The sequence below is a fragment of the uncultured Moraxella sp. genome (assembly GCF_945873075.1).
In the GTDB taxonomy this organism is placed as follows: domain Bacteria; phylum Pseudomonadota; class Gammaproteobacteria; order Pseudomonadales; family Moraxellaceae; genus Moraxella.
This window is the reverse complement of sequence record NZ_CAMCBS010000004.1, coordinates 1-57,671: the sequence shown is the minus strand read 5'-3', so window position 1 is coordinate 57,671 and position 57,671 is coordinate 1. Positions and strand designations below refer to the sequence as shown.

53 protein-coding genes (1 of these 53 running past the window's edge) are annotated in these 57,671 nt (G+C 46.8%); 30 read left to right on the top strand and 23 right to left on the bottom strand.

Annotated elements, in window-relative coordinates; genetic code table 11:
- Positions 1-26 carry the final stretch of a single-stranded-DNA-specific exonuclease RecJ gene (recJ, locus tag Q0N89_RS02325; protein ID WP_294033197.1) on the top strand. 1,732 nt of this gene lie to the left of the window's left edge, so only the last 26 of its 1,758 coding nucleotides appear in the window; its start codon lies beyond the left edge, outside the window; its stop codon occupies positions 24-26.
- A gap of 59 nt (positions 27-85) precedes the next feature.
- Here the strand turns inward: recJ and Q0N89_RS02320 are convergent, their stop codons facing one another.
- The 4 genes from Q0N89_RS02320 to Q0N89_RS02305 all read right to left on the bottom strand — a co-directional run bounded on the left by Q0N89_RS02320 (position 86) and on the right by Q0N89_RS02305 (position 3,842).
- Positions 86-430 carry a hypothetical protein gene (locus Q0N89_RS02320; protein ID WP_294033196.1) on the bottom strand — a complete coding sequence of 115 codons (345 nt, stop codon included), beginning with the start codon at positions 428-430 and terminating at the stop codon, positions 86-88.
- A 21-nt stretch (positions 431-451) separates the two neighbouring features.
- Positions 452-1,051, bottom strand: coding sequence for a hypothetical protein (locus Q0N89_RS02315; RefSeq protein WP_294033195.1), 600 nt, complete (start codon positions 1,049-1,051; stop codon positions 452-454).
- Between the two features lie 325 nt (positions 1,052-1,376).
- The gene (leuE, locus tag Q0N89_RS02310; RefSeq protein WP_294033194.1) at positions 1,377-2,027 is read right to left on the bottom strand and encodes a leucine efflux protein LeuE; all 651 of its coding nucleotides are present in this window, start codon (positions 2,025-2,027) and stop codon (positions 1,377-1,379) included.
- Between the two features lie 120 nt (positions 2,028-2,147).
- Positions 2,148-3,842: an NAD+ synthase gene (locus Q0N89_RS02305; protein WP_294033193.1), complete on the bottom strand. Its 1,695-nt coding sequence runs from the start codon at positions 3,840-3,842 to the stop codon at positions 2,148-2,150.
- 226 nt (positions 3,843-4,068) lie between these two features.
- On the opposite strand from Q0N89_RS02305, the gene Q0N89_RS02300 reads away from it, so the two are divergent.
- On the top strand, positions 4,069-4,356 hold the full coding sequence (locus Q0N89_RS02300) for a hypothetical protein (protein WP_294033192.1): 288 nt from the start codon (positions 4,069-4,071) through the stop codon (positions 4,354-4,356).
- Positions 4,357-4,452: 96 nt separating this feature from the next.
- On the opposite strand, the gene Q0N89_RS02295 is transcribed toward Q0N89_RS02300, so the two are convergent.
- Together Q0N89_RS02295 and Q0N89_RS02290 are read right to left on the bottom strand one after the other, a co-directional pair.
- Positions 4,453-4,806, bottom strand: coding sequence for a cell division protein ZapA (locus tag Q0N89_RS02295; RefSeq protein WP_078253277.1), 354 nt, complete (start codon positions 4,804-4,806; stop codon positions 4,453-4,455).
- Positions 4,807-4,862: 56 nt separating this feature from the next.
- Complete coding sequence (locus Q0N89_RS02290) at positions 4,863-5,222, bottom strand: hypothetical protein (protein ID WP_078253278.1); 360 nt, start codon at positions 5,220-5,222, stop codon at positions 4,863-4,865.
- Between the two features lie 228 nt (positions 5,223-5,450).
- Here Q0N89_RS02290 and Q0N89_RS02285 point away from each other — a divergent pair, with 228 nt between their 5' ends.
- Both Q0N89_RS02285 and ribF read left to right on the top strand, forming a co-directional pair.
- Positions 5,451-6,089 carry a UPF0149 family protein gene (locus Q0N89_RS02285; protein WP_294033191.1) on the top strand — a complete coding sequence of 213 codons (639 nt, stop codon included), beginning with the start codon at positions 5,451-5,453 and terminating at the stop codon, positions 6,087-6,089.
- Positions 6,090-6,098: 9 nt separating this feature from the next.
- On the top strand, positions 6,099-7,085 hold the full coding sequence (gene ribF / locus Q0N89_RS02280; protein WP_294033190.1) for a riboflavin biosynthesis protein RibF: 987 nt from the start codon (positions 6,099-6,101) through the stop codon (positions 7,083-7,085).
- Between the two features lie 129 nt (positions 7,086-7,214).
- On the opposite strand, the gene Q0N89_RS02275 is transcribed toward ribF, so the two are convergent.
- The 8 genes from Q0N89_RS02275 to lgt form a co-directional block, all read right to left on the bottom strand.
- Complete coding sequence (locus tag Q0N89_RS02275; protein WP_294033189.1) at positions 7,215-7,451, bottom strand: DUF2789 domain-containing protein; 237 nt, start codon at positions 7,449-7,451, stop codon at positions 7,215-7,217.
- Between the two features lie 224 nt (positions 7,452-7,675).
- Positions 7,676-8,662, bottom strand: a complete 987-nt coding sequence (locus tag Q0N89_RS02270; protein WP_078253282.1) for a malate dehydrogenase — start codon at positions 8,660-8,662, stop codon at positions 7,676-7,678.
- Positions 8,663-8,862: 200 nt separating this feature from the next.
- Positions 8,863-10,056 (bottom strand): 5-demethoxyubiquinol-8 5-hydroxylase UbiM, encoded by a 1,194-nt coding sequence (ubiM, locus tag Q0N89_RS02265; protein WP_294033188.1) that lies wholly within the window; start codon positions 10,054-10,056, stop codon positions 8,863-8,865.
- 184 nt (positions 10,057-10,240) lie between these two features.
- Positions 10,241-10,675 (bottom strand): hypothetical protein, encoded by a 435-nt coding sequence (locus Q0N89_RS02260; protein WP_294033187.1) that lies wholly within the window; start codon positions 10,673-10,675, stop codon positions 10,241-10,243.
- A gap of 81 nt (positions 10,676-10,756) precedes the next feature.
- The gene (locus tag Q0N89_RS02255) at positions 10,757-11,800 is read right to left on the bottom strand and encodes an FAD:protein FMN transferase (protein ID WP_294033186.1); all 1,044 of its coding nucleotides are present in this window, start codon (positions 11,798-11,800) and stop codon (positions 10,757-10,759) included.
- 11 nt (positions 11,801-11,811) lie between these two features.
- Positions 11,812-12,330 (bottom strand): dihydrofolate reductase, encoded by a 519-nt coding sequence (locus Q0N89_RS02250; RefSeq protein WP_294033185.1) that lies wholly within the window; start codon positions 12,328-12,330, stop codon positions 11,812-11,814.
- Position 12,331: 1 nt separating this feature from the next.
- Positions 12,332-13,174, bottom strand: a complete 843-nt coding sequence (locus Q0N89_RS02245; RefSeq protein WP_294033184.1) for a thymidylate synthase — start codon at positions 13,172-13,174, stop codon at positions 12,332-12,334.
- Positions 13,174-14,049 (bottom strand): prolipoprotein diacylglyceryl transferase, encoded by an 876-nt coding sequence (gene lgt / locus Q0N89_RS02240; RefSeq protein WP_294033183.1) that lies wholly within the window; start codon positions 14,047-14,049, stop codon positions 13,174-13,176. Before lgt ends, Q0N89_RS02245 begins: the two co-directional genes overlap by 1 nt.
- Positions 14,050-14,284: 235 nt before the next feature.
- Between lgt and smc the strand changes: the two genes are divergently transcribed.
- The 15 genes from smc (at position 14,285) to Q0N89_RS02165 (ending at position 31,714) form a co-directional block, all read left to right on the top strand.
- The gene (smc, locus tag Q0N89_RS02235; RefSeq protein WP_294033182.1) at positions 14,285-17,905 is read left to right on the top strand and encodes a chromosome segregation protein SMC; all 3,621 of its coding nucleotides are present in this window, start codon (positions 14,285-14,287) and stop codon (positions 17,903-17,905) included.
- 62 nt (positions 17,906-17,967) lie between these two features.
- A complete protein-coding gene (locus Q0N89_RS02230; RefSeq protein WP_294033181.1) occupies positions 17,968-18,219 on the top strand; it encodes a hypothetical protein in 252 nt (83 codons plus the stop codon).
- A gap of 5 nt (positions 18,220-18,224) precedes the next feature.
- Entirely contained in the window at positions 18,225-18,611 is a 387-nt protein-coding gene (locus Q0N89_RS02225; protein WP_294033180.1) for a type II toxin-antitoxin system VapC family toxin, read from the top strand.
- Between the two features lie 249 nt (positions 18,612-18,860).
- On the top strand, positions 18,861-19,607 hold the full coding sequence (gene rpsB / locus Q0N89_RS02220) for a 30S ribosomal protein S2 (RefSeq protein WP_078254788.1): 747 nt from the start codon (positions 18,861-18,863) through the stop codon (positions 19,605-19,607).
- A 152-nt stretch (positions 19,608-19,759) separates the two neighbouring features.
- Positions 19,760-20,638 carry a translation elongation factor Ts gene (gene tsf / locus Q0N89_RS02215; RefSeq protein WP_078254789.1) on the top strand — a complete coding sequence of 293 codons (879 nt, stop codon included), beginning with the start codon at positions 19,760-19,762 and terminating at the stop codon, positions 20,636-20,638.
- A 116-nt stretch (positions 20,639-20,754) separates the two neighbouring features.
- Positions 20,755-21,408 (top strand): orotate phosphoribosyltransferase, encoded by a 654-nt coding sequence (pyrE, locus tag Q0N89_RS02210; protein ID WP_294033179.1) that lies wholly within the window; start codon positions 20,755-20,757, stop codon positions 21,406-21,408.
- A 27-nt stretch (positions 21,409-21,435) separates the two neighbouring features.
- Positions 21,436-22,392, top strand: coding sequence for a glutathione synthase (gene gshB, locus Q0N89_RS02205; RefSeq protein ID WP_294033178.1), 957 nt, complete (start codon positions 21,436-21,438; stop codon positions 22,390-22,392).
- Positions 22,393-22,533: 141 nt separating this feature from the next.
- A complete protein-coding gene (gene murG / locus Q0N89_RS02200) occupies positions 22,534-23,622 on the top strand; it encodes an undecaprenyldiphospho-muramoylpentapeptide beta-N-acetylglucosaminyltransferase (RefSeq protein ID WP_294033177.1) in 1,089 nt (362 codons plus the stop codon).
- Between the two features lie 32 nt (positions 23,623-23,654).
- Positions 23,655-25,091 carry a UDP-N-acetylmuramate--L-alanine ligase gene (gene murC, locus Q0N89_RS02195; RefSeq protein WP_294033257.1) on the top strand — a complete coding sequence of 479 codons (1,437 nt, stop codon included), beginning with the start codon at positions 23,655-23,657 and terminating at the stop codon, positions 25,089-25,091.
- Between the two features lie 41 nt (positions 25,092-25,132).
- Positions 25,133-26,044, top strand: coding sequence for a D-alanine--D-alanine ligase (locus Q0N89_RS02190; RefSeq protein ID WP_294033176.1), 912 nt, complete (start codon positions 25,133-25,135; stop codon positions 26,042-26,044).
- Between the two features lie 265 nt (positions 26,045-26,309).
- Positions 26,310-27,029: a cell division protein FtsQ/DivIB gene (locus tag Q0N89_RS02185; RefSeq protein ID WP_294033175.1), complete on the top strand. Its 720-nt coding sequence runs from the start codon at positions 26,310-26,312 to the stop codon at positions 27,027-27,029.
- Positions 27,030-27,095: 66 nt separating this feature from the next.
- On the top strand, positions 27,096-28,394 hold the full coding sequence (gene ftsA / locus Q0N89_RS02180; RefSeq protein WP_294033174.1) for a cell division protein FtsA: 1,299 nt from the start codon (positions 27,096-27,098) through the stop codon (positions 28,392-28,394).
- A 132-nt stretch (positions 28,395-28,526) separates the two neighbouring features.
- Positions 28,527-29,660, top strand: coding sequence for a cell division protein FtsZ (gene ftsZ / locus Q0N89_RS02175; RefSeq protein ID WP_294033256.1), 1,134 nt, complete (start codon positions 28,527-28,529; stop codon positions 29,658-29,660).
- Positions 29,661-29,716: 56 nt separating this feature from the next.
- Entirely contained in the window at positions 29,717-30,628 is a 912-nt protein-coding gene (locus Q0N89_RS02170) for a PHP domain-containing protein (protein WP_294033173.1), read from the top strand.
- 141 nt (positions 30,629-30,769) lie between these two features.
- Positions 30,770-31,714 carry a peptidylprolyl isomerase gene (locus Q0N89_RS02165; protein ID WP_294033172.1) on the top strand — a complete coding sequence of 315 codons (945 nt, stop codon included), beginning with the start codon at positions 30,770-30,772 and terminating at the stop codon, positions 31,712-31,714.
- Between the two features lie 40 nt (positions 31,715-31,754).
- On the opposite strand, the gene Q0N89_RS02160 is transcribed toward Q0N89_RS02165, so the two are convergent.
- Positions 31,755-32,246, bottom strand: a complete 492-nt coding sequence (locus Q0N89_RS02160; RefSeq protein ID WP_078253358.1) for a peptidylprolyl isomerase — start codon at positions 32,244-32,246, stop codon at positions 31,755-31,757.
- Between the two features lie 107 nt (positions 32,247-32,353).
- Between Q0N89_RS02160 and Q0N89_RS02155 the strand changes: the two genes are divergently transcribed.
- On the top strand, positions 32,354-33,016 hold the full coding sequence (locus tag Q0N89_RS02155) for a LysE family translocator (protein ID WP_294033171.1): 663 nt from the start codon (positions 32,354-32,356) through the stop codon (positions 33,014-33,016).
- Between the two features lie 16 nt (positions 33,017-33,032).
- A complete protein-coding gene (locus Q0N89_RS02150; RefSeq protein ID WP_294033170.1) occupies positions 33,033-33,617 on the top strand; it encodes a hypothetical protein in 585 nt (194 codons plus the stop codon).
- Between the two features lie 56 nt (positions 33,618-33,673).
- Here the strand turns inward: Q0N89_RS02150 and lspA are convergent, their stop codons facing one another.
- Both lspA and ileS read right to left on the bottom strand, forming a co-directional pair.
- A complete protein-coding gene (gene lspA, locus Q0N89_RS02145) occupies positions 33,674-34,198 on the bottom strand; it encodes a signal peptidase II (protein WP_253224134.1) in 525 nt (174 codons plus the stop codon).
- Positions 34,191-36,974 carry an isoleucine--tRNA ligase gene (ileS, locus tag Q0N89_RS02140; RefSeq protein ID WP_294033169.1) on the bottom strand — a complete coding sequence of 928 codons (2,784 nt, stop codon included), beginning with the start codon at positions 36,972-36,974 and terminating at the stop codon, positions 34,191-34,193. The genes lspA and ileS overlap by 8 nt, the downstream gene beginning before the upstream one ends.
- A 210-nt stretch (positions 36,975-37,184) precedes the next feature.
- Between ileS and Q0N89_RS02135 the strand changes: the two genes are divergently transcribed.
- Positions 37,185-37,448, top strand: coding sequence for a hypothetical protein (locus Q0N89_RS02135; protein ID WP_294033168.1), 264 nt, complete (start codon positions 37,185-37,187; stop codon positions 37,446-37,448).
- Between the two features lie 117 nt (positions 37,449-37,565).
- Here Q0N89_RS02135 and Q0N89_RS02130 read toward each other — a convergent pair whose 3' ends face one another.
- The gene (locus tag Q0N89_RS02130; protein ID WP_294033167.1) at positions 37,566-38,357 is read right to left on the bottom strand and encodes a thioesterase family protein; all 792 of its coding nucleotides are present in this window, start codon (positions 38,355-38,357) and stop codon (positions 37,566-37,568) included.
- Between the two features lie 284 nt (positions 38,358-38,641).
- Here Q0N89_RS02130 and Q0N89_RS02125 point away from each other — a divergent pair, with 284 nt between their 5' ends.
- On the top strand, positions 38,642-39,952 hold the full coding sequence (locus tag Q0N89_RS02125) for a solute carrier family 23 protein (protein WP_294033255.1): 1,311 nt from the start codon (positions 38,642-38,644) through the stop codon (positions 39,950-39,952).
- A gap of 247 nt (positions 39,953-40,199) precedes the next feature.
- On the top strand, positions 40,200-41,705 hold the full coding sequence (locus Q0N89_RS02120; protein WP_294033166.1) for a sodium:alanine symporter family protein: 1,506 nt from the start codon (positions 40,200-40,202) through the stop codon (positions 41,703-41,705).
- Between the two features lie 132 nt (positions 41,706-41,837).
- On the opposite strand, the gene fdxA is transcribed toward Q0N89_RS02120, so the two are convergent.
- The 4 genes from fdxA to ampD form a co-directional block, all read right to left on the bottom strand.
- Positions 41,838-42,161, bottom strand: a complete 324-nt coding sequence (gene fdxA / locus Q0N89_RS02115; RefSeq protein ID WP_078253366.1) for a ferredoxin FdxA — start codon at positions 42,159-42,161, stop codon at positions 41,838-41,840.
- Positions 42,162-42,535: 374 nt separating this feature from the next.
- Positions 42,536-43,009 (bottom strand): hypothetical protein, encoded by a 474-nt coding sequence (locus Q0N89_RS02110; RefSeq protein ID WP_294033165.1) that lies wholly within the window; start codon positions 43,007-43,009, stop codon positions 42,536-42,538.
- Positions 43,010-43,236: 227 nt separating this feature from the next.
- Positions 43,237-44,787: a murein biosynthesis integral membrane protein MurJ gene (gene murJ / locus Q0N89_RS02105; protein WP_294033164.1), complete on the bottom strand. Its 1,551-nt coding sequence runs from the start codon at positions 44,785-44,787 to the stop codon at positions 43,237-43,239.
- 144 nt (positions 44,788-44,931) lie between these two features.
- Positions 44,932-45,519, bottom strand: a complete 588-nt coding sequence (gene ampD, locus Q0N89_RS02100; protein ID WP_294033163.1) for a 1,6-anhydro-N-acetylmuramyl-L-alanine amidase AmpD — start codon at positions 45,517-45,519, stop codon at positions 44,932-44,934.
- Between the two features lie 122 nt (positions 45,520-45,641).
- On the opposite strand from ampD, the gene Q0N89_RS02095 reads away from it, so the two are divergent.
- Both Q0N89_RS02095 and Q0N89_RS02090 read left to right on the top strand, forming a co-directional pair.
- Entirely contained in the window at positions 45,642-47,480 is a 1,839-nt protein-coding gene (locus tag Q0N89_RS02095; protein WP_294033162.1) for a DUF4105 domain-containing protein, read from the top strand.
- Positions 47,481-47,498: 18 nt separating this feature from the next.
- Positions 47,499-48,335 (top strand): NAD-dependent epimerase/dehydratase family protein, encoded by an 837-nt coding sequence (locus Q0N89_RS02090; RefSeq protein ID WP_294033161.1) that lies wholly within the window; start codon positions 47,499-47,501, stop codon positions 48,333-48,335.
- Positions 48,336-48,434: 99 nt separating this feature from the next.
- Here the strand turns inward: Q0N89_RS02090 and Q0N89_RS02085 are convergent, their stop codons facing one another.
- Complete coding sequence (locus Q0N89_RS02085) at positions 48,435-50,966, bottom strand: penicillin-binding protein 1A (protein WP_294033160.1); 2,532 nt, start codon at positions 50,964-50,966, stop codon at positions 48,435-48,437.
- Between the two features lie 227 nt (positions 50,967-51,193).
- On the opposite strand from Q0N89_RS02085, the gene htpG reads away from it, so the two are divergent.
- The 4 genes from htpG to Q0N89_RS02065 all read left to right on the top strand — a co-directional run bounded on the left by htpG (position 51,194) and on the right by Q0N89_RS02065 (position 57,581).
- Positions 51,194-53,128, top strand: a complete 1,935-nt coding sequence (gene htpG, locus Q0N89_RS02080) for a molecular chaperone HtpG (protein ID WP_294033159.1) — start codon at positions 51,194-51,196, stop codon at positions 53,126-53,128.
- 173 nt (positions 53,129-53,301) lie between these two features.
- A complete protein-coding gene (locus Q0N89_RS02075) occupies positions 53,302-54,792 on the top strand; it encodes a C13 family peptidase (RefSeq protein WP_294033158.1) in 1,491 nt (496 codons plus the stop codon).
- A gap of 237 nt (positions 54,793-55,029) precedes the next feature.
- Positions 55,030-56,370 (top strand): NADP-specific glutamate dehydrogenase, encoded by a 1,341-nt coding sequence (gene gdhA / locus Q0N89_RS02070; protein ID WP_294033157.1) that lies wholly within the window; start codon positions 55,030-55,032, stop codon positions 56,368-56,370.
- 176 nt (positions 56,371-56,546) lie between these two features.
- Positions 56,547-57,581 carry a low specificity L-threonine aldolase gene (locus Q0N89_RS02065; RefSeq protein WP_294033156.1) on the top strand — a complete coding sequence of 345 codons (1,035 nt, stop codon included), beginning with the start codon at positions 56,547-56,549 and terminating at the stop codon, positions 57,579-57,581.
- Positions 57,582-57,671 lie beyond the last annotated feature (90 nt).

Here is a 57,671-nt window from a genome sequence, read left to right as displayed (position 1 = left end):
TGTGTCAGATTAGTGCGTTGGTGTAGGGTGTATTATTAAAAATAAAACCAGTCTTGCAACTGGCTTTATTTTATTGGATGCGTTCTTATTGCTGAGTAATTTGAGGTTGGTCTTTTTTGATATTTAGAGCTAGAATGCCTCCAATGAATGCCAAAATCATGCAAATGAATACAAAAGTACCACCTGAAATGCCACCAATGATAGAACAGGCGATGATGCCAATACCTGGTTTTTTAGTTTTTGCACCCATTGCAACTGCGCCAAAAACAATAACCAAAAAAGAAAATAATAGACCAAGCCAACCCATCGAAACAATGCGCGTGTCATTGTTTAATGCAGCATCAAGACCGCCAAAAAATAGGGTAAACAAAGAGGCAAATACAGCAAAGATGCCTGCGATTAAGGCAATAATACCGCCAGCTTTATTCATAAAAAATCTCCTAAATTGTAATTAATTGCCTAAGATGTAAACACTGGTCCAAAAACCAAAATGATTTGCTGAGTGTACCATGCCAACATAATTCAATGTATCACCAATATTTAGACCAGTCACTAGGCTCTCATATTCTTTTGTGAAATATACAACAGGCTTAACCTCACCCAATGTTTCACATTCTACTTCATAATCTGCATTTTGTACCTGTGATGTCCAATTGACTTTTTGAACTTGGACAACTGTGCAAGACCCTTTGGTTGGAATAACTAGTCTATTTTCTTTGTTCCAAGCATCTCTTTGTAGCTCTGTTAGGGAGTTAAAATGCTGACCAACTGCTATTGCATCAACATATTCAATTTTGGCTACTGGTTCTGTAATTGCAGATGTTGATTCCGTAGTTGTCTGCGTTTGAGTAATTTGTTCTGCTGTGGCTTGTTGCGAAGTTGGCATTAGGATGGATCCCAGAATTAGACTTGCAACTGCCGATCCAAAAAAGATAGCAGATGATTGCCCGCGTGACTTCATACCAAATGCTCGAAAGTTAAAAAGTCCAATGCAGCCTAAAATAAGCAATATTAAAGATCCAAATAGCAATAAAGAAGCAAAAATAGACATATTTTAGATACACTCCACGCAAAATTTTAGTTATTATAGTTTGTTTGTTTGTTTGTTTGTTTTTTGTAATAATTGTTTCTAAAAAATAGTTTATGGAAATAAAAAAAATTTAAATTTGACAATTAAAAAAGCGGTTTATGAATGGCATTTTGACTTAGGATCATTTTGATTTGTTCTGCTTAACAAAAAAATCTGTTTTTATTAATTTGAAATAGGTGTTGGTTGCGAGTATGAGTGAACAGCAGTAATGCAACGATATTAATATGGTAGCTAGGTGTATATTGCTAAGATAGAAAGTTTGCTTGGTTGGTTTTTGCAAACTCGCCTAAAGCTTACTCATCCACAAATTCACCGCAAAGCCCAAAAACAGCACGCCAATCAAGCTCATACCGCTGATGCTCAGCCAAGGACGACTGGCGAAGCGATATGCCAAGCCCTTACCTGCGACAATCAGCAGGGATAAATAACTGATACTCACCACCTGCAAAATCAGTGCCAAAATCAAAAAGCTGATATATGGTCTCGGATAAGCAGGATCAACAAACTGCACAAAAAACGATAAGAAAAACAAAATCGCCTTAGGATTGGTAAGGCTAAGGCTTAGCGCACGCATTAGGTAGTTTTGATGTGTGGGCTTGGCAAGTGCAACGGGGCTATTGGCTAGGATATGGCGATTGACAAAGGTCTGATACGCACCCATCAACAGCCGAATGCCAAGATATGCCAAATACAGTCCGCCGACAAGCTTAATCGTATCAAACACCGCAGGATATAGGCGAAGTAGTGTCCCTGCACCCAAGATGGTGGCGATAATCAAGATGCTATCACCGATAACAATCCCCGTCGCCGCCAAAAATCCCGCTCGCTTGCCCTGTGATGCTGAGACCGATAGGCAGTACAAGCTATTGGGCCCGGGCAGGATGATAATCATGATGGTGGCGATCAAAAATCCACTGATGTCTGTAATACCAAACATGGCGTATCCTTGTAGAATATTCCTAAAAGCTAATATACAAAGCAATAGCTATATAGAACAATAGCCGTCGAAACGGCTATTGGCTGTGCATAAAGCGATATGAGTGCTGATGGTGCAAAGTTAGCCTTTGATTGACCAGCCATTGACCAGTGGATAACGACGCTCTCGACCAAAGGATTTTTTGGTGATTTTGGTGCCGATTGCACCTTGACGACGCTTGTATTCAGCACGATCCACGAGACCAAGCACTTTTTCGACGGTAGCAGGATCAAAGCCTGCGGCGCAGATTGCCTTGTAGCCTAGATCTTCATCGATGTACTTTCTTAGGATATTATCCAAAGTGTCATAATCAGGCAAGCTGTCTTGGTCTTTTTGGTCAGGGCGTAGCTCGGCAGATGGCGCACGAGTGATGACACGCTCAGGGATGACAGGGTTGTCTTCTAGGCGGTTGCGGTAGTTGGCTAGGCGATAGACATCGGTTTTATAGACATCTTTGAGCACATCAAAGCCGCCAACCATATCACCGTACAAGGTAGCATAGCCGACCGCATTTTCGGACTTGTTGCCTGTTGAGATGACCATGTGTCCAAATTTATTGGACAATGCCATCAAAATCGTACCACGAGCACGAGCTTGTAGGTTCTCTTCGGTCACATCAGGCTCGCTATTGGCAAGTAGTGGCGCAAGTGCTGATCGTAGCCCTGCGACCGCATCATGAATCGGGCAGACGGTATATGAGACATTTAGGCGAGCGGCCTGTGCTTCGGCATCATCTAGGCTGATTTGTGCAGTGTATTCATACGGCATCATCACCGCATAGACACGGTCAGAGCCGAGCGCATCGACAGCGATACATAGCGTCAGTGCGCTATCGATACCGCCTGATAGACCGACGATAACGCCCTTAAAGCCTGAGCGATTGACATAATCACGCAGACCTACGACCAGTGCTTGATACATTTCTGATTCTTCGGACAGTACAAGCGGGGCTTTACTTTGGTTGTCAAACTGACGGCTTGCCACATCGTATTTTGCCATCATCAGCTGATTCAAAAAGCGAGAACCTTCGTGCGCCACCGAGCCATCAGCCTGCATAATGAGCGAGCCGCCATCAAAGACGATGTCGTCTTGAGCGCCGACCGTATTGACATAGATGATCGGTAGCTGATAAGTGGCAGATTGCTTGGCAAGCAGGGCTTTGCGAGCGGTTTGTTTACCGATTTCAAAGGGTGATGCGTTAATCACCACGACCAAATCCGCCCCTTCTTCTTTGAGCGATTTGATTGGGGCATCATGCCAAATATCTTCGCAGATAAGCAGGCCGATGGTTGCGCCTTTGTAGTCAAACATCACACTGTTATGACCTTTTTTGAAGTAGCGTCGTTCATCAAAGATACCGTAGTTTGGCAGGCATTGCTTATGATAAAAGCCTTTTTGGCTACCGCCTTGTAGGATGGCAGCTGAGTTGAATGTGCCGTGTTGGTCAATGTGCGGATAGCCTAGAATGATGACAATGCCTTCGATTTCGGCAAGCTTTGCCATCGCATCACGCACTCGCTCGCCAAGCGTTGGGCGTAGTAGCAAATCTTCTGGCGGATAACCGACCAAAGACAGCTCAGGAAAGACCACGATATCCGCGCCACGATTTTTGGCATCGATGGCGAGTGCGTGCATTTTTTTGACATTACCTGCGATATCACCTACCCAAAAATTAGTCTGAATCATCGCAAAAGTAATCGTGCCGACGGCTGAATCAGCGGTGTGTAGTGTGGTTTTTGCACCATTTGGCGCATCTGTTGGTTTTGTTTTTGGCATTTTTAATAATCCTAACTGGTGGGCAACTCGTGCATCGTGCCAAGTGCTTAATTGGTATGTTGTATTGCTCAAACTTCACTGTCTGATGCAAATACGGAGCAACGCTCAAAAATAATTAATCAGTTCGCCAAATTACGGCAAACCTGCATGATAGTATAGCACAATTTGCCTTGCTTTGTGGTATAGTAATGCTTTATTTGGCACAATTTGGCACAAAAAGGTCGTTATGTTTGCATTTATTCTCAATATCGTCATCATCGCTGTGGTGATGTGGTTTTTTTTCAAATTTATGTACCCAAAGCCGCCCAAAGCATTTTTTCCAAAAGATGGCGATGACACAAGCATCCGCACTTGTCATCACTGTGGACAAAAGCTTGCCACCTATCGGGGGCATTTGTTCCACGAAAAATCTGATAATGAGCGATTTTTTTGTAATGATGAGCATCTCATCGCCTACACACAGGCACATCCTGCGGAAAATTTGCCAATCCCTACAGATAAAGCCAGTGCCTAAAGCTTTATCCAGCTATCATTTGGCCATCATCTAAGTACAAAAAAAGGACGAGTAATTTTCGTCCTTTTTGATATTTTAATCAGCTAAATCAATCAGTTATAGCATTGAGCGAGCTTCTTTGTTGATTTTATCAATCATCGCAGCGATTTGTTTTTGGTCTTCGGCATGGATGATGGCTTGATTTTGTAGGCTTTGGATTTGGTCGTACAAATCAAGGCAAACCAGCACCAAAAACTCTTCATTGCTTGGGGTTTTGTGCTTGATTTCACGGCGTAAATCACGGATTTTTTGGTTGATAAATTCTGCGCCATTTTCAAGATTTTTGATTTCATCTACAGGGCAGACGATGCGATGTGGTGTGCCTGCGATGCTGATATCCACAGGGCGAAATTCTTCTTTGGCGATGATGGCAGCCGAGTTATAAGCGGTTTGGGTGTTGTCTTGGCTCATAAAATATCCTTAATAATCAATATAATAATCAATATGGATTGGGTAAAAAGATGACATCAATTTGAGCGGTCAATTTTACCAAGCCAATCACGAATGACTTCGGCACGAGAGATTGCCAATGCGTTTTTGTCCTTGAGATCTTGGTTTTGTTGTACCAGTGCTTGGTTGGCTTGATACAGATCTTCGACTTGTTTTTGTAGGGCATTGCGAGAATGCTCAAGGCTATCGACTTGTTCGCAGTAGCTGTCGATTTCTTGATTTGCTTTGTTTAGCTGTTGTTGAAGATTGATGATTTGCTGTGGGCTGTCATCGTTGGCAAGTCGTTGTTTGAGATTGGCAAGTTCGGTGGCGGTAACAGCGTATTGCTTTTTCATCGCTATGATGGTTTGCTCTAGGGCTTGAAGTTGAGCTAGCATAAGATGTCCTGATAAAGTCAATCGATAGAAATATAGAGATATTGCTATGCTAATCTTATCACGGCTATTAGGTCTATTGTCAAATATTTTTTAAATTCTTGAGTAAATTTTCGATGATTGGTGTGATTTTGGCAAAAGATTGCCCTTGTGATTTGCCAAAATGGACGCATAAATGCATCGGCTGTGATATAATCATGGGTTTGATTTTGAATAATAAAAGGTGTGGCGATGGCGACTGATTTTATGTCAGGTTGGGATGACTGGACAAAGGCATTTGAAACATGGACAGATGTGTCAATTAGCGAATTGCACGGTATTATGACGGGCATCATGACAGTGTGCAATGCGACGGATGTCGATGGTTGGACGCAGATTTTAGAAGAGCTAAGCTTTGAAGTGCCAAGCGAAGATGCGCTAGAGCTATTGACCGAATATGCCGAAGATGTCAGCTTTGCGCTCAAAGACAAAGACGATGCCTATGGCTATGAGCCACTTGTGCCTGATGATGAGCATGAGCTGTACGAACGAGTGCTTGCGCTCAAAGATTGGGCAGGTGGCTATATCACCGGTATCGGTGTGGCAGGTATCAGCCTAAGAGATGATGAAAATGAGCTGATTCGCACGCTGATGGAGATTGCTGCCATTCGCCTAGATGACGAAGAGAGCCTAGAAGGTGGCGAAGAGATGTGGCTACATCTGTTTGAGTTTGCCCGTATGGTGCCTGTACATCTAGCGACTCGCAAGCGTATCGATGTCAAAAGCTTGCCACTGATTAAGGGCTTGTCATTAGATGCCAAAACTGCCAAAGAAGTCGCCGCCGATAAGCTATCAGTCCCTGTGATTGATGCGATGGCGAGCAAACAATAATCGATACTCATGCAACTCATTCATCTAAATCCCAAACAGCTACCAACCCTGCCACCGCTTGCGATGACCATCGGCAACTATGACGGTGTGCATTTGGGTCATCAAGCCTTATTGACCGCTTTGGCAAATGATGCCAAGCAGATGGGCTTTGCATCGGCGGTGATGATTTTTGAGCCGCAGCCCAGAGAGTTTTTTGTGCCGCACAACCCGCCTGCGAGACTGACGAGCCTTGACGAAAAAGCAGCCTACATCACTGAGCTCGGCGTGGATTATCTGATTGTGGCAAGCTTTGATGATGAATTTCGTTCATTATCTGCCAGCGACTTTGCACTGATGCTCAAGGGGCTAAACACTCGCCATTTGGTGCTGGGCGATGATTTTCGCTTTGGGCATGACAGAGCAGGGGACAAGGCATTTTTGGCGGCGGTAGGCTTTAGTGTCGATAGCCTAGATAGTATCATGCATGATAATCAGCGAGTAAGCTCATCGCTTGTAAGACAAGCTTTGGCAGATGGTCGCTTGGATAGTGCCAAAGGGCTATTGGGTCGGGATTATGCCATCACAGGGCGTGTGGTGCACGGCGATAAGATTGGGCGTACGCTTGATTTCCCAACGGCGAATATTACGCTAAACCGTATCAAGCCTGCCTTGCACGGCGTCTATGGGGCGGATGTGTTTGCTTATCGGGATGGCGTGGCACTTGATTGGGCGACACTTGCTCATGATGACGCTGTCGGTGTGGCAGGTGTGGCACAAGGTAGTCTCTTTGGGGCGGTGAGTGTCGGTCTGCGTCCATCGGTGGGCGGTCAAGATTGGCGTATTGAAGTGCATTTACCGAAGTTTGATGGGGATTTGTACGATGTACAATTAACCGTCGTATTTCGGTATTTTTTGCACGGCGAACGCAAGTATGATGGCATGGATGCGCTAAAGGCAGGTATCAGTCAAGATGTGGCAGAGTTGCTTGCGTGGCGAGCATCTGTATCTGATGAATAACGACCATAATATAAAGACTGCCACATAAAGACTAGGGTATAAAAAAGTGGCATAAAAAAGCTAGGCTCACCATAAACCTAGCTTTTTTCCGAGTATTGGCTGTGTGTTTTCGCCAAGTGGTATGTTTGCTTATTGACCATGCAAGCGAGCGTTTAGCTCATCGAGCACCATCGCCCACACAGCGTCTTTTCGCCATTCTTCACGGACAAATGCTATTTGGCTGTCGTTCCAAAATGGAGCTTGGTCAAGCTGTGTGTCTTCGTCCAGCTGATGGGCGGCGATGAATTTTTCGATGGCTTCATCACTGCTGTCGAGTCCAAGCTGAGCAAATAGCTCGTTCATGGTGTATTCGATGTTTCCTAACATAGTCTAGTCCTGCTTTTGTGGGTTGGTTGATTTTGTTTGGATATAGCTTTTCAAAACCATGACTAGATTGTAACAGCTTATACTTAGCGAATCTTTACAAAATTGTATTGGCTGTGTAATCAAACACTTGTTACGGTGTATAACTTCTCAAGTCTCGCCATATTCATTGCACAAAAAATGCCCAATTCAGATGAATCAGGCATTTTTTTTTGGCGGTCAGTCAATTATGCAAATAGATGGTCAATCGCTGCACGCTCTTCTTCAAGCTCGTTTAGAGTGATGTTGATGTATTTTTGGCTAAATTCATCAATCTCTAGACCTTGAACGATTTTGTATTCGCCATTTTCGGTGGTCACAGGGAAGCCGAACATTACGCCTTCTGGGATGCCGTATGAGCCATCTGATGGGATACCCATAGTTACCCATTCGCCGTTCGTGCCTAGTGCCCAATCACGCATATGGTCGATGGCAGCGTTTGCAGCTGATGCAGCTGATGACAGGCCACGAGCTTCGATGATGGCTGCACCACGCTTACCAACGGTAGGTAGAAATACATTAGCATTCCATTCTTGGTCGTTGATCATGTCTTTGACGCTCTCGCCATTGATGGTGGCAAAGCGATAGTCAGCGTACATGGTTGGGCTGTGGTTGCCCCAAACAGTTAGGTTTTTGATGTCTTTGACTTGTTTGCCAGTTTTCTTCGCTACTTGGGTCAATGCACGGTTGTGGTCAAGGCGTAGCATAGCAGTGAAGTTCTTAGCAGGTAGGTCTGGTGCTGATTTCATTGCGATATAAGCGTTGGTGTTCGCTGGGTTGCCCACGACCAATACTTTGACATCACGGCTAGCGACATCGTTAAGTGCTTTACCTTGAACGGTGAAAATTTTAGCATTTTCTTGTAGTAGGTCAGCACGCTCCATGCCCGGGCCACGTGGACGAGCACCGACTAGTAGGGCATAGTCAGCATCTTTGAATGCGACATTTGGATCGTCAGTGCCGATTACATCAACTAGCAGTGGGAATGCACAGTCATCTAGCTCCATGATGACGCCTTGTAGGGCTTGTTGTGCTTTTTCGACAGGTACTTCTAGTAGCTGTAGGATAACAGGCTGATCCTTGCCAAGCATTTCGCCAGATGCGATACGGAATAGTAGGCTGTAGCCGATTTGACCAGCTGCGCCAGTAACAGCAACACGAACAGGTTGTTTCATGGTAAATCCTTCTTTGTTAAGGTGTTAAGTATAAAAACCTTGTGAGTATCATCAATTTTTCTGATGATGCCATCACAATCGCAATTAGTTTAGCACTTTTACCATCAAAAGACAAAGCCAAAAATGCAAAAATCCAAATTGAGTATGCTTCAATTTGGATTTGGTATAGCAATTATACAAAAGATGGCAAACAGCGCACATCAGCCAACAAGCTGTTTGGCAATCCAGTGCTTGACAGGCGGTAGGTTGTTACTCACTCGTAGTGCCAAATCACGCACCGCACGCACAGGCTTGCGATCATCGGTAAATAGCGACACCATCGCATTGGTGCCGTGATACAGTGGGCGAGTATGGACTTGATGACGACGATTAAAGGTGGCGAGCAGGCGATCAGATGCGATATCACGACCCATGCGGTGTGCTTCGATGATGAGTGGCGCTAGGATATCGGCGCTGATAAGTCCTAGATTGTAGCCGTGTGCGGTCACAGGGTGCATACCGACAGCGGCATCCCCGATGAGTGCGGCACGCTTGGCGTGGAACTGATGTGCGTGCACACCCATCAGTGGGTAGTGATGCACTGATCCTGCAATGCTAAATGTACCAAATTGATCGCCAAACATCCGCTGTGCTTCACTGGCAAGTGCTTGTGGTGATAGGCTAAGTAGGGCATCGGCTTGGGTGTTGTCAAGGGTGATGACGCAGTTGGTCAGATGGTCATTGAGCGGTAATAGGGCAAGGGTGCGACCGTACAAGAAATATTCTTGGGCAGTTGCGCCATTGGATAGCGGATGACTGACTCGAAACACAATCACCGTCCGCCCAAAGTCATGCATATCCGCACCAATCCCAAGCATACGACGCACGCCAGACAGTCGGCTATCAGCAGCAATCACCAAATCCGCTGTCAGTGTGCGACCATCGGCAAGGCTCACCGTTGCCTGCACATCATCGGTCTTGACATCAGTGACCCCAATCTCGGTAATCAGCGTGACATTATCCATCGTCGCCACTTCGTCATAGATGGCTTTGCGGATATTGTGATTGGAAATCAGATTGCCCAGTCTATCTAGCGAACGCATGGATTTCATTAGGCTTGGCACTTGAAAATGCAGGGCATAATCAAGTGTACCGCTATACACTTTGGCATCGACCAGCGGATAAATCTCATCGGGATTGAAGCGTTGCCATGCGCCAAGATTTTGTAGGATTTCTTTTGAGCGATTGGTCAGGGCGATTTCACGGCCGTCATAGGCAGGATTTTGCAGGCTTGATAAAGGGGCTTTTTCGATGATGGTCAAGCGCAACTCGCTACCCTTAAAATAGCGAGCAAAGGCAAGCCCAGCAGGGCCTGCACCGACGATGATGATATCGCTATGCGTGGTGTCGCTCATAAAAATCCCCTAAAAATCACACAGTGTCAAAAGTCAATGTTTGGTTGCGCCAAAATCTTGTTAAGCCTTGCTAAGCGTTATCAAGTTTTTCAAACCTTTTAAGCTTTGCAAAGCATTTAAATCATGCCAAGCCAAAATTATCAAAAAAGCAAATAAGCGCATCTTGACAAACGCCCAAGATGGCTTAGTTTTGGCGTTGATAATTTGCCAATTCGTTACGAATGGTGGTCTTTAGCCAAGCACGCAAATCATCAGACAGCTGACTCATGTGGTCGCCCAAAAACTCATCAATCTGCGCTGATAGATTGTGATTTAGGCGAGCTTCAAGCGCTTGTAGGTCATTATCGGTCAGCGTGGCGGTCGCTTCGCCATCTAATGATGTGGTGTCAAGGCTGTGCACCAGTCGCATGGCTTGGGTATTGGTACTGCTGCCATCTTGCATAAAGCCTTGCATCGCTTGATTAAAATCAGGATGGCTAAAGCGAAAATCGCTCACAGGCTCACTGCTATCAAGCAGGCGAATGATGTCATCAAGCTCATCATAAACAGCAGAGCGAGCACTGGCAGGCGTGCCAAGCCAACGCTTAGCAAACTGAATACTGGGTGAAAAATTTGCCATGATTATCCCTTATAAAAATAGAATATCTGTATTGTAAATCAAACACTAAGCCAAAGTAAACATCAAGCCATCAATAGCGTGCTATTTTGGGAATTGTTGTTGCATGGCGTCGGTTTTGACGATGTCAAAGCCGGTTTTGCCAGTGTTTTCGATGACGAATAGGGCTTGGATGCCTTCACGATTGGCAAGCTTGAGCGCATCTGCGTACGGCATGGCGGTCAATGCCGTCGCCCAACCATCCGCCAAAGCCACGCTGTCATGTAGCACAGTCACGCTTGGGGCATTGCCTGCGACAGGATTGCCTGTGGTGGGGTTGATGGTGTGGCTGTAGCGTACGCCATTGTATTCAAATGAATTGCGATAACCACCCGAAGTAGCAATATGTAGCGAGCCATCTTTTGGCTGTGTCAGCGTCGTGATGGTGTCACGGGTCTTGACTGAGCTGTCAATGACAGGCGCATCGACCGCAAGTGTCCACGGCTTGCCCTTGTCATTTTGTCCAAGGGTGGCAACTTCACCGCCAATCTCGACCATGTAGTTTGTGATGCCATAGCCATCTTTGAGCGTCTGAGCGATGACATCGACGGCATAGCCTTTGGCAATCGCCGAAAAATCCAGCCCCAAGCCATCGACGGTTTTGTGAATTTGTGTGCCATTGACCACGACTTTATCAAGTCCGATGAGTGCCTGAGCCTTAGCAATCTCATCGGTGCTTGGTGGGGATTGTAGTCGCTCAACGCTTTTGTGTTTGCCAAATCCCCACAGCTCAACGAGCGGATACACCGTCGGATCAAAGGCATGATCAGATGCTTGATAGATGGCTTGGCTGTCGCTTAGCACTTTGGCAAAGTCGGCATCAATCTCGATCGGTGTTGCCGATGGCAGGCGATTAAATTTGCTAATCGTGCTATCGTCCATATAGGTGGACATACTGATATTGATGGCGTCTAAGCGTTTATCAATCGCATCTTGGATGGCTTTGGTATCAGCGCCGTCAGGATGCTGATAGCTGATGTGGTAGCTTGTACCCATGGTTTGCCCTTCGATTTTTTGATAAGTTGGCTTGTCACTGCAAGCGCTGATGAGAGCGGCTGAACAGATGATGGCAATCGGAGCGTATTTCATGGGTGTACCCTTTATGCTGTTTTGGTTTTTTGATAAGTAACAAAACGATACGCCAAACCGCTTTTGTCACAGATATGCGTATCGCTTTGAGCCACTTTGATAAAATCATCGCTGATGACAGGATAATAAGCATCACCTGTGATGTCGATATCTACTTCGGTAATCTCAAGACGGTCAGCCATCACAAGGCTCTGCTGATAAATCTCACCACCGCCGAGGATATAGATGGCAGACTGGCCACGAACAGCGGCATCAGCTTTGGCTGCGGCGATGGCATCATCGAGCGTATGCGACACGGTCACGCCATCGTGATGAAAGGTCGTGTCACGGGTGATGATGTGATGACTGCGGTTCGGCAATAAGCGACCCAAAGACTCAAAAGTCTTACGCCCCATGACAATCACACCGCCTGTGGTGATGTTCTTAAAATGCTGTAAATCAGCAGGGATGTGCCATAGCAGCTGATTGTCCTTGCCGATACAGTGGTTCGTGCTTTTGGCGACGACATGGATGATATCGATATCTGTCATATCAGACCGCCACGGCTGCTTTGATGGCAGGATGTGATTGATAATTTTCAATCGTGATATCATCAAAGCCAAACTCAAAAATGTCTTTGATGTCAGGGTTTAGCTTAAGCTGACACAAGGGTAGTGGCTCACGGCTAAGCTGAAGTTTGGCTTGTTCAAAGTGATTGCTATATAAGTGCGTATCACCGCCCGTCCAGATAAATTCACCCACATCAAGACCGCACACTTGGGCAATCATATGTGTCAGCAGTGCATAGCTTGCGATATTAAATGGCACGCCCAAGAACACATCGGCACTACGCTGATACAGCTGACAGGATAATTTGCCATCAATCACAAAAAACTGAAACAGCGTATGGCACGGTGGCAGTGCCACTTGTCCTGCTTCGGACGGGTTCCAGCCCGAGACAATCAGACGGCGAGAGTTGGGATTGGTTTTGATTTCGTTAATCAGCCAAGTGATTTGGTCAAAGCCATCGGCATTGTACGCACCATCGGTATTTTTGCTTGCACCAAAATTACGCCATTGGTGACCATAGACAGGCCCGAGCTCACCTGCAGGACGACCAAAGCGAGCGGTCTGTTCGGCGGTCGCCCACTCATCCCAGATGCTGACGCCATGGGCTTGCAGATAATCCACGCAGGTATCGCCTTTTAAGAACCATAGCAGTTCATGGATGATGGATTTCATGTGGACTTTTTTGGTGGTCAGTAGCGGAAAGCCCTTTGATAAATCAAAACGCATCTGATGACCGAACACCGAGCGAGTGCCTGTGCCTGTGCGGTCGCCTTTATCGCCACCAGTTTCTAGGATGTGCGTCAGTAGCTCAAGATATTGTTTCATTAGGCTTGTTTCCAATCATAAATGCGTTTTTGATACGCCATTACCATTAAGATAATACCAAAAATAATCATCGGCAAACTGTATAATTGCCCCTTACTCATCCACCCAAAAATCAGCTCATAGCCGACATCTGGCTGACGGAAAAATTCGGTGATAAAACGGCTGATGCCATAGCCCAACAAGAACAATGCAGACACCGCATAGCGTGGGCGTGGCTTGGATGAGAACCACCATAGCAGGATAAATAGTAGTACGCCTTCGGTCGCTGCTTGGTATAGCTGTGATGGATGGCGTGGTAGTAACAGATAGCCACCGATATTGGTCGCAACGCTTTGTAGGGCGGGATTGGCTTGTAATAGCTCAAAATCAGCATTGGCTGCCTGCGGGAAATACATCAAATGGCTGATGTCGGATGTCGAGACACGACCCCATAGCTCGCCATTGATGAAGTTGCCAATTCGCCCAAATAATAGACCTGTCGGCACACACGGCGCAATAAAATCAAGCACGGTAAACGGCGCTTTTTTGTATTTATGGGCAAAATACCACATCGCAAGTAGCACACCGACAAAGCCACCGTGAAAGCTCATACCGCCTTCCCAGACGCGGAATAGGTACAGCGGATTGGCAATAAATTCGCCAAAATTATACAAAATCACATAGCCGATACGACCGCCGAGAATGACGCCCACCGAGCCAAAAAATACCAAATCAGAGACCATCTCAGCGGTAAAATCGGTGCGAGATTTGGTGCGATACCAAGCCAAAAAATAAGCCATGCCAAAGGCAAGCAGGTACATCAGACCATACCAATGTAGCTGAATGACGCCTAAGTCTAGGGCGATGGGGTTAAACTGCGGATGAGTAATAGCCATATTTATTCTCAATTATTTTCATTATTTGTCGATGCGGCTTATTATAGCTTATTTTATGGCATTTAACACCCACCAATCACCGCCATGCAGGCAAGTGTACCAAGATGAGCGCTCGTGGCTTGATTTATTCATGTCCAATTTTTTGGATAAACTTCTGCGTCCATCCTACAATTGCCCCAAAATTTGCTAAAAATTTGTTAAAATAGCCATTTTATTTCACATCGACGACAGACGAATGCGACTCAAATCCCTAAAACTTGCCGGCTTCAAATCTTTTGCCAACCCAACTACATTCACCTTTAAGCACGACATCACTGCCATCGTCGGGCCGAACGGCTGTGGCAAATCCAATGTCATCGACGCTATCCGCTGGGTGTTGGGCGAGACATCCGCCAAGCAGCTGCGTGGCGGGGCGATGAGTGATGTCATCTTTGCCGGTGTCGAAGGGCGAGCCGCCAAGAGCCTTGCCAGTGTTGAGCTTGTGTTTGAGCACACCCAAGATGAGACGCACGGCATCCGCCATGAGCTCAACCTTTACCAAGAGCTTAGCCTACGCCGACAAGTCACCAAAGATGGCAAGTCAGATTATTTTATCAATGGTCAGCGAGTGCGTCGCCGTGATGTGGTGGATGTGTTTTTGGGTACGGGGCTTGGCGCACGCAGTTATGCGGTGATTGAGCAGGGGATGATTGGGCGTATCGTTGAGTCTAGCCCCATGCAGCTGCGTGAGTTCATTGAAGAAGGTGCAGGCGTCTCACGCTATCAGGTACGCCGAGCCGATACCGAGAAGAAACTTGCTGAGACCCGAGATAATCTTGAACGCTTATCCGACTTACAAGGCGAGCTCAAAAAACAACAAAAAACACTCATCCGCCAAGCTGAATCCGCCAAGCAATATCAAGCCTTGAGCGATGAATTGCAGGCATTGCACCGTGATGATTTGGTACGCCGACTGTTCGAAGCGTGGCAATATCACGAGCTCAAAAAAGGTGAGCAGGGCAAATCCAGCGATGAGCTTGCCAAGCTTGAGATGGAAGTCGCTCGGGTACGCCGTGAGCTTGATGCGCTGTCTGCTCGTGTCGCCGAAGGTCAATGGCTCAAAGACGAAGCACGGGATAAATATCACAATGCACAGATGGCAGAGCAGAGTGCTCAGCACAATTTTTATACCGTCAATAGCGAGCTTGCCCAAAGCGATGAGAAAATCACTCGCCTGATGGCTCAGCACCAAGAAGCACTTGCCAATATCGAGCACGCCACCGCCGAGCTTGCCGAGATTGATAGTCAGCTTGCCAATATCACCCCTGATACGATGGCTCTTGAGCAGGCGGTGAATGATGCCAAACAGGTGCTAAGTGACGCCCAAGAAGCTTGGCAAAAACAGCGTGATGAACTATCTGTCATCACCCAAGACAAGAATAATTTGGATAATCGCAAAAAACTTGTCGAATCACAAATCGCTCGCCTAAAAGATGCTCAAAGCAAATGGCAAAAACGCAGTGATGCGCTCGATGCCGAACAAGCAAGCTTTGTTGATATTAAGCAAGAACAAACCGAACAAAAAGCCTATCAAGAACAAATCGCCAATCTTAAACTTAAGCTTGATAATCTATCCGATCATGATGAGCTCAAATCTCGTCATGATGCGCTTAGTGATGCCGTCAAGGCGCTACAAGTCAGCACCCAAGCTCAAGAAAAACGCCATGCGGTGCTGATGGGCGAATATGATATTTTGCATAAGCTTGTGCATACACCGACCGCCAATCAAACTAGTGCGACAGCAGGCGATAATAATGATTTGCAAGACTTGCCAAGCCTTGAGAATAGCCTGATGCCAAGCAGTGCAGGGCATGAATATGCCAGCGTGCTGGATCAATTTTTGGGATTTTGGCTTGGCGCTAAGCTCAGCACGCAGCTGCCGATGGCTCAAACGCAAAGCGTACCTACCAAAGATGGTGTGAATCTATTATTAAAATCAGGTAAAAAAAGTGATACTGCCATTACCACCAGTGCTATCATGGCAAGCGATGCAATTGCCAAATTACCCAAAACAATCAGCGAGCGACTGATTCGCTTAGATCAGCTATTTAGCACGCCGACTTTGGAGATTTTTGGGCGTACCTTTTTATATACAGGCGATGATGCGCTTGATGAGATGGATACAAGCCAATTGATTGGCGTGATGATTTTGACCAAGACAGGCTGGCTGATTGGCAGTTTTGGTATGGTGCATATCAGCCGTTTTGGAGAAACAGGCAGTCAATTTCTTGCACAAAAACAAGCACATATCGAGCGACTTGCCGTGCTCGAAGATGAGCTTAATACACTAGAAGATGCACTGGGTGCTGACCAAAAACAGCTCAAAACTCAGCAAAATCTGCTTGAGCAGACCAAAATCGAGCTTGAAGAAGTCATCGCCCAAAAAACCGCCACCACCGCACAGCTACACAGCGCCGAAAAAGCACTGACCACGCTGACCGCCAAGCTTGAAGCGGACAAAATCCGCCGTGACAACCACGCCAAAAACCGCCAAGCGCTGGATGATGAGCGAGCAGAGCACCAAAAAGAGATGAGCGAGCTTGATGCGCAGATGAGCGACTATCAAGCGCAATTAACCGAGTTTGCCCCACGATTTGAGATGGCGAACCAAGCGATGACGGTGCTGACGACACGCATTGATGAAGCGAACCAATTGGTCAAGACCAAAAACGATGCCTATCAAGCCATGCAGCTTAAATTTGGCACATTAAGCCAAAGCAAAACCCATGCCGAACGCCTACTTGATATGGCAAAAAACAGCGCCATGCAGACGACGGCAGACATCGAAGTCACCAAAAAACACCAAGAAACCTTACAAGAAAAATTACCAAAGCTTGAAGAAGCGTTCAAAGCCGCCAAGATGATGAGCCACGAACTCAAAATCTCAAGCGATGAATATGAGGCCGCTGCCAAAGCACTACAAATTGCCCAAACCAAGCTACAAGATGAGCTGACCGAAGCGCATGGTAAATTTGCCACCGCTCAAGCGCAGTCTGCACAAATCAGTGCTGATGCAGCGGTGGGCGAGAGCCGTATGCAGGATTTGGGCGATGAATTGCTACGCTTTGATGAAGGCTTTAATCTGCCGGCGACTTTGGCAGAGTTTCGAGCCAATCCCAACCAGCAGTTTATCGACCATAGTCAAAAACGAGAAGATATCAAAGCACAAATCGCCAAGCTTGGTGCGGTAAACCTAGCCGCTGCCGCCGAACTTGCCGAGATTGAGGCGCGTGTGTCGCCAATGGATGAGCAGATCCAAGACATCACCGACAGCATGAAAAAGCTTGAAGATGCCATCAAAGCGATTGATGAGAAGACCAAATCGCTGTTTTTGACGGCATTGAATGCGGTGAATAAAGAGCTCAATGCCTTATTTTCTAAGGTGTTTGGCGGTGGTCAAGCAAGCCTTAGCCTAATGGAAGATGAGAGCCTATCCAAGGCGGATAAATGGCGGGCAGGGCTTGTGCTGATGGCACAGCCAAAAGGCAAGAAAAACTCACGCCTAGCGGTATTATCTGGTGGTGAGAAGACCTTGACAGCGCTTAGCCTAATCTTTGCGATTTTTAAACAGCATCCAGCGCCGTTTTGTGTGCTTGATGAAGTGGATGCGCCGCTTGATGATGCCAATGTCGGACGCTTTACGGGGCTGATTCATGAGCTGGCTGATGATGTGCAGTTTATCTTTATTAGTCATAATAAGCTTGCCATGCAAATCGCCGATGAGCTCAAGGGTATCACTATGCCGACAGCAGGGATTTCAAGCCTTGTGACGGTCAATCTAGAAGAGGCAGAGCAATATTTGGAGTCGACAGTGTAGGGCTTGAGATGATTGGTCAAATCGGTTATGATGAAGTCGAACTTTAAGAAAAAGGAGGGGTTATGCCACAAATTACCATTCATTTAGATGAGGCGACTTTTGCGCATATCGTGGCATATTCTCAAGCAGAAGCGATTTCTTCAGAAGCTTGTGTCATTCAGGCAATTAAGGAGCGATTTGGGCAAAAATCGACAAATGCAAACCCCCAATGGTCTAATGAAGTCCGTGATTTGGTGGGTACTTGGATGGATGTGCCAACAGTGGATGAAATTCGCCAAACCCAAGCTGTAGATGTAGTGCGAGAAGTATTGTGAAGTATTTGCTAGATACAAATACAGTGATTTATTTCTTCAAAGGCATGGGACAGGTTGCTGACCACTTGCTAAGCAAGCATTCTGAGCAGTTGGCAATTTCTAGCGTGACATTGTATGAATTAAAGGTTGGGATTTTAAAGTCAAATAATCCAAGCAAACGCATTAGTCAGCTTGAGCGACTGTTAAGATTTATCACGGTGATACCTTTTGATGATGGATGCGCTCATCAAACAGCCAAAATCAGAGCAGAGCTTGAAAAAAGTGGCACGCCAATTGGTCCTTATGATTTGCAAATTGCAGGTACGGCGATTGCATACCAAAGAATTTTGGTCACGCATAACACCAAAGAATTTGCCAGAATTTCAGGCATTATGTTGGATGATTGGTTTTAAAAATATAAAAATTTACTAGTAAATTTTTGATAGATTTGCTATAATAATATGTCCATTTTTATAAATGGGCGTATTTTTTTAATTTAACTTTACACTACACACACGAAATTTACCCAAGCATCTGCTTGTGGTGTGTTGAATATCGGGGTGTCTATGAGCTTGAATAATTTAGCCAAACCGCTAGATGCGTGCTGATAGATTCGGTATTTTTGATTTCGTGGAGGCGTAACCCAAACTTTAGGAACTCTTATGTCAGACAAGAACCCAACTCAAATCTCAATGCGCGACTTGCTAGAAGCAGGTGCTCACTTCGGTCACCAAACTCGTTTTTGGAACCCAAAAATGAGCCAATACATCTTTGGTGCTCGTAACCGCATTCACATCATCAACCTTGAGCACACTGTTAAGCAGTTCAACGAAGCACTAACTTTCGTGAACAAGCAAGCAGCAGCTCGCAACAAGATTTTGTTCGTTGGTACTAAGCGTGCAGCATCTGCGGTCATCCGTGAGCAAGCACAACGCGCTGGTATGCCATATGTTGACCATCGTTGGTTGGGCGGTATGCTAACTAACTGGAAAACACTTCGCCAGTCAATCACTCGTCTAAAAGAACTTGAAAAGCAAGCTGAAGACGGTACTTTTGCTAAGCTAACCAAGCGTGAAGCACTTGAGCGTACTCGCCAAATGGAAAAACTAGAGCGTGCTCTAGGTGGTATCAAAGATATGGGCGGTCTGCCAGATGCGCTATTTGTTGTTGATGTTGACCACGAAGCGATTGCAATCAAAGAAGCCAAAAACCTTGGTATCCCTGTTATCGGTATCGTTGATACCAACTCAAACCCAGACAATGTTGACTATGTCATCGCAGCGAACGACGACGCAATTCGTGCCGTTAATCTATATGTAACTGCGATGGCTGATGCTATCATCGCTGGTAAAGAGTATGCAAAAACTCAAGGCGGCGCACAAGCAGAAGCAGTAGAAGCTGCTGAATAAGCCCAAGTTTTGGCACTAAGCAATATTGATACAATACATTGACAATCATTGATACAGTATTGCTTGACACAATTTGGTCATAAAACTGTGCTATGATGGCTTGGTCAAACAAGCCATCATTCAAACTCATTGATAATTCAAAGGTAATCCAAATGACTCAAGTTTCTGCAAAGCTTGTAAAAGAATTGCGTGACCGTACTGGTCTTGGCATGATGGAGTGCAAAAAAGCACTAGAAGAAGCAAATGGTGACATCGAACTTGCGATTGACAACCTACGCAAATCAGGTCAAGCCAAAGCTGCCAAAAAAGCAGGCAACATCGCTGCTGACGGTGCTATCGTTATCGCTCAAGGCGAAGGCAAAGCACTACTTCTAGAAGTAAACTGCCAAACTGACTTCGTTGCAAAAGACGAAAACTTCACAGTATTTGCAAACAAAGTTGCTGAATTGGCACTAGCGAACAACACTACTGATGTTGAAGCAATCTCAGCTCTACCATACGGCGACGGCGCATCTGTTGAAGAAGCGCGTATCGCTCTAGTTCAAAAAATCGGTGAAAACATCCAAGTTCGCCGTGCAGAAGTCATCGAAGGTGCTAACCTTGCTGCATACCGTCACGGTCTGCGCATCGGCGTTGTAGTATCTTTCGAAGGTGGCAACGAAGAAGTTGGTAAAGCTGTCGCAATGCAAGTGGCTGCATTCAACCCACTAGCAGTGAACGAAGCTGATGTACCAGCTGACATCCTAGCTCGCGAAAAAGACATCATCGAAGCCAAAGCAAAAGAATCTGGCAAGCCAGAAGCGGTGGTTGAGAAGATGATCACTGGCGGTATCCAAAAATACCTAAACGAAGTAACTTTGGTTAATCAACCATATGTTATGGACAATGAAAAGAAAGTTGGTGATGTCCTAAAAGCTGAAGGTGCAACCGTTGTTAGCTTCAAGCGTCTTGAAGTTGGCGAAGGCATCGAGAAAAAGCAAGAAGACTTCGCTGCTGAAGTTGCTGCTGCTCAAGCTGCTGCACAAGCATAATTTGCTTTTTGCAATCATAAAGCTCAGTTCATTGAACTGGGCTTTTTTTGGTATTTGTAAAACTTGTGTAATCAGAGTAAAATAGCCATAATTTATGCCATCAGTTAGGAAATATCATGCAAGCATTCAACCCACAAGCATTTATTGAAGTTGCTCTAAAAAATAATATACTTAGATTTGGTGAATTTACCCTAAAATCAGGCCGTGTCAGCCCATATTTTTTTAATGCGGGTCTGCTATCGACAGGTGAGCTACTCAGCGTACTTGCCACAGGCTATGCCGATGCACTGGCAAAACACGCAAACACCGATGATTTGGTGATTTTTGGGGCGGCATACAAGGGCATTCCATTTGTAGCGGCGACCGCTCAAGCCTTGTGGGCACAGCATGGCATCAATGCCAGCTGGGGCTACAATCGCAAAGAAGCCAAAGATCATGGCGAAGGCGGTATGCTTGTGGGTGCTGACTTATCGGGCAAAAAAGTCTGGGTCATTGATGATGTGATGACCGCAGGTACGGCGATGCGTGAAGTGGTTGAGATTTTGGATAAAGCAGGGGCAAGTGTCGCAGGTATCATCGTCGCACTTGACCGCAAAGAAAAAGGTCAGGGTGATAAATCGGCTATCCAAGAGCTTGGCGAGAGTCTTGGCGTGCCTGTACTGGCATTGGTGACGATGGATGACATCACTGATTATGTTGCCAATCACGGTACGGCTGAGCAGTTATCTGCGATGCAAGCCTATCGTGCCCAGTATGGCATTGATGAATAATGATGAATTAACCAAAAAGATATGATTATGAAAAAACTGCATTTTTTGATCGTCATGGATGAGATTGCGACGATTAATTATAAAAAAGACACAAGCCTTGCGATGGCGTGGGCGATATCTGAGCGTGGGCATGGGCTAAGTTATTGTAAAATCGATGATTTATGGCTTGATCGTGGTGAATTGCAAATCGATGCCAAGCCTTTGGCGGTGTATCGCAATCCTGAGCATTATTATGAGCTTGGCGAGACGGCAACCGTGCCTGCTACCGCATTCGATGTGATTTTGATGCGTAAAGATCCGCCATTTGACATGAAATTTTTGTACGCTTTGCACCTGCTTGACTATGCCAAGCGTGCAGGCGTGTGGGTGGTCAATGATCCGCAGTCGGTCAAGGACTGCAACGAGAAGCTATTTGCCACACAATTTAGCGATCTAATGTCGCCGACAATTGTTACCAATAAACAATCACACATCCGAGCGTTTATCCAAGAGCATGGCGATGTGATTGTTAAACCGCTTGATGGCATGGGTGGTATGGGGATTTTTCGCTTGACGGCGGATAGTCCCAATATCGGTGCGACGCTTGAGATGCTGACCGAGCTTGGTGCATTGCCGATTATGGCACAAAAATACATTCCTGCCATCACCGAAGGCGATAAGCGAGTGCTGATTGTCGGTGGTGAGCCTGTGGATTATTGCTTGGCTCGTATTCCGAGCACGGGCGAGACACGGGGCAATCTGGCTGCTGGTGGGCGTGGTGTGGCGATGCCACTGAGCGAGCGTGAACGAGCGCTTGCGATGGCGATTGCACCGACATTGCTTGACAAGGGGCTGTATTTTGTCGGTCTGGATGTCATTGGTGGCTTGATTACCGAGATTAATGTTACAAGCCCAACTTGTGTGCGTGAGATTGATGATCAATGTGGTACGCAGATTGCCGTTGATTTTATTGAATTTATCGAAAATCGCTTGGCTGTGGCATAGCTTTGGCATGGTTTTAGTTAACAGTAACATTTACTCAATCATGGCAAGTTCATTGACAAAAAACTAAAGAAAATTTGCTTGAATTTGCCACAAAAGTCATTGAAAATAGATGGTTTTTAAGATGGCTTGATGGATAATTTTATGACAAAAAAAATCAATGTGCTCATGATGGCGGCAGGCACGGGCGGTCATGTGTTTCCTGCGTTGGCAGTGGCGGATGAATTGGCGGCTCGTGGTGCGACCATTCATTGGCTTGGCACGCCGACAGGGATGGAGAATGATTTGGTCGCCAAGCACGGCTATCAGATGCATCATATCGAAATGCAGGGCCTTCGTGGTAAGGGTTTGGCTCGTATGGTGAAATTGCCCTTTATGCTATTTAAGGCGGTGATGCAGGCTCGCCAAATCATCAGCGACCATGCCATCGATGTGGTGGTGGGCTTTGGCGGTTATGTCACTGCACCAGGCGGATTGGCTGCCAAATTGAGCAAAAAACCGCTCATCATTCATGAACAAAACGCCATCGTCGGCATGAGTAACAAGAACCTAGCTCGCCATGCCGATAAGGTGCTACAAGCCTTTGATGGGGCGTTTGCTAGCGATGCCAAAGTCATCACGGTGGGCAACCCTGTGCGTGATGCTATTACCCAAATCGCTCGCCCTGAAGTACGCTATGATATCCATGATGAGTCAGCGCTCAAGGTGCTGGTGGTGGGTGGTTCATTGGGTGCGATGGCGATTAACCAAGCGGTGGTTGAGATGCTTGACAAGGTCAATCGCCCAATCAGTCTGCGTCATCAATGTGGCAAGGACAATCATGAGCAGATGCTTGTTGCCTATTCGCAGGCGGATATCGACACCACTAAGCACATCGTGGAGCTCAAGCCATTTATTGATGATATGGCGGCGGCGTATGCGTGGGCAGATGTGATTGTCTGCCGAGCAGGGGCACTGACAGTGACTGAGATTCAGACGGCAGGCGTGGCGGCGATTTTTGTGCCATTACCGCACGCTGTGGATGACCACCAAACCGCCAATGCCAAAGTACTCGTGGATGCAGGGGCGGCGATTTTGATGCCGCAGCCTAGCTTATCAGGACAAGCACTTGCCGAGACGCTGGATAAGCTTGACCGTCGTCGCTGTCAAGAGATGGCAATTATCGCTCGCAGCCAAGCCAAAGCAGATGTGGCGCAAACCGTCGCTGATATCATTGAAAATAGCATTCGCTGATTTATTTATTTTAAAATTTATACACCAAAGGAATTACCATGTCCAAAAAATCCCTGCCAAAACGCTTGATTGAAATCCCAGAAATGCGTCGCATCGAAACCATCCACTTCGTCGGTATCGGTGGGGCAGGGATGTGCGGTATCGCCGAAGTGCTTGCCAACCAAGGCTATAAGGTAACTGGCTCTGATATCAAAGCCAGTGCAGTCACTGAACGCTTGGTCAGTCTAGGGGTGATTGTCTATATCGGTCATAATGCCAGCAATATCGACAATGCCGATGTGGTCGTGGTGTCATCAGCGATTGACAAGACCAATCCTGAGATTCAAGCAGCGCTTGCCGCTCGCTTGCCTGTGGTACGCCGTGCTGATATGCTTGGTGAGCTGATGCGTTATCGTCACAGTATCGCTGTGGCAGGGGCGCATGGCAAGACCACAACCACCAGTATGCTGACGATGATGCTGACCGAAGCTGGGCTTGACCCGACTTATGTCATCGGTGGTAAGCTGAACGCTTCAGGCAAAAATGCGGCGCTTGGACAGTCTCGCTATCTGGTCGCTGAAGCCGACGAATCAGATGCATCATTCTTGTCACTTCGTCCGATGGCGGCTATCGTCACCAATATCGACGAAGACCACATGGATACTTATGAAGGCAGCTTTGAAAAGCTTAAGCAAGCCTATATTCAGTTTCTACAAAATATGCCATTTTATGGCTTGGCGGCCGTGTGTGGTGATGACGAAGTGCTGTTTGGCATGATTGATGCCATTGCGCGTCCTGTACTGACCTTTGGTCTAAAAGAACACAACGATGTGCGCGCGGTGGATTTGGTTGTTGATGGTGCTAAGACGCACTTTACCGTACTGCGTAAAGACCGTGAGCCACTGTCTTTGACGCTCAATGTCCCGGGCGAGCACAATGTCTATAATGCGCTCGCTGCCATCACGCTTGCCACTGATGAAGGCGTGGATGACGATGCCATCATTCGTGCGCTCGAGAAATTTGCCGGCGTGGGTCGCCGTTTTGAAAAACAAGCTCAAGTGGCCATTGATGATGGCGATGTGCTATTGATTGATGACTATGGCCATCACCCAACTGAAGTGGCAGCGACCATCAAAGCCGCTCGCCAAAGCTATCCTGACCGCCGCCTAGTGATGATGTTCCAGCCGCATCGCTATAGCCGTACCCGTGATTGCTTTGATGACTTTGTCGATGTGCTGTCGGGGGTCGATGAGCTGCTATTGCTGGATGTGTATTCAGCAGGTGAAGCGCCGATTGTCGGTGCGGACACGAAGGCTTTGGCTCGCAGTATCCGTCATCGTGGACAAGTTGAGCCGACTTTGGTCGATAAAAATGACTTGGCAAGCACCATGAAACGAGTGCTCAAGGCCAATGACCTGCTCATCACCCAAGGGGCGGGCAATGTGGGACAAATCTGCCTAGAATTGCGTGATAATAATCTGTATCTATAATGATGAATTATTTTAATAAATTTTAATATTGTGAGAGAATTATGAGTATTGATGTAACCCAATTTGGCAAAGTTGCCGTCGTCTGCGGTGGCTTTAGCAGTGAGCGTGAAGTGTCATTGAACAGCGGTAAGGCGGTGCTTGATGCCTTGCTATCAAAGGGTGTGGATGCGCATCACTTTGACCCACAAGAAACCGACATCTCAAAATTGCGTGAGTTTGACCGTGTGTTCAATGTGCTACACGGTACTTTTGGCGAAGATGGTAGCCTACAAGGGGTGCTTGACGGCTTTGGCATCCCTTATACAGGCTGTGGCGTCTTAGCATCTGCGATTGCGATGGATAAGTTTCGCTGCCGTCTGATTTGGCAGGGTTTTAATTTGCCAAATGTGCCTTATGTGGTGCTTGATGACAACAGTGATTTTGCTGCGGTTGAACAAGAGTTTGGCTTGCCACTATTTGTCAAGCCAGCCGCCGAAGGCTCAAGCGTGGGCGTGGTGATGGTTGAGAGTGCAGGCGAGCTTGCCAAAGTCTATCCGACGCTCAAGCAGTATCACGGCGCAATCTTGGCTGAGCCTGCCATCACAGGTGGTGAATATGCTTGTTCATTGCTTGGTGATGAAGCCTTGCCAAGCATTCGCATCATCCCGACGGGCAAGTTCTATGACTATGAAGCCAAATACCTGCGTAATGACACGACTTATCAGTGCCCATCGGATTTGACCGACGAGCAAGAGCGTGAGATGCAAGACATCGCCAAGCGTGCGTTCGCTGCCATCGGTGGTCGTGGTTGGTCGCGTGTCGATTTTCTAAAAAGCGATGATGGTAAGCTGTACCTACTTGAGCTCAACACCGTGCCGGGCATGACAGACCACAGCCTTGTGCCGATGGCGGCAAAAGCTCGTGGCATTGATTTTGCGTCATTGTGTGTACAAATCTTGGCACAGACGCTATAATTTTATGATTTAAAATATTAATCAAAAATTATAAAAACTATCAAAAAACCCATCGATTGTGAATGATCGGTGGGTTTTTATACATAAGCTGCCAAAAAGTTGTAACTGCATGTAAATTTGTGCCGTCAATGGGTGGATTTTTTTATTTATTACTTTTAATTATGATCAAAAAACGGTAACATATGCTAATTTTCCCTTGGGCTTTTGGGGTGGGCATTTCCACTTTCGAAAAAGCAGAAAAGATATTTTTATATAGCTTAAATCCATGATTAATATTTCTACAAAAGCAGCACGAATTAAACCATGGCAATTACAGGTTTTTGCTGTTTTTTGTGTGGCGATGATGGTGGCGCTACTGATTTATTTGGCGAATAATACCAAGCCCAACCCCATCGGTATCAACCCAACTGGCTTGAGCGATCAAGAAGTAGCCGCCTTAGAAGCAGTGGTGTCACCACTTGGCAATGTCCAGTTTTTTGGGGCGAATTTATCCACCATTCATCAGACAGTGAGTGAGCTGTCTTGGGTGGAGTCGGCAAGTGTGTATCGTGATTGGAACAAAGGCATCATGGTGACTGCCAAGCCACGCATCGCAGTGGCAAACTTTGGTAGTGAGCAGATGCTTGATGGCAATGGCGTAGTGTTTACGCCTGCTGACCCAAAAGCGGTGATGAATAAATCATTGGCGAATCTATACAGCAGACCCAGTGAAGCGCTTGATGTGATGAAGCAGATGCGCCGAATTAATGGCTGGTTTGCGCCACTGAATCTGCATGCGGTGGATATGATTTTGACCCCACGCCAAACTTGGGTGATTGTCTTTGATAATGGGATGCGAGTCATCGTTGATCATGAAGACACAGAACAAAAACTGTATCAATTATCAACACAGTTGGCAAGCAATCTAAAGGCTGACTTGCCAAAAATCACTTCCGTGGATTTGCGTTATAAAAATGGTTTTAGTGTTTCTTATAAAAGAAGCTGATTGTTATTTGGTGTATGGCTGATGTCATACTGCATTATTTGGTCATTTTTGAGATTTTATTAAACAATGTCAACACTTCAGGCGGTCATACACATTAGCTCATCGGCTGTATGTACCGTGATCGGTCAAATCGAGCACACATCGACAGGCATGCGTCCAACGATCATGGCAGTAGGGCTTGCGCATACTGATGCGTTTGCACATGGTCAAGTCGTGCATCGTGAATATTTGCGTCAAGCACTACATAAATCCGTGCAAGAAGCGACGGATATGTCTGGTACACGCATTTATAGTCCGATTGTGTCGTGGTCATCACCACTGATGTTGGCAGAAAATGATATGCAAACGGTGACCGTAGCAAGTGCTGAAGGGCTGATTGATTCGTCTGATTTGCATCAAGCGCAAGTATTGGTTGAGCAATCCTTAAAAAATAATGAGCGAGCCTTATTGCAGCGTTGTCAGCAGATGGTCTGCTTAGATAGTGGTGAGCAAGTACAAGATGCGATTGGGTTGCGTTCAAAGCGAATCGATATTTATAGCCATGTCATGAGCGTCCCTGAAAATAGCTATCAGCAGATGGTGGATTTGTTGCAGGGTAATGATATCGAAGGCTGTACGACGGTATTTGACGGTGTGGCTGGAGCGTACTATGCGCTTACTGAGAATGAAAAACGCCAAGGTGTCTGCTACATCGATATCGGTGCGACGATGACTAAGGTCTGTGTGTATAGTCAAGGCGTCTTGATTTTTACAGATTGCTTAGATGTTGGTGGAACGATGGTGGATATGGATATCGCTAAAGAGTGTGGCATTGCTTTGGCGGATGTTGATAGCTTCAAACGCCAAGAAGGGACGCTCAATCACGAACGCCATAGCCCAGGAGCGCATATCATCTACAAAAAAGGCACAAAATCTGAAAAAACGATGTTGCGTCGTGCGCTGAATGAAGTGATTGAAGCCAGATATTATGAGATTTTTTCTGAAATTTTTGCTCGCTTAGAAAAGGCTAATCTGCGACATGCGATTGATGCAGGTGTTGTGCTGGCTGGTGGGGCGACACAGATGGATGGCTTGATTGGATTTATTCGAACCAATTTCGGTATCTTGGCAAGACGCGTGGCAGCGCCGACCTATATTGAACTTGACCACAGTCATATGAGCGACGACACGGTGAAATTTGTCCAAAAACATCTGCAAGACAGTACCTTGCATTCGGCGATTGGCTTATTTTTGTTTAGCGGTAGTGAGCAGTTTGCCAATGATCAGCAGATTCAGTATGAAGTCGTCGAAAAAGTTGATTATTTGTCAGAATTTAGTAAATTGGCACAAAAATTCATCAGTTTGTGCAAAAAAGTGATTTATTGATTTGCTAAATTGTTCATCAAATGCGATAATTATATTATTTGACACAGTTGCCATAAATGGGTATGAAATGGCGAGTTTGTGGCTGAGTTAATTTGATCTGGATATTTATTGGAGTAGCATATGAAATTCGGAATGGCAGACGAGTTCCAACCTGAAACTAATGGTCAAGCACGCATCATCGTGTTCGGTGTTGGCGGTGGCGGTGGTAACGCTGTTGAGCACATGGTTCGCCAAAATGTCAAAGGCATCACCTTTGTGTGTGCAAACACCGATCTGCAGGCCCTAAATAAGCTTTCGGCACCGAACAAAATCCAAATCGGCGCTGAAGCAACTCGTGGTCTGGGTGCAGGTGCTAACCCTGAAGTGGGCCGCAATGCTGCTGAGAGCAACGAAGATGAAATCCGTGCGATGCTAGAAGGCTACGACATGGCATTCATCACCGCTGGTATGGGTGGCGGTACTGGTACGGGTGCTGCGCCTGTGGTTGCTCGTATCGCTAAAGAAATGGGTATCTTGACCGTTGCGGTTGTGACCACGCCATTTACCTTTGAAGGTAAGCGCCGTGCTGCTGCTGCTCAAAGTGGTATCGAAGCACTGACACAGCATGTGGACTCGATCATCACCATTCCAAACGATAAGCTAACCCAAGCTTTCCGCAACCTAACCATGGTTGATGCGTTCAAAAAAGCAGACGATGTACTACTATATGCGGTAAACGGCTTGACCGAAACTATCGTAAACCCTGGTGTGATTAACATCGACTTTATGGATGTACGCACCGCCATGACTGCAAAAGGTCATGCGATGATGGGTATTGGCCGTGCTAGTGGTAATGAGCGTGCTGCTGAAGCGATGGAAAAAGCCATCCGCTCGCCGCTGCTTGATGACCTAAATCTACGCAATGCTCAAGGCTTGATTATCAATATCATCGGCTCAGGCGTTGGTATGGATGAAGTGATGACCATCGTTGCCAAAGGTCAAGAATTGATGGCGGATGATGCCAATGTATTCTACGGCTTGGTCGAAGATGACAACATGGGCGATGAAATCCATGTGACTGTGGTTGCTACGGGTCTGACGGTCAATACTCGTGCTGCTGCACCAGCGCAACCTGCTGCACAAGCGGTACAGGCACAGCAGTTGGCAAACCATACTAGCGCTATTGCACAGCAAGCACAAACAGCCGCTGAGCCACGCCCTGGCACACCAAAGCCAATCACTGTTGGTAGCTACTTGCAACAACAGCAACAACAAAAAAACAGCTAATCGTATAACACAACAAGGCTCTACTATGCGGTAGGGCTTTGTTTTTTTGATGACTTATGCCAAAAATAGACCTGCACGCACACAGCACCTGTTCTGATGGGACGAATACGCCGACCGAGCTTTTGACTAAGGCTGGGCAGATAGGTATTGATGTCTTTGCTTTGACCGACCATGATACGGTGGTGGGGGTGGATGAAGCACGGCACACCGCCGATGAGCTTGGCATACGACTGATTAACGGCGTCGAAATCAGCTGTCAGCATACGGTGACAGGTGGCTATGGCAAGCATCGTGAGATTGATAAAATCATCCATGTGGTGGCGCTTGATTTTGATGATGTGACCAAAATGCACACCGCACTACAAGCTTTGCAAGATAGCCGTCATCAACGGGGTTATCTGATGGTACAAAAGCTTGGCGAGATTTTGTGCGACGATACGGCGGATGCACAAGCCTTGACTGAGCGTCTGTGGCAAGCGGTACTTATCAAAGCAGGTGGCAATGCCAGAGCGGTGGGGCGTGCGCACATCGGTCAGGTGCTCTATGAGATGGGCTATGTGCATAATGTGCAAGCGGCATTTGATAAATATCTGGCGGATAATAAGCCTGCCTATGTAGCCATTGACACCATCAGTATGGCGGATGCCGTGCGTCTGATTCATGACTGCGGTGGGCTTGCGGTGCTTGCGCATCCGACCCGTTATAAGCTGTCATCGACACGCACCCAAAAGCTGATTGGTGACTTTGCCGAGTGTGGCGGTGACGCGTGTGAATTGCCGAACAATGAACCTTTGAGTACGGTGGATATGGTCAGTCGTGCGATTGCCAAGCATGGGTTGCTTGTGTCATTGGGTAGTGATTTTCATGGGAGTAATATGCCGTGGCGTAAGCTTGGCGTGACCACCAAGCCAAAAGCAGGGCAGGTGGGTGTGTGGACGAAGTTTAAACCGCCTGTGATGGCAGAGTGATTGGCAAGGTTTGAATATATTTGAATATAGCAGCAATCAGATTATTTGAATTAAACATATTTTTAATCTGATTATTTTATGCTACAATGCAAGGCGTTACGATGTTGTAACGCTTTTTTTATTAGTTTTACAAGGATGATTATGTCAAGACTTCGCTCACTCTGCACAGCGCTACTTACGACACTTGCCATCGGTCTAGCTACCCCTGCTATGGCGGATGGTGTGACCACGACGATTACACCGACTTATCGCAGTGTGAGTGAGATTTTGGCAGCATCGCCAAAGTCGGATTGGTATCGACTTGACCAGCGTAATCTGATTTATATCACGCTTGCCAATGATGCTAAGGTGGTGATGGAGCTGAATGATACTTTTGCGCCAGAGCACGCCAAGCAAATTCGCCTGCTTGCTAGTCAGAAGTATTGGGATGATTTGACCGTGTATCGTGTGCAGGATAATTATGTGGCGCAATTTGGTGCGCTTGACTATGAGACCGATATCCTTGCCAAGCCATTGCCAAAAGATGCCCAAAAATTACCAGCAGAATTTAGCATACCTAAAGACAGTATTCGCTTGACGGCACTTGGGGACAAAGAGCCTTATTCGGATCAAATCGGCTTTGTGGATGGCTATCCTGTGGCGGTGAAGGATAATCAAGCGTTTTTGGTGCATTGCTATGGCATGGTGGGTGCAGCTCGTGATAATGCACCTGATAGCTCAAATGCTACTGAGCTGTATGTGATGATTGGTCAGCCTGCACGACATATTGACCGTCAAATCACTGTGGTTGGGCGTGTGGTGCATGGCATTGAGCATCTGAGCACGCTCACTCGTGGCAAGGGTTCGATGGGATTTTATACCGATGATCAGCCTGCACCAATGGGTATCAAATCCATCCGTGTCGGCACAAGCCTGCCAGCATCCGAGCAGATGCAGTTTGATGCGCTCAAGACTGACAGTCAGACCTTTGTTGATGTCATCGATGCTCGTCGCCATATGCAGGGCGAGTGGTTTGTTGCGCCATTATCGGGCGGGATGGGGATTTGTGATACCCGTCAGACAATTCAGCTTGTCAAATCCGACTAACCGTAAAAAAGCTCTGATTACAGAGCTTTTTTTATTAAGGTTATCTTAATTGAACACCGACTTCGCCTTTTGGTGTCACCTTAAAGATTTGTACCTTAAATAATACTTCTTGACCTGCCAAAGGGTGATTAAAATCCACCTTAACTTCGTCATCATTGACTTCACTGATGACGCCCACGAGCGAATTTTTGCCTTTATCGGCAAATTCCATCATCATCCCAACCACAGGATTTGGTTCAGACAGTGCAAACTGCGCACGGGCAAAGGTCTGTACATTATCACTATTCCATTGCCCAAAGGCTTCATCGGCAGGCAGATGTGCCGTGCGAGTATCGCCTGCTTTTAGGTTGATGAGCACCTTTTCAAAACCGGCAAGCAAGCTTTCATCACCGATGGTTAGGCTGACAGGTTCGGGACGCTCAAAGGTAGAATCAATGACAGTGCCATTTGGTAGGCTAACTTCAAAATGCAGGCTGACTGTACTGCCGTGTGCGATACGCACTTCTTCGCTGGGTAAAATCGTAGTATTCATAATCCATCACACATCAAAAAAGTGCTTTAGTTTAGCATAATATCCATTGACATTCACCACCAAAACTTGCAAAATCTAAACAAGTTTCCAAAATACAAGGACTGATTATGTTTGGCGAGCTACTCTTACAGTTTGGCGTCAAGGAATTTGCCACCTTTATCACAGCGACGGTGATTTTTGCGATGACGCCGGGGATTGATACGGTGTTTGTGCTCAATCGTGCCATTGGCTATGATAAGCGTATCGGCTTGATGGCGGCGCTTGGCGTGGCAAGTGGGGTGCTGGTGCATACGGTATTGGCAGCGGTGGGGCTAGCAGCGATTGTCGCAAAATCAGCGATACTATTTAGCTTGATTAAATATTTGGGTGCAGCTTATTTGGTGTATTTGGGTGTGATGGCGATTTATCATGCCATCAAAAATCCAACTCAGCTTGCGATTGATATTCGGGCAAAGGCTGTGCCTATCAGTGCTTGGCAGGCGTATCGCTCGGGGCTATTGACGAATGTGCTCAATCCTAAAGTGGCACTGTTTTTCTTGGCGTTCTTTCCGCAGTTTATTGTGCCTGCGCAGGTGGATAATGCCGCTGCTTATTTGTTGCTTGGCGTGGTTTATGCTATCATCTCGGCGGTATGGCTTGTGGCTTTGGCGGTATTGGCAGGGTCTGTGCTGTCTAGGCTACTCACCAGCCAAAAAGCCAAACGCTATATGGATATCGGCTCGGGCGTGGTGTTTGTGGCGATGGGCGCAAAAGTTGCGGTGTCGGATTGATGATAGGGTATAAGTGATGAAATTGATTCATAAATTAATAGCAATGGGATTGCTTGGCGTGGCGACAGTGGCGATGGCGGATGATGCCAATCCTGTGTCGCAATCAGTGCAAGCATCCCAAGCATCCAAACAAGGCGGTGCTCAAATTCGATGGGTGAAAAAACCCAATCTGTCCACGCTGGATGCACCATCTTTTTCAAGTAGTCTTGAGCTGTGTTTTGCAATTGATATACCGCTGTTTCAGCACTGTAATCATGAGCTAAGCACTACCGCTAAAATGCTGATTAATCCAGATGGTAGCGTTGCAAAAGCATATGTGAACACCGGTTCAAAGGAGTTTGATCGTGATATTATTCGAGCGCTTCGACGCTCAAAATTGACACCGCATGACAGACAAGATGGGTGGATGGTTCATTATCCGATCGTTTTTCAAATAAATACACAGCAAAGCATAATTACCAAAGTATGGCAGGTTGAACTGTTGCGTGAACAGTGTGCAGAGGTCAATGATATCAGCCAATGCGATCCTGCCAAGCTTGAAGCAGAGCTTCGACGCTTGGGCGTGGATCAATTATCCAATGAGAGCACATCGCAGAATTAATGCAGTATCGGATGCTAAAAAGGCTTAATCCATCTGATTAAGCCTTTTTGATTGTCTTATGAGTTTTGCCCAAGCGTGCGTTTCTTTTCTAAGAACAGCATATCATAGACCACGAGCATCATCCCTACGCAGATACCGATATCGGCGATATTAAAAATCGGATAATGCCATACATCAGCATAATGCACATGAATAAAATCAATCACATAACCGTGAATGATGCGGTTGATGACATTGCCCATCGCACCACCCAGCACCATCGCAAGCCCTAGGCTTAGCACACCAGCACCCTTCGGCACTTTACGCAGATAGGCGATGATAAAGCCTGATACGGCAAGACCCAAGATCGCAAAAAACCACTTTTGCCAACCTGCTTGATCTGCCAAAAAGCTAAAGGCAGCGCCACGATTGTACGCCAAAGTCCAGTTGAGCACAGGCTCAATGACGCTCACCGTATCACCTTCTTCAAAGGCAAATTTAAAATAGTATTTGCTAATCTGATCAAGCACAAGCACGACGATGGCAATAAGATAGTATCCCATTGCCTTGCTGCCATTTGGGATTTGGTTAGTATTAGGCATAGTGGCGTACCTCGCCATTGTCTAAGTTCTCGATACAGCGGGTGCATAGCTCTGGATGGCTACTGTCTTGACCGACATCGGTGCGGATATGCCAGCAGCGGACACATTTGCTACCATCAGCAGGGGTGATGACAGCAGACAGCACATCACCTGTATTGACAGTGGCATCACTGGTGATGAAGACAAAGCGAAGCTCATCGCCTAATTTTGCCAAAATCTCGGCAGTTTGGGCAGGTGCAGTGATGGCGACTTTGGCAGTCAGGTTACTGCTGATGATCTTGTCGGTGCGTGCATCTTCGATGGCTTTGTTGATGATGTCTTTGGCATCGACGATGGCTTGCCATTCATCGCTTGAGATGTCGGTCATCGCAGGCTGTGGCAAGTCATACCATTCGGCGGTAAAGATATAGCCGTCCGTACCTTTGAGCACTTGCCATGCTTCTTGGGCGGTGAATGATAAAATCGGTGCAATCCAGCGCAGTAGTGCATGAGCAATGTGATACAAGGCAGTCTGTGCCGAACGGCGTGGATGACCGTCTGCACGAGTGGTGTAGGTGCGGTCTTTGATGATGTCCAAATAAAATCCGCCCAAATCCTGAGAGCAAAAGCCCATCACTGCTTGACAGACTTGGTGGAAGTCCATATTGGTGTAGGCGCTGATGATTTCGTCTTGGACAGCTTTGGCACGAGTTAGGATAAATTTATCTAGACTCACAAGCTTATCAGCATCGACCAAATCACTTGCAGGGTCAAAGTCATCGGTATTAGCAAGCAAGAATCGGATGGTGTTGCGGATGCGGCGATACATATCGGTCGTACGGTCAAAGCCTTCTTTACTCACTGTCATCTCATAGCGATAATCCGATGAGCCGACCCATAGGCGCAGGATATCCACGCCAAGCTTATTGGCGATGTCAGATGGCTCAAAGCCTTTGGTATTGCCTTTGGATTTGGATAATTTATGACCTTTGGCATCGACGGTAAAGCCGTGCGTCAAGACCTGCTTATACGGTGGGCGACCGTAGATGGCTTCGCTGACCAGTAGTGATGACTGGAACCAGCCACGATGTTGGTCTGAACCTTCTAGGTACAAATCCGCAGGGTTTGACAGCTCATCACGGCAGGCGAGTACGGCAAAGTTCGTTGAACCTGAGTCAAACCATACATCAAGCGTGTCGGTGCATTTGTTGTATTCATTGGCATCATCACCGATAAACTGCTCGGCTGTGGCATCAAACCATGCTTCGACACCGCCTTGTTCGATGAGCTTGGCGACTTCTTCCATCAGCTCATAAGTGCGTGGGTGTAGCTCGCCTGAATCTTTGTGAATAAAGAACGGAATCGGCACACCCCAAGTACGCTGACGGCTGATACACCAGTCAGGGCGACCGTTCATCATCGACTCGATGCGGTTCTGACCCCATGCAGGTGTCCAAGTCACTTCAGGGATATCACGGAGTGCTTGTTCACGCAAGCCTTTGGCTTCCATGCTGATAAACCACTGCGGTGTCGCACGGAAAATAATCGGCGTCTTGTGTCGCCAGCAGTGCGGATAGCTGTGACGGATTTTGTTGTGTGCTAATAGATGACCGCTTTGGCTTAGGGTGTCGATGATTTTTGGTTGGGCTTTATAAATGTGCTCACCGACGAATACTTTGGCTTCAGGCAGATACACGCCATTGCCACCGACGGGATTTTCGGTTGGTAAGCCATTGGCACGGCCGACATTGTAGTCATCGACACCATGCGCAGGGGCAGTGTGCACAAGACCCGTACCACTATCAGCGGTCACGTGCTCGCCTAGGATAATCGGCACTTGACGCTCATCAATCAATGGATGCTGAGCTTTTAGGGCGACAAGCTCACTGCCTTTGACGGTGTGAATGACATCAAATTCATCCAAGCCAATCGCTTTGGCAAATTCTTCGGCCAAGTCTTTGGCGACGATAAAATGACGCTCACCCGCTGCGATGATGGCATAATCAAGCTCGCTGTGCGCGCTGATGGCTTGGTTGGCAGGCAGTGTCCAAGGGGTGGTTGTCCAAATCACCGCTTGCAGGCTACCTGTGATGTCCGCTGTCTGCACAAGGCTATCTCGATTGACCACATCAAAGCCGACATAGATGGCATCAGAAGTCTTATCTTCGTACTCGACTTCAGCTTCGGCTAGGGCAGAGCCGCAGTCCAAGCACCAGTTGACAGGCTTCATGCCACGCACGATATGACCATTGTCATAAATCTTGGCAAGGGCACGCACGGTATCAGCTTCGGTCTGAAAATTCATGGTTAAATAAGGATTATCCCAATCGCCAAGCACGCCCAGGCGCTTAAAGTCCGCCATCTGTAGCGCAATTTGGCTTTTGGCGTATTCACGGCAAGCACCACGAAATTCGGTCGATGAGATGATGCGACCGTCTTTTTCTTGACCGACTTTACCAAGCAGACCTTCGACTTTTTGTTCGATTGGCAGGCCATGACAATCCCAACCCGGTACATACGGTGCATCATAGCCGTCTAGAGTCTTGTATTTGACGATGATGTCTTTTAGGACTTTATTGACCACATGGCCTAGGTGGATTTGACCGTTGGCATACGGTGGGCCATCGTGCAGGGTGTATTTTTTGCGACCTTGACGAGCCTTGCGAATTTGACCATAGACATCGTCTTTTTGCCATTGTTCAAGCCATTGCGGTTCACGCTTGGCAAGATCACCGCGCATGGCAAAGGCGGTATCGGCAAGATTTAGGGTGTTTTTATAATCGATTGGCTCGCTCATGAGTATCTCGCTACTGGATAATTTTAATAAACTCCTTATTATAAGCCAAAATGATGCAAGTTACAAAGGATAATGATGTCATCTTGACCGTATGTTTATTTTGATTGATATGCGATATTGAAATGATAAAAAACTGTACAAGCATGGCGAATTTTGCGTTATTATTACCAAAAGTAAAACAACAAAAAATCCTGCTGACTGTGAAATAAGATGACTTGTGTAATTTATATCAATAACCGTGTAATTTGGCTGCCAAAATCGGCGTTCTTTAGAGTGGTGGATGCGGTGTTGCCTGTGCTAAAGACAAGTCTTGATGATGACAGTTATCATCAAATTGCAGGGGTGTGCAACGGTCTGAATCAGCTTGATTTGGAAGATTTGGACAACCAAACTTTAACACAAGTCAATCATGCAATTCAATCTGCCGTTGATGAACATATTGAGTTAAAAAATTTTACAGATGAGCTAATTTAAACCTTGCAGTACAGAAATTTTTTTTATTAAAGCAATATTGTTTCTTTTCATCATAAAATAAGACGGCATAGCAAGTGATTTGCCCACCAAAACACTTGCCAATACATCAAAAATCCATTAAAGCTGTCTCACCGTCAAAATCTGCTCACTGCGTCCAAATGGCCCAAGCTCATCATGCAGGATGCTACTGGTCAAGCCGATGCCGTCAGCACCGATTTGTTGCACGGTTTGTAGCCCGAGTCGTTTGCCCACAGGTAGGCGGTGTAGATGAATTTGCAGATCCAGATTGGGAAATAGCCACTCGATCGTCTGCTGTTCGATGCGTGGCACGATGCCATTGGCGGCATCGATCATACCCATCAGACGCACAAAGTCGCTCGTCGGCACACCTTCAACCATCTCAAGATCATTGGTCAGCCACACCACGCCTTTGCCGGCGCGGCGATCATCGGTATAAGCCTGTATGCTTCTAATAAAGCCACCCGCCCACTGCACATCCATCGACCATCGATTATCTGAGCTTGTGATGGCGGTATCTTCTAGTCCAGCGACGGCACGGGTGTCACTTGTCTGCATACGCCATGCTCGTGCGGTGATGCTGGTTTTGCCTTTGGCGCTCATCACCGACTCGATGAGCTCAATGGTGCGACCGGCACGAATGGTGCGAGTGGTAATTTCAAACTCACCGGCATGAATTAGCCCAAAAATATCCAAGCTGATACGACCGATACGCATATCGGAGCGTGGTGAGAAATTGTACAGTTCGTGGGCGATGATGCCTGTGGCAGGCGCCATGTGCTGTTCGTGCTCATTCCAAGCGCCTTGGGCGTGGATGGTGCTGGTATAGCGAGCGATGATACTGCCGTCGGTATGTTCTTGGCGGTCGATGAGTTGATAATAACTTGACATAACAAATCCCTGTTGTGTGTTGAAGTTGCGTGTTAAAAATGTAACTTTCTATCAAAATCCCACTTGACATTGTACCAAAATCATCAATGCCGTGCCAGTCTTTTGGATGACCTGTGATGTCAGATTTTAACCAGCAAATCGCATCAAACCCTACACATTTATCACCCAAATGTAGTACAATAGTGAGATTTTATTCAAATTATTTCACTTTATTGAGCAAATGATGCAAGGTGATTGGAAAATTCCATTCGCCGTTTTTTGGTGCATCAAATACCGTTGGAGTTATTATGAGCTGGTTCCCAAAATGGCAGCCTTACCAAGGCGATATCAATACACAACCTGTTGCCACTAATGAATATCTACCTGTGGGTCAAAGCATCATGCTGGGCCTTCAGCATGTGCTTGCGATGTTTGGTGCGACGGTGCTTGCGCCACTATTGATGGGCTTTGATGCCAATCTTGCCATCATGATGTCAGGTGTGTGTACGATTTTGTTTTTCTTGATGACTGGTGGGCGTGTGCCAAGTTATCTAGGCTCAAGCTTTGCGTTTATTGGTGTCGTGGCAGCGGCGACAGCACACGCCACAGGCTCGGGGGCGAACCCAAATCTCTCGGTAGCACTTGGCGGTATCATTGCTTGTGGTGTCTTGTACGCTATCATCGGTCTGATTGTTATGGCGACAGGTACTCGCTGGATTGAAAAACTTATGCCACCTGTGGTAACAGGTGCAGTGGTGATGATTATCGGTCTAAACCTAGCACCTGTGACCGTCAAAGGTGTACAAGGTAAGCCATTTGAGCTGTGGATGGCGCTGATTACCGTGCTGTGCATGGGGATGATTGCGGTGTTTGCTCGCGGCTTTATGCAGCGTTTGCTACTGCTGCTTGGTCTTGTGATGGCATATGTGATTTATGCGATTGCTACCAATGTGATGGGACTTGGCGAGCCGATTAATTTTGCGCTGATTCGTGATGCGGCGTGGTTTGGCCTGCCGAATTTTAGCTCACCGACTTTTGATACCAATGCCATGCTGATTATTGCACCGGTGGCATTTATCCTAGTGGCGGAGAACTTGGGTCATATCAAGGCAGTGGGTGCGATGACGGGTGAGAATCTGACCCCACAGCTTGGCAAGGCGTTCTTTGCTGATGGCGTGGCGACTGCACTATCAGCAGGCGTGGGCGGTACAGGCATGACCACTTATGGCGAGAATATCGGCGTGATGGCGGTGACTCGTGTATATTCGACCATTATTTTTGTGGTGGCTGGTGTGTTTGCGATGGTGCTGGGCTTTTCACCGAAATTTGGTGCGATGATTCAGACCATTCCAAGTCCTGTCTTGACTGGTGCATCTATCGTGGTCTTTGGTTTGATTACCATTGCAGGTGCGAAGATTTGGATTGATAATAAGGTGAATTTTGCCAGTAACAAAAACCTGATGGTTGCTGCCATCACCATCATTCTAGGCACGGGTGATTTTGGCTTGATGATTGGTGAATTTAACCTTGGCGGTATCGGTACGGCGACTTTTGCAGCGATTATTTTGCATTGGTTCTTAAGCCTACGAGAAGAAAAAGAAAGCCAAGCGCATTAATGCCGAGCACTGTGTCATACTATGTAACATTTTAGGTAACATTTTGGGCAATTGTTGTGTAAAGATTGCCCAAAAATTGCGTGATTGTTACCAAAAAATCAGTTATAATAGGCATTACTTTTTATATTGTATAATCAAATATAAAAACTTGTTAATTAAGGAAGATGATGGCACGGCGCTGTCATCTTTTTTTTGTGCTTTTTTGTCTTGGGTGGCGATGGGTTGCCATCATAAGATGGAGTGTATTATGTACGAAAATCCACTTTCTTGTACGGCAAAGCCAAACTTTGTCGAGATTTTACATTGTACGGTCAATGCCTTTAATGCACCTTTATGGGATGTGTTGATTTGGATGTTGGTCGGTATTGGTCTATTTTTTACCGTGATTTCAGGCTTTGCGCAGTTTCGCTTATTTGGTCAAAGTATCAAAACCATGCTCGGCAGTCGCAGTAATGATAACGAAGCTGATGGTATTTCAGGCTTTCAGGCGTTTGTGACGGGTCTGGCTAGCCGTGTCGGTGTTGGTAATGTCGCAGGCGTGGCGATTGCCATCGGTATCGGTGGTGCGGGTGCGGTGTTTTGGATGTGGCTGATTGCCTTGATTGGTATGTGCTCGGCGTTGGCTGAGAGCAGTCTTGCGCAGCTATTTAAGGTGCGTGATGAGCATACCAATCGCTTTCGTGGCGGCCCTGCGTATTATATCGAACAAGGTCTTGGTCAAAAATGGCTTGGCGTGGTGTTTGCCGTTGCTTTGATTGTATGCTTTGGCTTTGTGTATCAGTCGATTCAGTCAAACTCAATTGCGCTCGCCATCCAATCAGCAGCAGGCTGTGTGGGTGAGAATGATGCGTGTCAAGCGGATTGGCAGATTTATAAGCATGTCGTGGGTGCGGTGCTTGTGGTGATTACAGCACCGATTATCTTTGGTGGTATCACTCGTGTGGCAAAGATTGCTGAGACTTTTGTGCCGGTGATGGCGCTGTTTTATCTACTGGTTGCGCTGTATATCGTTGGCGTGAATATTGATAAAATCCCAAGCGTGATTTCCTTGATTTTTACCAAAGCATTCACCTTTGAAGCGGCAGGCGGCGGTCTGTTTGGCTCGATGGTGTCGGTGGCGATGATGCAGGGTATCAAGCGTGGTCTGTATTCAAACGAAGCCGGTCAAGGCTCTGCGCCAAACGCTGCTGCCGCTGCCAATGTCAAGCATCCGGTGGAGCAGGGCATTATTCAGATGCTGGGCGTGTTTGTGGATACGCTGATTGTCTGCTCGTGCACGGCATTTGTGATTTTGCTTGCGGTGATGCCAGAAAATGCCGCTGATTTATCAGGTGTACAGCTCACTCAAGCAGCGCTTGAGAGTCATGTCGGTGCTTGGGGTCAGTATTTCTTGGCAATCGTGCTATTTATGTTTGCCTACTCGACCATCATCGGTAACTATGCGTATGCTGAGTCAAATATGCAGTTTTTGAAAAATAACGCATTCTTATTGACCTTATTCCGCATGGCGGTGCTTGGCTTTGTGTATTTTGGTGCCGTGACCAAAGTGGCTGTGGTATGGGATATGGGCGATTTGACGATGGGTGTGATGGCGTTTATCAACCTAATTGCCATCGTGCTACTGTCTGGCTATGTGTTTACACTGGTCAAGGACTATAATGCTCAGCTCAAAGCAGGCGTTGCTAAGCCTGTGTTTGACATCAACAAATATCCAAAACTTGCCCAAAAGGTGCGTTCAGATATTTGGAGATAATCAGCTAAGTGATGAACTAAACAGCAGGCGTGTAAATGCGTCTGCTGTTTTTTTGGCTCTTTAAATAATGAACAACAAAAAACCCCGCAACAGCAGGGCTTTGGCGTGATTGACATCACAAAAGATAGGGTATTAGCGCTCAAGATATTGAAGCTTGCCTTCGACGCCGTCCCATTTTTCGTGGTCAGGTAGTGCGTCTTTTTTCTCGGTGATGTTCGGCCAGATGCCTGACAACTCTTCGTTGATGGCAAGAAATTCTTCTTGACCAGCTGGGATTTCATCTTCAGAAAAAATCGCATTAGCAGGGCATTCAGGCTCGCATAGGGCGCAGTCGATACATTCATCAGGGTTGATGACTAGGAAGTTTGGGCCTTCATAAAAGCAATCAACAGGGCAGACTTCGACGCAGTCAGTGTATTTGCAGCGGATGCAGTTATCAGTTACAACAAAAGTCATAATAGTACCTTGGCTTATTGGCTCGGTGAGAATTTGTGGCGAGCGATGTGATATCACTCGCAAATAAACTAGATGGGCAGTGCACCCTTAGACAGTGTATTTTATCCTGTTTGGCGAATTTTCTCAAACAAAACTATGGCTTTTATTATGCCAAAATCGAAAAAAGATGCCATCAAACGGCAAAAGCCATCAGCTATTGATAATGATAATCACTAAATGGCTTAATTTATCAAAAATACATAAAGATAAAAACTCAAACCGCACGCCGTGATACCCAAAGGTAATGTGGCAAAAAACCGCTCATGCTTTGGTTATGTGAGCACGAACGGTTTTTTTTGATAAGTAGGCTTGCTAATTAAGCGTTAAGCGGATTGTTATACCGCACTTGCTTGTTGGGCTTTTTTGGCGATAGTATAGCATTCTTCGATGTGGTCAAAGGCGATTTTTTTGAAAATCATATAACCCAAAGTCGCCGCCACAAGCTGACCACCAAACGGTACATATTTGCTGACTTGCTTGCCAATGAACTTACCGCCAAAGCCTTGTACGGTCTTATTGACCACGCCACGCGCGGCGACTAGGCTACCGACAGCGATGATTTTTTCTTTGAGATTTTGCTCATTTTGCGCTTGGACGTGCTCGCTTTCAGACAGTCCAAATCGGCGGCTGATTTCAGGGAGTAGCTTTGAGAGCATGGCGACATCGATGGCGACATCAAGTAGCGGTAGCGGAATGATGGCGACGCCTGCTGAAATCTTGGCACGAGATTTGGCAAGGTTTTGGCAGTCGTGGCGTACCGCTTCTAGGTTGATGCTTGGGTCGATGTGGGTGGCAAATGGCTTTTGCATAATATATTCCTTAATTGAATATCAATAACTTACTATCTTGATAGGGATAAAATAACAAAATACCAAGCGCTTGCGGGCGGGGTTTTGTATGCGTTTTGTTGCAAAAAAGCCACAAACTTACTTGTGGCTTAATGGCGGTTGTCAGGCGGTGAATTTGTGATGGCTTTTGTGGCTGTGTTGTCAGCTTATCAACAGCCAAGACGGTTTATGGCTTATCACACCTACGATTAATTGTGGCGTAGCTGCCTTGGACGAAAACCTGTTGCCAATAGCACCACGCCATAGACGGCAGCCCCAAGAGCGCAAATGGCAAGCAAGATGGCGATTTTTAGCCATTGACTACCGCCGACAGGATAATAAGGTAGTACAAAGTACAAGGCGGCGACCATCGCAGCGCTTGCGATACCAAATTGGGCAAATAGCCTTTTCCAAGCTGTGCCAAAGTGATAAATGCCACGCTTTTGTAGGATAAAGTACAGTAGCCCTGCATTGACAAAACTTGCTGCCGTCGTCGCTAGTGCTAAGCCGCCATGAAGTGGCAGTTGCGCCAAATAGAACACGCCAATAAACAGCACGCTAAAAATCATATTGGCAAATACCGAGACGATACCGACTTTGACAGGGGTTTTGGTATCTTGGCCGGCAAAAAACGCAGGCGCAAAAATCTTAATCAGCATAAAGCCTAAGATACCACCCGATAGCGCCTTGAGCGCCACACCGCTCATCAGGGCATCATTGTGGCTAAATTCCCCACGCACAAACAGCGCATCCATCAGCACATCAGACAGCACAAACATCGCAAGGCTAGCCGGCAGACCCACTAGGATAATCAGCCGTGCTGCCCAGTCCATTGTCTTACGAAAGGTTTCGTCATCGGCTTTGGCTCGGCTGGATGATAAGCTTGGCAAAATCACCGTACCAATCGCCACGCCAATCAAGCCAAGCGGTAGCTCGCTTAGGCGTTCGGCAGCATACATCCACGACACTGAGCCTGCCACCATCAAGGATGCAAACACGGTGCTAAGCAGTAAGTTGATTTGGGTGACAGACACACCAAAGATGGCAGGGAGCATCAGCTTTAGGATGCGTACGACGCCTTCGTCTTTGAAATCAAAACTTGGGGCGACAAGCAGTTTTTGTTGCCATAGCTGTGGTAGCTGAATGAGTAATTGTAATAGTCCCGAGATGGCAACGGCATAGCCAAGCGCCATAATCGGCGTATCCATCATCGGAGCGACGAGTAGTGCACCACCAATCATGCACAGATTGAGCAGGACAGGAGCAAAGGCAGGCGCGGCAAATTTACCATAGCTTTGCAAAATACTACCAAAAAATGCCGTCATCGAGATGAATAGCAAATAAGGGAAGGTTAAGCGAAGTAGCTCGGCTGCGGTGTCAAACTTGGTCGTATCACCCACAAAGCCCGGGGCAAAAAGGGTGATGACCTGTGGCGCAAGCAAAATCACCGCCACCGTCAGCACCAGCAATATCGACGACAGCACGCCTGATACTCGGCTGATGAGTAGCTGCACTTCATTGAATGAGCGGGTTTCTTTGTATTCGGTCAAAACGGGCACAAAGGCTTGGCTAAACGCCCCTTCGGCGAACAGTCGGCGCAAAAAATTGGGGATTTTGAACGCCACCAAAAAAGCGTCCATCAGCCCGCCTGCACCAAACACACTCATCAATACCACATCACGCACCAAGCCTAAGATGCGAGATAGCATTGTCATTGAGCTGACGACCATAGTCGAGCGAAAAAGCCGTGATTTTGCCATAGGATTTACTTGTTTGCCAAAAGTGCTATATTTTACTCGCTTTTTGGCAAAAGTGTTGTAAATTTGTGCAACGGCAGGCGATGATGGCTAAGCTTTAAACATTCGACATCCAAAGCTAGGATATTGGCAATATAATTCATCCAATCAATCCAAATGATTGGCGACCATTGCCCGCAGTTTTTGCCAATCAAAAAACTCACCGGGGTCGGTTTTGCGAGTTGGGGCAATATCGCTATGACCCATCAAGTGTCTGCGTGTGGCAGGATAGGCTTTATAAATCTCGGCAATAATTTGGCTAAGTACTTGATATTGCACACTTTCATAATTGGTATCATCACTGCCTTCAAGCTCAATACCGATGGTAAAGTCATTGCAATTGTCTTGCCCAAGATAGCAAGATGCCCCAGTGTGCCATGCACGGTCATCAAAATTGACAAACTGCGTCACGCTGCCATCTCGCTCGATGAATAGATGTGCTGAGACTTGCATGGTGTGGATGGTCTGAAAATACGGATGGTCATCGGCATTGAGCTGATTTTGAAAAAAAGCTTTGACATGATGCACGCCATCGGCATTGACTTGCCCAAAGTTTGACGGTGGCAAGCTGATGTTGTGAATGACGATGCCACGAATGACACCGCTGCTGTCGGTTGGGCGGGCGTTGAAATTGGGCGATGCCAAAAAAGTCGCCCCGTGCAAAATACCATCTTTGATAAAAAACTGTGTCGTCATAACAAATCCATGCAAGTTTTTGGTTATTGTAGCACAAATCGCACAGACAAATGGGTGAAATGCTGTGATACAATGGCGATACTTATAAGACATCACTCTTTGCATCAACACAAGGTCGGCTTATGTCACACATCGCCCACAAACTTGGCGTGCTCACGGTATCATTGGCGTGTTTGCCGTCGCTGGCATCAAGTACAGCGCATGGCATCACTGATGGCACGCAGCTATCTGATACGATTAAATCCCTGTCAAATCAATCACTTAACGCATATCCTTATGGACTAAATGATGCTCAAATACAGGCCATCGCATCGTCGGTGGCATGGCGACGACTGCTATTGTTCAAAGATTATCCGACGGGCAAGGATGAGAGCCGATTGGATAATCCCAAGTTCTTTGTGGCGACAACTGGTCATAACGATGCCAAAGCCGAGCTTGTGGCGACTTTGGATGCGCTCGCTCGCCAAAATCAAGCGGTGCTGTGTCAGTTTCCTGCTCGGGCGCATTTTTTGGCAAATCAGCTTGGGCAGATGGGCGTGCCCCATACCATTGATTTGACGGCGTGCAGTGAGTTTCAGGCATTTGCCAAGTCATTAGATGCCAAGCGATTGTCGCTGATTTTTGCCGAAGAGCATCCCAATGCATTGGCATCTGCCTTTGCTCATGTGCTACTCAAGGCAGATAATGGCAGTGATGATGACAAGCGGGCAATGGCGGTGAATTATACGGTGGCAAGCGATGCCAAAGATGGCACTGTGAAGTCCACCTTAAAATCCATCTCGGGTAAATATGCAGGCGTGATGGAAATTTTACCTTATCAAGACAAGCAAAATGACTATCTTGTCAAAGATGAGCGGGATTTGTGGCAATATACCCTAAACTTATCCGAAGCAGAAGTGGCGCAAATCGTACGACACATTTGGGAAGTCAAAGACATGGCACGCCCGTATTTTTTTACCCATGATAATTGTGCCACCGAGATTGTGCGTTTGATTGATGTTGTGCGTCCTGATGGTCATCTCAAGGATAAAGTGGGTAAAATCGTGATTCCGTCACGCATTGCATCGATTTTGGTGGAGCAGGGCGTGGTGGCGCAGACACAGTTTATCCCATCGGCATCGACCTTACGCCAAGCTCGGCTTAATGCGTCTCATCAGTCGGCAGGTGCAGTCGATGCGACAGATACACTGTTGCCAAGTCGTAATAATCCTGCCAATGCCGCACCGGTGCATCGCATTGGACTGGGCGTGGGCATGGATGAGCGATATACCGATAAGGCGGTCTATGGGCTGTCATTAAATAGCGCTTATCAAGATTTACTTGATAATCCAAATGGTGTGCGACCGCTACTTGATTTGCAACTGATGTCGCTCGATGCCATCGTTGATGATGAGAAAGTAAAAATCAAGGACTTGGCCATATTTTCGACTCGCAGTCTCAATCCTGCTAATACCGCCAAAAATAACGCCACCGACCCAATAGGCGTAGGCAAAGCATGGGGGCAACGACTCAAATTCAGCCAAGTCATCGATGCATCAACGCATGATAATGACGACCATCTGGTGCTGGATGTCGGACTACAAAAAGGCAAGGCGTGGAATCTTGGGCGGGCTCGTGCGCACACCGGTGAGATTGCTGACACGACTTGCTATGTGCTTGCCGATGGCGGTGTGCAGATTGGACAGGTGAATCAAGGCTATCGTGTGGGCGTCGGTGCGGTGGCGGGCTGTGTGCATTATGCCACCGAGAGAATGCGTGGCTTGGTGGAGCTATCTGTGCCTTATTATTATCATGCTGATAGCGCTGATGGCGTACGCTCGGGCTATTTTCAGCCGTCGGTCAGTGTTGGTGCGCAGGCAGACATCAGCCGTGACTATGCCGTGCGACTGGTATCAAAAACTGAACGCCTGTACGATAAAACCAATACCCAAGCTATGCTATATCTGTCCAAGTATTTTTAAGATAATCTTGGTGGTTTTATGAAGAGATTTTTAATCATTGGTCAAGGTTCAATTGGTAAGCCGTTGGCGGAGCAACTGACGGCACACGGACAGGTGATGGCAGTAGCAACGAGTGCCAAGACTTATCAAGCACCTGTGACATTACTACACAAACCCGCCCAAACGCTCACCGCTGATGACATCCGTGGTGTGACACACATCGCCATCATCATCACACCACATAAGCAGGGCAAAGTCGCCACTGCTGATGAGTATAAAGACAGCTATCTGTCTGTCTGCCAAAGCGTGGCACAGCTGTATCGTGATATCGCATCGCAGGTACAGCTTGAGCAGGTGCTGTTCGTCTCATCGACGGCAGTCTATGGTGAGAATACAGGCGAGTGGATTGATGAGTGCACGCCTGCCGTGCCGACTAGCCCAACGGCAAAAGTACTACTACAAGCAGAACAAGTATTGCAATCGGTCTTTGGTGATAAAACAGTCATCGTACGACCGAGTGGCATTTATCATCTGGGTAGTACACGGCTGATTGAACAGGCAAAATCTGCGCACCACACAGGCGTGCCAAGCCATCACTATACCAACCGTATCATGGATAGTGATTTGATAGCTATTCTTGAGCGTATCCTGATGACAAGTACGCCAAAGCCTATTTATCTTGCGACTGATACTTTACCTGCGACAAGCTTTGATGTGCTTAGCTTTATCGCTGATACGCTTGGCTATCTACCGCCAAAGCCCATTGATGGCGCTATGGCCGGCAAGCGTATCCGCCATAATCTGCCTGATAACTGGTTGTCTGTGCCTGATTATCGGGTGGGCTATGGACAGGTAATGGCAAAGATGGCTGAATAATATCAATCAGCCATTGATGAAAGATATCAATAGCAAAAAACATGGCTTAGGTGAGTTGCCCAAGCCATGTTTTTTTGGTACGCCATTTTTGTAAATGGCTTAGTTTTTTGGTTTTTCGGCGTTGGTGGTTTTGTTACCGGTTGCCTTATCAGCAGTTTTGTCGCCACCTGTTGTTTTGGTGGTTTGACCGCTGTCAGTGATTTCAACCACTTCTTGGGTTTCGATGGCTGCTTTTGAGCGGTCTTCTTTGCTGACCCATTGTGATGGTGTACCGCTAAGCGCTTTACGCATATAGCTTACCCAAATTGGTAGGGCAGCAGCACCACCATACTCTTTCGCGCCGAGTGTAGATGGCTGGTCAAAGCCTACCCAAACCACCGCAACATTGGTTGGCTGGAAGCCTGCAAACCAAGCGTCTTTTGCAAGGTTGGTTGTACCAGTTTTGCCACCGACATCGCCACGACCCATAGCACGGGCTTTTTTACCTGTACCATAGCTGATGACTTCACGCATCATATTGGCGACATTATAAGCTGTCTCGTGTGATAGTACACGTGGGGCTTGTTGTGCCATCATGAGCTGTGGTGCAGTTTTTGGGTGTAGGCGGTCGCCAGCAGGCGTGCCGTCATGAGTTTTGGTTTGGGCTACCGCCTCGCTTGCTTTATCATCTGCTGCTTTGCCATCTTTTGCTGTATTGGCGGCTGATGACTTGCTTGCGTTAGCAGTTTTTTGTTGTGCTTCAAAAGTCTCTAGAAGCGTGGCGTTGGTTTTTTCAAGATTCTTGTTAAAGCACAATGCACACGCTTGTACCGGATTGGCTTGATAGACCAAATCATTATTAAAGTTATAAATACGCTCGATGAAATATGGCTGAATACGATGACCGCCGTTGGCAATGGTGGCATAGCCTGTTGCCATCTGTAGTGGCGTGATATCGGCAGCACCCAGTGCTAGAGCCAGCGTTGATGGCATACGATCCATCTCAAGACCGCCCATTTGGTTCATTAGCTGTCGTGTCTCATCGATACCTGCTGAACGCATCAGGCGAATGACAGGGGTGTTACGAGACAGTGCCAACGCACGGCGTAGAGTCATCATGCCGGTAAATCGACCGTCGGCATTCTTTGGTCGCCAGCTACCGATACGGATTGCCGCATCTGAGATTAGACTGTCTGGTGTATATTTGCCAGTTTCAAGTGCAGCGGCAAATACAAATGGCTTAATGGTCGAACCAGGTTGACGATAGCCTTGAGTTGCACGGTTGAATTTGCTGTGATTGTAGTGGAAACCACCGACAACCGCACGCAATGCGCCATTTTCAGGGTCAAGCGATACCAGTGCGCCTTGTACTTTTGGAATGGATTCCATTTTCCAAGCGGTTTTGGCTTCGTTCAGTGGTGAGATACGCACGATGTTGCCGACTTTGACCATTTGGTGGGCATTGCTATAGCCGCCACCGACACGGTTGGCGCTATAATAGCGTCTTGCCCAGTTCATGCCTGACCAGTGAATAGTGACTTTATCACCAGATTGTAGCTCAGCTTCAAAGCTGTTGTTATTCACCTTGGTGACTTTGGCAGGATAAATGTTGTCAAAATTGCGACGACCTTCAAGCTCGCCTTCTTCAGCTTCGACACCACGCCAGCCATGACGACGGTCATAGCTACGCAGACCGCCAACGAGTGCAGAATCAGCGGCTAATTGGTCTTGACTGTCAATGGTCAGCTGTACACGCCAGCCAGAATCCATCACTTTTTCGCCGTATTTTTCGACCAATGAGCTACGAGCCATCTCGGCGACATACGGCATATTTAGATCAAGCTGTTCTTTATATAGGTTTAGCCCCATCGGTTCTGCAATGGCGGCATCTCGCTCGGCTGCGCTAATAAAGCCTTCTTCGTACATACGACCGATAATCCAGTTGCGACGCTCCATCGCACGCTCTGGATTGACCACAGGATTATAAGCCGATGGCGCTTTTGGCAGACCAGCAATCATCGCCATCTCAGCGATGGTCAGCTTATCAAGTGGCTTACTAAAATAACGACGAGCCGCCGCTTGGATACCATAAGTGCCTTCGCCCAAATAGATTTTATTGACATATAAAGTCAAAATCTCATTTTTGGTCAGCTCGTTTTCAATCTTACGAGCGATAAACAGCTCAGTCAGCTTACGGTCGATGGTACGCTCAGGGCTTAGAAAATAGTTTTTTGCCACCTGCATGGTAATGGTCGAACCGCCCGTTTGCGAGTCGGAATTTGATGCCACTTCGGTGAGCGCACGACCCATACCTTTGACACTGATACCGCTATGCTCAAAAAAAGTATCGTCTTCGGCAGCCAAAAACGCATGAATCATATGCTGTGGAATTTCTTCAAAAGTCACTGGCAATGATAAAGTATTGCCATATTGCCCAATCAGCTTATTATCCGATGTATAGACCTGTAGTGGCATCTGAAGTTCGGTTTGGTTGATGTTTTTGACATCAGGCAAGGTTGGCTCAAGATACATCGCCATCCCATAAAAGCCAATCGGAAACGCCAATACCAAAATCAAGACTAGGGCAATGATTGCCACCAAGATTTTTAGCAATACAGACCAAAGCGTCGCAGTAAAAGTTTTTTCAGCCATAAAAATCATGCTTAATTGTTTTAAACTAACTGACCATTTTACCAGTTTGACAAAAAATAGCTAGTAATAGTTGGTAAATAAGTGTAGTTATTGAAAATCACTATAAATTACAACGCTGATGGTTGATGGTTTTTATACTGATAATGCTCATAAATTGCTTGAAAAAAATTTGCCACGACCCGATTATGATAGCCATCAAAACAATTGCAAACAATAAGGAGAATTTTATGACCACAACCAACCATCATTTTGAAGCCGAAGTCGCACAGCTTTTGCATTTGGTGACGCATTCACTGTACTCAAACGCTGACATCTTTGTGCGTGAGCTGGTGTCAAATGCCTCTGATGCCTGCGACAAACTGCGTTTTTTGGCGACGGCAGATGATAGCTTATACGAAAACGATGGCGAATTGGCGATTAAAATTGATATCGACAAAGACGCCAAAACCATCACCATCAGCGATAACGGCATCGGTATGAATGAAGCTGATGCCATCGAGCATCTGGGTACGATTGCCAAATCAGGCACAAAGGCATTTTTGGATAAATTATCCGACAGCGACAAAAAAGACGGCAATCTGATCGGTCAGTTTGGCGTGGGCTTTTATTCAGGCTTTATTGTCGCCGACAAAATCACTGTCGAGAGCCGAAAAGCAGGCGAAGCGGCTGATCAAGGCGTACGCTGGGTGTCTGATGGCACAGGTTCATTCACCACCGAGACCATCACCAAAGACAGTCGTGGCACAAGCATTACCTTGCACCTAAAAGATGAGTACGCAGGTAGCGGTGATGAGACCACCAATTATCTGGATCGTCATGCCATCAAATCACTGGTGAATAAATACTCAGATCACATCAGCCTGCCGATTCAGATGCGTAAACAAGAATGGCAAGATGAGCTTGATGACAATGGCGAAGTGGTCGCAGGCAAAGGCGAATACATCACCACCGATGAGTACGAGACCATCAACCAAGCCAATGCGCTATGGACTCGCAGTCCAAGCGACATCAGTGATGATGAGTATAACGAGTTTTATAAAAACCTAAGCTATGACTACACAGACCCATTAGCACACACGCATAATCGTGTCGAAGGCCGTGTTCAGTATACTCAGCTGCTGTATATTCCAAAAAAAGCACCGTTTGACCTATATGCTCGTGAACAACAGCGTGGGCTTAAGCTGTATGTCAAGCGTGTGTTCATCATGGAAGATGCCGAGCAACTGTTGCCGATGTATCTGCGTTTTGTCAAGGGCGTGATTGATACCGCTGATTTACCACTCAATGTCAGCCGTGAAATTCTGCAAGAATCTCGTGATGTCAAGGCAATCCGTGATGGTAATGCTCGCCGTGTGCTGACTTTGTTGGCAAGCCTTGCTAACAGTGAAGATGCGGATAAACAAGCCAAATTTAAGGAATTTTATCAAGAATTTGGTGATGTCCTAAAAGAAGGCTTGGGCGAAGACCAATCTAACCAAGAGCGTATCGCCAAGCTGCTACGCTATGCCACCAGCCAAAATGACGCCATCGAGACAGGCTTTGCCGACTATAAGGCTCGCATGAAAGACGGTCAAAAGGCGATTTATTATCTGACGGCGGATAATTTGGCGGCCGCCAAAAACAGCCCACAGCTTGAGCTGTTTAACAAAAAAGGCATCGAAGTCATCCTGATGACCGCGCGTGTGGATGAGTGGGCGATGAATTTCTTGCATGAGTTTGATGGCACACCACTTCAAAATATCGCCAAAGGTGCGGTGGATTTGGGCGAGCTGACCGACGAAGCCGAAAAAGAAGAAGTCAAACAAGCCGAAGAAAACCTAAAACCTGTGGTGGATAAGCTCAAAACCGCTCTGGGCGAGCGTGCCAAAGATGTGCGTGTCTCTAGCCGTCTGGTGGATAGCCCTGCCTGTCTTGTGGTGGGTGATGGCGAGCTGTCACCGCAGATGGTGCAGATGCTAAAAGCGATGGGGCAGTCTGTGCCTGATGTCAAGCCGACGCTTGAGATTAACCCGACGCATCCGCTCATCACCAAGCTTGAGAGTAGTGCTGAGTTTGATGATTTGGCGCAAGTCATCTTTGACCAAGCTTTGCTTGCTGATGGCGGTCAGCTTGATGACCCAGCAGGGTATCTAAAGCGTATCAATAAGCTGTTGATGAAATAAGCTTATCGGTCTAAAAATCTGTTTGTACACAATCAAAACCGCTCTATCATGGATAGGGCGGTTTTTTGAATGTTGTATGTAATAAAGATAACAGATACAAAAAATTTGCCACCGTCATAATTACAATATGCTACAATAGCCACACATTTTTATACCAAAAATTCGAGAGCTTGATGGGTTTTTTCTCAAATTTTTTCTCAAATTTGGCAGCCGCCTTGTGGATGCTCTTGGGTAGTACCAAAGCATTTGGGCGGGTCAAGCCAACCTTTGCGCAGTTCGTGTGCTTTTTGGTGCTGGCATTGTCAGCCAACATTCTTTTTGCTTATTTGGCAGCGCCGACCTTCGGTTATTTTAATGAACAAGGTCTGATTAGCTACTTGGTGTGGCCGGCGATTATTGTGGTGGCGGGGATTATTCTTGCCAAGCGTTCGCTGAATTATTCTTTGTTATTCGTGCCTGCGATTTTGTGGTTGACGGCGGATACTTTGTTAATCTTACTACAAAGTGCCATTCAGTTTCTTGAAAATGAAAGCCTGCTACCGTATTGGTTGCATCATATCATGCCGACCTTGTTTGCCATGCTGTTTGTGTGGCAGACCACTGCACTGCTATGGATTTTCGCCAAGCGGTTGCATTGGCCGTGGTGGGAGCGGGTGCTGATGCTCGTTGCGACGATTGCGCTACTGCTTGTATGGCAAAAAAACGTCGTTGACCAGCCGATTTTTAAGGAATACAGCCAAGAAAATAAGCTTGCCGAGTCGCTATTTTATGCGCAGCCACCTGTGATGCAAAAGGCGCTCGATAATATCAGCAAAGGGCAAGCAGGCGTGAGCGAATGGTATTTTATGGGTGTGGCAAGCTATGCCGAGCAAGATGTATTCATGAGCGAAATCCTGCAAGCCAAGCAGCTGTTTGATGTCAAATTTGGCACGGCAGGGCGTTCAATGGTGCTTATCAATAACCCAAAAACTTGGTTTGATTATCCGATTGCCTCTCGTACAGGCATTGAGCAGAGCTTGGATGAATTTGCCAAAAAAATGAATGTCGATGAAGATGTGCTGTTTATGGCGTTAAGCTCGCACGGCGTGGTCGATGAGAATGATTTGCCATTAGGCGAGCTTGCTGTGACCAATGAGCCGCTGGATTTATCACCGATTGACCCAGTGTGGCTCAAATCCGCGCTAGATAAAGCAGGCATCCGCTGGCGGGTGATTGTGGTATCGGCGTGCTATTCGGGGACTTTTATTGAGCCTTTAAAAGATGAAAACACGCTCATCATCACCGCTGCCCGTGCTGATAGAGCAAGCTTTGGCTGTACCAATGATGCGGATTTGACTTATTTTGGTCGTGCGTTTTTTGCTGAAGGGATGCGTGAGCAGAGCAGTCTTGATGGGGCGTTTTTACAGGCAGTGCGCCGAGTGGGTGAGCGTGAGACTTTGATGGGCTTTGAGCCATCTGAACCACAGCGATATATCGGCGAGATGATGCAGCTTGCCTTGCCTGAGCTTGAAAAAGCTTTGTTTGAACATGGCTCAAATCCTGTGGTCAATCTTGATGCCGTACTTGTACCCCAAAGTGCAGAGCAAGGCACAGAGCAGGGCGTAGAGCAAGGTACAGAACCAGCATCAAGCACTGATGCACAGCCAAGCACCGCGACACCTTAGCGATATACCCAATGTCTAGCATTGGGTATTTTTTTGGTTATGACTAAGCAAGCAAATATTTATACAAATTCGCCAAAAATCACTTGTCAGGTAGGCTTTAGGTCTGTTATATTGTCTTTTGCGATGAGTATATTTGTTTTTATGATTTACTAATAAAATATTAATGATATATTCGGATTGATTGACGCTTAATACATTCATTGACCTTGTATTTGGTCTTATAAAAAGGAAAACACTATGTCTATCCAGTCAGCCGTCGAAACGGTCAAAAAAAATTACGCCCACCAACCAGAATTCATCCAAGCTGTCCAAGAAGTGGCGATGACCGTCGAGCAAGTCTATGCCGACAATCCGCAGTACGACGCCTTGAAAGTCTTTGAACGCCTATGCGAGCCTGACCGTATCATCAGCTTTCGTGTGAACTGGGAAAATGACAAAGGTGAAGTGCAGGTCAATCGTGGCTGGCGTGTACAGTTTAGCAATGCTATCGGCCCATACAAGGGCGGTATCCGCTTTCACCCAACAGTGAACGAAGGCGTGCTAAAATTCTTGGGCTTTGAGCAAATTTTCAAAAATGCCCTAACAGGTCTGCCGATGGGCGGCGCTAAAGGTGGCTCAGACTTTGACCCAAAAGGCAAATCAGATGCTGAAATCCGTCGTTTTTGCTATGCCTTTATGCGTGAGTTGCACAAAAACATCGGCAAAGACATGGATGTACCGGCTGGTGACATCGGTGTCGGCGGTCGTGAAGTGAACTATATGTTTGCGATGTACAAGAATTTGACCCGTGAATTTGAAGGTGTCTTGACCGGTAAGGGCGTGGGTCATGGCGGTAGTTTGATTCGTACCGAAGCGACAGGCTATGGCTTGGTGTATTTCCTAGATAATATGCTAAAAGCCAATAACGACAGCCTTGATGGTAAGACTGTGCTTGTCTCAGGTGCGGGCAATGTGGCGCAGTACGCTGCCGAAAAAGTCGTTCAGCTTGGCGGTAAGGTCATCACTTTCTCAGACTCGCAAGGCGTGCTACACGACCCACAAGGTTTTGACCAAGCCAAGATTGATTGGATTAAAGCCCAAAAAGACGCTCGCAAGCCACTAGCTGACTATGTGGCGCAGTTTGGCGGTGAGTGGCTAGCTGGTGCTAAGCCTTGGCAGTTTGCTGCTGACATCGCTTTGCCATGCGCCACCCAAAACGAAGTCAATGACGACGAAGCTCGCCAACTGGTCGCAGGCGGTGTCAAATATGTCGCAGAAGGAGCGAATATGCCACTGACTGCCGAAGCCATCGATGTCGTGCGTGATGCAGGCGTGGCTTATGCGCCGGGCAAGGCGTCAAACGCAGGCGGTGTGGCGGTCTCAGGTCTTGAGATGAGCCAAAACTCAGTGCGTCAGTACAAGTCATTTGAAGAGCTAGACGCTCAGCTACAAGACATCATGAAAAATATCCATGACAATGCCCGTGCTGCCGCTGATAAATACGGCACAACCAAAGGTGCAATCGACTATATGACCGGTGCCAATGTCGCAGGCTTTACGCAAGTGGCGAATGCGCTCGTGGCTTATGGTATCTTGTAATTGGTATCGTGTCATCAGCGACCATGACAGCTAAATTAATCATGAAAAAAATCTATGATTGACAAAACTAATAGTTTTGATTAGCATAGTGCATACAGGACAGCAGGCGATTTCGCTTGCTGTTTTTTGATTGGGTTTGCTGTATATTGAACAAGATAAATCAAAAAGGAATGTTTATGCAATTTAACAATACTCGCAAGCACTTTGCGTCGGATAACTATTCAGGGGTGCATCCTGCATTTATGCAAGCCTTGCACACTGCCAATCAAGGACACGTGGCAGCTTATGGGGATGATTATTTTACCCACGAATTACAACGTCTAATCAAACGGCACTTTGGTGAGCAGGCTCGTGGCTATCCTGTGTTCAATGGCACAGGGGCGAATGTCTTGGGGCTACAGTGCCTATTGCCACGCTGGGGAGCTATCATCTGCCCAAGCACGGCACATATTCACACCGATGAGAGTAATGCGCCACAGGTGGTCGGTGGTTGTAAGCTGATGCTGGTTGAGTCACCTGATGGCAAATTAACCCCAGAGCTGATTGCCAAAGAAGCTTATGGCTTTGGCAATGAGCATCGCTCTCAGCCTGCGGTGGTGTATATCAGCCAAGCGACCGAATGTGGTACTTGCTATACGCTTGATGAGCTTTCGAATTTGGCGGATGCAACGCATCGCTATGGCATGAAGCTATTCGTCGATGGTGCACGACTGTCCAATGCAGTATGCCATTTGCAGACTGATTTTCATACCATGATTACCAAGACGGGCGTGGATATGGTGTCGCTTGGCGGTACAAAAAACGGTATGATGTTCGGTGAATGTTTGATTGATGTGACGGGCAATACAGGCGATGAGCTGCGTTATCTGCGTAAGATGTCCATGCAGACCGCTTCTAAGATGCGCTATATTTCAGCTCAGCTGATTACCCTGCTCGAAGATGAGTTGTACCGCACGCTTGCCACACATTCTAATGCGATGGCGATGTATCTATCACAGCAGTTGTCCGCACTGTCTGGCGTTGAGATTTGTTATCCTGTCGAAGCCAATAGCGTCTTTGTGCGTCTGCCTGATGGCGTGGCGGACACAGTGCGTCAGTCGTTTGCGTTTTATGATTGGGGTGGGGATGGTATGGCACGCCTGATGTGTAGCTTTGATACCACACAGCAGGATGTCGATGCACTCGTCAGCGCCATCAAACAAGCGATGTAAACAAAAAAACAAATAAAAAATCCGCTTAATCGTATTGAACCGACCCCCAATTCTTAGACACTAAGATTAACGGTTAAGGTTTAATCAAGG

What these genes read in the sequence shown, in the direction of transcription:
- Q0N89_RS02320 (WP_294033196.1), bottom strand. Translation starts at nt 430, where the DNA reads ATGAATAAAGCTGGCGGTATTATTGCCTTAATCGCAGGCATCTTTGCT.
- Q0N89_RS02315 (WP_294033195.1), bottom strand. Translation starts at nt 1,051, where the DNA reads ATGTCTATTTTTGCTTCTTTATTGCTATTTGGATCTTTAATATTGCTT.
- leuE (WP_294033194.1), bottom strand. Translation starts at nt 2,027, where the DNA reads ATGTTTGGTATTACAGACATCAGTGGATTTTTGATCGCCACCATCATG.
- Q0N89_RS02305 (WP_294033193.1), bottom strand. Translation starts at nt 3,842, where the DNA reads ATGCCAAAAACAAAACCAACAGATGCGCCAAATGGTGCAAAAACCACA.
- Q0N89_RS02300 (WP_294033192.1), top strand. Translation starts at nt 4,069, where the DNA reads ATGTTTGCATTTATTCTCAATATCGTCATCATCGCTGTGGTGATGTGG.
- Q0N89_RS02295 (WP_078253277.1), bottom strand. Translation starts at nt 4,806, where the DNA reads ATGAGCCAAGACAACACCCAAACCGCTTATAACTCGGCTGCCATCATC.
- Q0N89_RS02290 (WP_078253278.1), bottom strand. Translation starts at nt 5,222, where the DNA reads ATGCTAGCTCAACTTCAAGCCCTAGAGCAAACCATCATAGCGATGAAA.
- Q0N89_RS02285 (WP_294033191.1), top strand. Translation starts at nt 5,451, where the DNA reads ATGGCGACTGATTTTATGTCAGGTTGGGATGACTGGACAAAGGCATTT.
- ribF (WP_294033190.1), top strand. Translation starts at nt 6,099, where the DNA reads ATGCAACTCATTCATCTAAATCCCAAACAGCTACCAACCCTGCCACCG.
- Q0N89_RS02275 (WP_294033189.1), bottom strand. Translation starts at nt 7,451, where the DNA reads ATGTTAGGAAACATCGAATACACCATGAACGAGCTATTTGCTCAGCTT.
- Q0N89_RS02270 (WP_078253282.1), bottom strand. Translation starts at nt 8,662, where the DNA reads ATGAAACAACCTGTTCGTGTTGCTGTTACTGGCGCAGCTGGTCAAATC.
- ubiM (WP_294033188.1), bottom strand. Translation starts at nt 10,056, where the DNA reads ATGAGCGACACCACGCATAGCGATATCATCATCGTCGGTGCAGGCCCT.
- Q0N89_RS02260 (WP_294033187.1), bottom strand. Translation starts at nt 10,675, where the DNA reads ATGGCAAATTTTTCACCCAGTATTCAGTTTGCTAAGCGTTGGCTTGGC.
- Q0N89_RS02255 (WP_294033186.1), bottom strand. Translation starts at nt 11,800, where the DNA reads ATGAAATACGCTCCGATTGCCATCATCTGTTCAGCCGCTCTCATCAGC.
- Q0N89_RS02250 (WP_294033185.1), bottom strand. Translation starts at nt 12,330, where the DNA reads ATGACAGATATCGATATCATCCATGTCGTCGCCAAAAGCACGAACCAC.
- Q0N89_RS02245 (WP_294033184.1), bottom strand. Translation starts at nt 13,174, where the DNA reads ATGAAACAATATCTTGAGCTACTGACGCACATCCTAGAAACTGGTGGC.
- lgt (WP_294033183.1), bottom strand. Translation starts at nt 14,049, where the DNA reads ATGGCTATTACTCATCCGCAGTTTAACCCCATCGCCCTAGACTTAGGC.
- smc (WP_294033182.1), top strand. Translation starts at nt 14,285, where the DNA reads ATGCGACTCAAATCCCTAAAACTTGCCGGCTTCAAATCTTTTGCCAAC.
- Q0N89_RS02230 (WP_294033181.1), top strand. Translation starts at nt 17,968, where the DNA reads ATGCCACAAATTACCATTCATTTAGATGAGGCGACTTTTGCGCATATC.
- rpsB (WP_078254788.1), top strand. Translation starts at nt 18,861, where the DNA reads ATGTCAGACAAGAACCCAACTCAAATCTCAATGCGCGACTTGCTAGAA.
- tsf (WP_078254789.1), top strand. Translation starts at nt 19,760, where the DNA reads ATGACTCAAGTTTCTGCAAAGCTTGTAAAAGAATTGCGTGACCGTACT.
- pyrE (WP_294033179.1), top strand. Translation starts at nt 20,755, where the DNA reads ATGCAAGCATTCAACCCACAAGCATTTATTGAAGTTGCTCTAAAAAAT.
- gshB (WP_294033178.1), top strand. Translation starts at nt 21,436, where the DNA reads ATGAAAAAACTGCATTTTTTGATCGTCATGGATGAGATTGCGACGATT.
- murG (WP_294033177.1), top strand. Translation starts at nt 22,534, where the DNA reads ATGACAAAAAAAATCAATGTGCTCATGATGGCGGCAGGCACGGGCGGT.
- Q0N89_RS02190 (WP_294033176.1), top strand. Translation starts at nt 25,133, where the DNA reads ATGAGTATTGATGTAACCCAATTTGGCAAAGTTGCCGTCGTCTGCGGT.
- Q0N89_RS02185 (WP_294033175.1), top strand. Translation starts at nt 26,310, where the DNA reads ATGATTAATATTTCTACAAAAGCAGCACGAATTAAACCATGGCAATTA.
- ftsA (WP_294033174.1), top strand. Translation starts at nt 27,096, where the DNA reads ATGTCAACACTTCAGGCGGTCATACACATTAGCTCATCGGCTGTATGT.
- ftsZ (WP_294033256.1), top strand. Translation starts at nt 28,527, where the DNA reads ATGGCAGACGAGTTCCAACCTGAAACTAATGGTCAAGCACGCATCATC.
- Q0N89_RS02170 (WP_294033173.1), top strand. Translation starts at nt 29,717, where the DNA reads ATGCCAAAAATAGACCTGCACGCACACAGCACCTGTTCTGATGGGACG.
- Q0N89_RS02165 (WP_294033172.1), top strand. Translation starts at nt 30,770, where the DNA reads ATGTCAAGACTTCGCTCACTCTGCACAGCGCTACTTACGACACTTGCC.
- Q0N89_RS02160 (WP_078253358.1), bottom strand. Translation starts at nt 32,246, where the DNA reads ATGAATACTACGATTTTACCCAGCGAAGAAGTGCGTATCGCACACGGC.
- Q0N89_RS02155 (WP_294033171.1), top strand. Translation starts at nt 32,354, where the DNA reads ATGTTTGGCGAGCTACTCTTACAGTTTGGCGTCAAGGAATTTGCCACC.
- Q0N89_RS02150 (WP_294033170.1), top strand. Translation starts at nt 33,033, where the DNA reads ATGAAATTGATTCATAAATTAATAGCAATGGGATTGCTTGGCGTGGCG.
- lspA (WP_253224134.1), bottom strand. Translation starts at nt 34,198, where the DNA reads ATGCCTAATACTAACCAAATCCCAAATGGCAGCAAGGCAATGGGATAC.
- ileS (WP_294033169.1), bottom strand. Translation starts at nt 36,974, where the DNA reads ATGAGCGAGCCAATCGATTATAAAAACACCCTAAATCTTGCCGATACC.
- Q0N89_RS02135 (WP_294033168.1), top strand. Translation starts at nt 37,185, where the DNA reads ATGACTTGTGTAATTTATATCAATAACCGTGTAATTTGGCTGCCAAAA.
- Q0N89_RS02130 (WP_294033167.1), bottom strand. Translation starts at nt 38,357, where the DNA reads ATGTCAAGTTATTATCAACTCATCGACCGCCAAGAACATACCGACGGC.
- Q0N89_RS02120 (WP_294033166.1), top strand. Translation starts at nt 40,200, where the DNA reads ATGTACGAAAATCCACTTTCTTGTACGGCAAAGCCAAACTTTGTCGAG.
- fdxA (WP_078253366.1), bottom strand. Translation starts at nt 42,161, where the DNA reads ATGACTTTTGTTGTAACTGATAACTGCATCCGCTGCAAATACACTGAC.
- Q0N89_RS02110 (WP_294033165.1), bottom strand. Translation starts at nt 43,009, where the DNA reads ATGCAAAAGCCATTTGCCACCCACATCGACCCAAGCATCAACCTAGAA.
- murJ (WP_294033164.1), bottom strand. Translation starts at nt 44,787, where the DNA reads ATGGCAAAATCACGGCTTTTTCGCTCGACTATGGTCGTCAGCTCAATG.
- ampD (WP_294033163.1), bottom strand. Translation starts at nt 45,519, where the DNA reads ATGACGACACAGTTTTTTATCAAAGATGGTATTTTGCACGGGGCGACT.
- Q0N89_RS02095 (WP_294033162.1), top strand. Translation starts at nt 45,642, where the DNA reads ATGTCACACATCGCCCACAAACTTGGCGTGCTCACGGTATCATTGGCG.
- Q0N89_RS02090 (WP_294033161.1), top strand. Translation starts at nt 47,499, where the DNA reads ATGAAGAGATTTTTAATCATTGGTCAAGGTTCAATTGGTAAGCCGTTG.
- Q0N89_RS02085 (WP_294033160.1), bottom strand. Translation starts at nt 50,966, where the DNA reads ATGGCTGAAAAAACTTTTACTGCGACGCTTTGGTCTGTATTGCTAAAA.
- htpG (WP_294033159.1), top strand. Translation starts at nt 51,194, where the DNA reads ATGACCACAACCAACCATCATTTTGAAGCCGAAGTCGCACAGCTTTTG.
- Q0N89_RS02075 (WP_294033158.1), top strand. Translation starts at nt 53,302, where the DNA reads ATGGGTTTTTTCTCAAATTTTTTCTCAAATTTGGCAGCCGCCTTGTGG.
- gdhA (WP_294033157.1), top strand. Translation starts at nt 55,030, where the DNA reads ATGTCTATCCAGTCAGCCGTCGAAACGGTCAAAAAAAATTACGCCCAC.
- Q0N89_RS02065 (WP_294033156.1), top strand. Translation starts at nt 56,547, where the DNA reads ATGCAATTTAACAATACTCGCAAGCACTTTGCGTCGGATAACTATTCA.